The 57,671-nt window shown below is 71.1% G+C and carries 43 protein-coding genes and 1 pseudogene (1 of these 44 running past the window's edge); 22 read left to right on the top strand and 22 right to left on the bottom strand.

Annotated features, from left to right (window positions below):
* The 3 genes in view from VLJ82_RS09200 to asnB are tightly spaced (at most 45 nt apart) and all read left to right on the top strand, a layout consistent with a single transcriptional unit that may run on beyond the window.
* A protein-coding gene (locus VLJ82_RS09200; protein WP_408663036.1) for an SAM-dependent methyltransferase crosses the window boundary here: on the top strand, window positions 1–495 show its 3' portion. The gene continues 348 nt to the left of window position 1, outside the view; the window shows 495 of its 843 coding nt (coding positions 349–843); the start codon falls outside the window, past its left edge; the stop codon is at window positions 493–495.
* A 9-nt stretch (window positions 496–504) separates the two neighbouring features.
* Window positions 505–2,055: a GMC family oxidoreductase gene (locus tag VLJ82_RS09195; protein ID WP_408663035.1), complete on the top strand. Its 1,551-nt coding sequence runs from the start codon at window positions 505–507 to the stop codon at window positions 2,053–2,055.
* A gap of 45 nt (window positions 2,056–2,100) precedes the next feature.
* Window positions 2,101–3,936, top strand: coding sequence for an asparagine synthase (glutamine-hydrolyzing) (gene asnB, locus VLJ82_RS09190; RefSeq protein ID WP_408663034.1), 1,836 nt, complete (start codon window positions 2,101–2,103; stop codon window positions 3,934–3,936).
* 365 nt (window positions 3,937–4,301) lie between these two features.
* On the opposite strand, the gene VLJ82_RS09185 is transcribed toward asnB, so the two are convergent.
* The 7 genes from VLJ82_RS09185 to VLJ82_RS09155 form a co-directional block, all read right to left on the bottom strand.
* Complete coding sequence (locus VLJ82_RS09185) at window positions 4,302–4,712, bottom strand: SgcJ/EcaC family oxidoreductase (RefSeq protein ID WP_408663033.1); 411 nt, start codon at window positions 4,710–4,712, stop codon at window positions 4,302–4,304.
* Between the two features lie 176 nt (window positions 4,713–4,888).
* Complete coding sequence (locus tag VLJ82_RS09180) at window positions 4,889–6,343, bottom strand: MFS transporter (protein ID WP_408663032.1); 1,455 nt, start codon at window positions 6,341–6,343, stop codon at window positions 4,889–4,891.
* 206 nt (window positions 6,344–6,549) lie between these two features.
* The gene (locus VLJ82_RS09175) at window positions 6,550–7,191 is read right to left on the bottom strand and encodes a winged helix-turn-helix transcriptional regulator (RefSeq protein WP_408663031.1); all 642 of its coding nucleotides are present in this window, start codon (window positions 7,189–7,191) and stop codon (window positions 6,550–6,552) included.
* A 126-nt stretch (window positions 7,192–7,317) separates the two neighbouring features.
* On the bottom strand, window positions 7,318–8,580 hold the full coding sequence (locus VLJ82_RS09170) for a styrene monooxygenase/indole monooxygenase family protein (RefSeq protein ID WP_408663030.1): 1,263 nt from the start codon (window positions 8,578–8,580) through the stop codon (window positions 7,318–7,320).
* 158 nt (window positions 8,581–8,738) lie between these two features.
* On the bottom strand, window positions 8,739–9,617 hold the full coding sequence (locus VLJ82_RS09165; protein ID WP_408663029.1) for an SDR family NAD(P)-dependent oxidoreductase: 879 nt from the start codon (window positions 9,615–9,617) through the stop codon (window positions 8,739–8,741).
* Window positions 9,618–9,631: 14 nt separating this feature from the next.
* Window positions 9,632–10,258, bottom strand: a complete 627-nt coding sequence (locus VLJ82_RS09160; protein WP_408663028.1) for a carboxymuconolactone decarboxylase family protein — start codon at window positions 10,256–10,258, stop codon at window positions 9,632–9,634.
* Between the two features lie 20 nt (window positions 10,259–10,278).
* Window positions 10,279–11,628, bottom strand: coding sequence for an ABC1 kinase family protein (locus VLJ82_RS09155; protein WP_408663027.1), 1,350 nt, complete (start codon window positions 11,626–11,628; stop codon window positions 10,279–10,281).
* A gap of 322 nt (window positions 11,629–11,950) precedes the next feature.
* Between VLJ82_RS09155 and VLJ82_RS09150 the strand changes: the two genes are divergently transcribed.
* The 7 genes from VLJ82_RS09150 to VLJ82_RS09120 all read left to right on the top strand — a co-directional run bounded on the left by VLJ82_RS09150 (window position 11,951) and on the right by VLJ82_RS09120 (window position 24,938).
* Window positions 11,951–12,754, top strand: coding sequence for a hypothetical protein (locus tag VLJ82_RS09150; RefSeq protein WP_408663026.1), 804 nt, complete (start codon window positions 11,951–11,953; stop codon window positions 12,752–12,754).
* Between the two features lie 375 nt (window positions 12,755–13,129).
* Complete coding sequence (locus VLJ82_RS09145) at window positions 13,130–14,935, top strand: NAD(P)/FAD-dependent oxidoreductase (RefSeq protein WP_408663025.1); 1,806 nt, start codon at window positions 13,130–13,132, stop codon at window positions 14,933–14,935.
* A gap of 106 nt (window positions 14,936–15,041) precedes the next feature.
* Window positions 15,042–17,018 (top strand): FG-GAP-like repeat-containing protein, encoded by a 1,977-nt coding sequence (locus tag VLJ82_RS09140; protein WP_408663024.1) that lies wholly within the window; start codon window positions 15,042–15,044, stop codon window positions 17,016–17,018.
* On the top strand, window positions 17,015–18,046 hold the full coding sequence (locus tag VLJ82_RS09135) for an enediyne biosynthesis protein (RefSeq protein ID WP_408663023.1): 1,032 nt from the start codon (window positions 17,015–17,017) through the stop codon (window positions 18,044–18,046). The genes VLJ82_RS09140 and VLJ82_RS09135 overlap by 4 nt, the downstream gene beginning before the upstream one ends.
* Window positions 18,043–23,889: an SDR family NAD(P)-dependent oxidoreductase gene (locus VLJ82_RS09130; RefSeq protein WP_408663022.1), complete on the top strand. Its 5,847-nt coding sequence runs from the start codon at window positions 18,043–18,045 to the stop codon at window positions 23,887–23,889. The genes VLJ82_RS09135 and VLJ82_RS09130 overlap by 4 nt, the downstream gene beginning before the upstream one ends.
* 2 nt (window positions 23,890–23,891) lie before the next feature.
* Window positions 23,892–24,368 carry an acyl-CoA thioesterase gene (locus VLJ82_RS09125; RefSeq protein WP_408663021.1) on the top strand — a complete coding sequence of 159 codons (477 nt, stop codon included), beginning with the start codon at window positions 23,892–23,894 and terminating at the stop codon, window positions 24,366–24,368.
* Between the two features lie 3 nt (window positions 24,369–24,371).
* Window positions 24,372–24,938, top strand: a complete 567-nt coding sequence (locus VLJ82_RS09120) for a flavin reductase family protein (RefSeq protein WP_408663020.1) — start codon at window positions 24,372–24,374, stop codon at window positions 24,936–24,938.
* Window positions 24,939–24,979: 41 nt separating this feature from the next.
* On the opposite strand, the gene VLJ82_RS09115 is transcribed toward VLJ82_RS09120, so the two are convergent.
* From VLJ82_RS09115 to VLJ82_RS09075, 9 genes are all read right to left on the bottom strand, one after another.
* On the bottom strand, window positions 24,980–25,972 hold the full coding sequence (locus VLJ82_RS09115; RefSeq protein WP_408663019.1) for an NADPH:quinone oxidoreductase family protein: 993 nt from the start codon (window positions 25,970–25,972) through the stop codon (window positions 24,980–24,982).
* Between the two features lie 218 nt (window positions 25,973–26,190).
* Window positions 26,191–26,475, bottom strand: coding sequence for a hypothetical protein (locus tag VLJ82_RS09110; protein ID WP_408663018.1), 285 nt, complete (start codon window positions 26,473–26,475; stop codon window positions 26,191–26,193).
* An 88-nt stretch (window positions 26,476–26,563) separates the two neighbouring features.
* Window positions 26,564–27,520 carry a cation:proton antiporter gene (locus VLJ82_RS09105; RefSeq protein WP_408663017.1) on the bottom strand — a complete coding sequence of 319 codons (957 nt, stop codon included), beginning with the start codon at window positions 27,518–27,520 and terminating at the stop codon, window positions 26,564–26,566.
* Window positions 27,521–27,528: 8 nt separating this feature from the next.
* Window positions 27,529–27,885 carry a cation:proton antiporter gene (locus VLJ82_RS09100; RefSeq protein WP_408663016.1) on the bottom strand — a complete coding sequence of 119 codons (357 nt, stop codon included), beginning with the start codon at window positions 27,883–27,885 and terminating at the stop codon, window positions 27,529–27,531.
* 380 nt (window positions 27,886–28,265) lie between these two features.
* Entirely contained in the window at window positions 28,266–29,168 is a 903-nt protein-coding gene (locus VLJ82_RS09095) for a TIGR03621 family F420-dependent LLM class oxidoreductase (protein ID WP_408663015.1), read from the bottom strand.
* Window positions 29,165–29,611 (bottom strand): hypothetical protein, encoded by a 447-nt coding sequence (locus VLJ82_RS09090; RefSeq protein WP_408663014.1) that lies wholly within the window; start codon window positions 29,609–29,611, stop codon window positions 29,165–29,167. Before VLJ82_RS09090 ends, VLJ82_RS09095 begins: the two co-directional genes overlap by 4 nt.
* 305 nt (window positions 29,612–29,916) lie before the next feature.
* Window positions 29,917–33,075, bottom strand: coding sequence for a S8 family serine peptidase (locus VLJ82_RS09085; RefSeq protein ID WP_408663074.1), 3,159 nt, complete (start codon window positions 33,073–33,075; stop codon window positions 29,917–29,919).
* A 500-nt stretch (window positions 33,076–33,575) separates the two neighbouring features.
* Complete coding sequence (locus tag VLJ82_RS09080; RefSeq protein ID WP_408663013.1) at window positions 33,576–36,107, bottom strand: fibronectin type III domain-containing protein; 2,532 nt, start codon at window positions 36,105–36,107, stop codon at window positions 33,576–33,578.
* 117 nt (window positions 36,108–36,224) lie between these two features.
* Complete coding sequence (locus VLJ82_RS09075) at window positions 36,225–37,025, bottom strand: putative protein N(5)-glutamine methyltransferase (RefSeq protein ID WP_408663012.1); 801 nt, start codon at window positions 37,023–37,025, stop codon at window positions 36,225–36,227.
* Window positions 37,026–37,140: 115 nt separating this feature from the next.
* Between VLJ82_RS09075 and crcB the strand changes: the two genes are divergently transcribed.
* From crcB to VLJ82_RS09040, 7 genes are all read left to right on the top strand, one after another.
* A complete protein-coding gene (gene crcB / locus VLJ82_RS09070) occupies window positions 37,141–37,647 on the top strand; it encodes a fluoride efflux transporter CrcB (protein ID WP_408663073.1) in 507 nt (168 codons plus the stop codon).
* Window positions 37,644–38,009, top strand: a complete 366-nt coding sequence (locus tag VLJ82_RS09065) for a fluoride efflux transporter FluC (RefSeq protein ID WP_408663011.1) — start codon at window positions 37,644–37,646, stop codon at window positions 38,007–38,009. The genes crcB and VLJ82_RS09065 overlap by 4 nt, the downstream gene beginning before the upstream one ends.
* 46 nt (window positions 38,010–38,055) lie before the next feature.
* Window positions 38,056–38,586, top strand: a complete 531-nt coding sequence (locus tag VLJ82_RS09060) for a phosphatase PAP2 family protein (protein WP_408663010.1) — start codon at window positions 38,056–38,058, stop codon at window positions 38,584–38,586.
* Between the two features lie 93 nt (window positions 38,587–38,679).
* A complete protein-coding gene (locus VLJ82_RS09055) occupies window positions 38,680–40,308 on the top strand; it encodes a DNA polymerase ligase N-terminal domain-containing protein (RefSeq protein ID WP_408663009.1) in 1,629 nt (542 codons plus the stop codon).
* An 84-nt stretch (window positions 40,309–40,392) separates the two neighbouring features.
* Window positions 40,393–42,792 carry an APC family permease gene (locus tag VLJ82_RS09050; RefSeq protein ID WP_408663008.1) on the top strand — a complete coding sequence of 800 codons (2,400 nt, stop codon included), beginning with the start codon at window positions 40,393–40,395 and terminating at the stop codon, window positions 42,790–42,792.
* Between the two features lie 5 nt (window positions 42,793–42,797).
* Window positions 42,798–45,296, top strand: a complete 2,499-nt coding sequence (locus tag VLJ82_RS09045; RefSeq protein WP_408663007.1) for a DUF4118 domain-containing protein — start codon at window positions 42,798–42,800, stop codon at window positions 45,294–45,296.
* Window positions 45,293–45,976, top strand: coding sequence for a response regulator (locus tag VLJ82_RS09040; protein WP_408663072.1), 684 nt, complete (start codon window positions 45,293–45,295; stop codon window positions 45,974–45,976). Before VLJ82_RS09045 ends, VLJ82_RS09040 begins: the two co-directional genes overlap by 4 nt.
* Before the next feature lie 15 nt (window positions 45,977–45,991).
* On the opposite strand, the gene VLJ82_RS09035 is transcribed toward VLJ82_RS09040, so the two are convergent.
* Window positions 45,992–46,585 carry a DoxX family protein gene (locus VLJ82_RS09035; protein WP_408663006.1) on the bottom strand — a complete coding sequence of 198 codons (594 nt, stop codon included), beginning with the start codon at window positions 46,583–46,585 and terminating at the stop codon, window positions 45,992–45,994.
* A 281-nt stretch (window positions 46,586–46,866) separates the two neighbouring features.
* Between VLJ82_RS09035 and VLJ82_RS09030 the strand changes: the two genes are divergently transcribed.
* From VLJ82_RS09030 to VLJ82_RS09010, 5 genes are all read left to right on the top strand, one after another.
* Window positions 46,867–47,415 (top strand): hypothetical protein, encoded by a 549-nt coding sequence (locus VLJ82_RS09030; RefSeq protein WP_408663005.1) that lies wholly within the window; start codon window positions 46,867–46,869, stop codon window positions 47,413–47,415.
* A 287-nt stretch (window positions 47,416–47,702) separates the two neighbouring features.
* On the top strand, window positions 47,703–49,577 hold the full coding sequence (locus VLJ82_RS09025) for a DUF3352 domain-containing protein (protein WP_408663004.1): 1,875 nt from the start codon (window positions 47,703–47,705) through the stop codon (window positions 49,575–49,577).
* 58 nt (window positions 49,578–49,635) lie between these two features.
* Window positions 49,636–50,523: an LLM class flavin-dependent oxidoreductase gene (locus tag VLJ82_RS09020; protein ID WP_408663003.1), complete on the top strand. Its 888-nt coding sequence runs from the start codon at window positions 49,636–49,638 to the stop codon at window positions 50,521–50,523.
* Between the two features lie 107 nt (window positions 50,524–50,630).
* Complete coding sequence (locus VLJ82_RS09015) at window positions 50,631–51,404, top strand: GAF and ANTAR domain-containing protein (RefSeq protein ID WP_408663002.1); 774 nt, start codon at window positions 50,631–50,633, stop codon at window positions 51,402–51,404.
* A gap of 75 nt (window positions 51,405–51,479) precedes the next feature.
* A complete protein-coding gene (locus VLJ82_RS09010) occupies window positions 51,480–51,944 on the top strand; it encodes a hypothetical protein (RefSeq protein ID WP_408663001.1) in 465 nt (154 codons plus the stop codon).
* On the opposite strand, the gene VLJ82_RS09005 is transcribed toward VLJ82_RS09010, so the two are convergent.
* From VLJ82_RS09005 to VLJ82_RS08985, 5 genes and pseudogenes are all read right to left on the bottom strand, one after another.
* Window positions 51,945–53,279: a PLP-dependent aminotransferase family protein gene (locus tag VLJ82_RS09005; RefSeq protein WP_408663000.1), complete on the bottom strand. Its 1,335-nt coding sequence runs from the start codon at window positions 53,277–53,279 to the stop codon at window positions 51,945–51,947.
* Window positions 53,276–54,397, bottom strand: a complete 1,122-nt coding sequence (locus VLJ82_RS09000; RefSeq protein WP_408663071.1) for an alpha-hydroxy acid oxidase — start codon at window positions 54,395–54,397, stop codon at window positions 53,276–53,278. The genes VLJ82_RS09005 and VLJ82_RS09000 overlap by 4 nt, the downstream gene beginning before the upstream one ends.
* 117 nt (window positions 54,398–54,514) lie before the next feature.
* Window positions 54,515–55,309: pseudogene (locus VLJ82_RS08995) on the bottom strand (alpha/beta hydrolase); the annotation flags it as partial.
* A gap of 11 nt (window positions 55,310–55,320) precedes the next feature.
* Complete coding sequence (locus VLJ82_RS08990; RefSeq protein WP_408662999.1) at window positions 55,321–56,538, bottom strand: cytochrome P450; 1,218 nt, start codon at window positions 56,536–56,538, stop codon at window positions 55,321–55,323.
* Window positions 56,539–56,641: 103 nt separating this feature from the next.
* Window positions 56,642–57,671: SGNH/GDSL hydrolase family protein (locus VLJ82_RS08985; protein ID WP_408662998.1), on the bottom strand; the 1,030-nt coding region annotated here is incomplete at its 5' end.

Raw genomic sequence — 57,671 nt, 5'->3', positions numbered from 1 at the left:
TACGCCGACAACGAGCCCTCGGTGGCGGCGCACGGGCAGTACCTGCTCGACTCCGACCCCGACACGGTCTTCCTGGACGGGGACTTCCGCAACCCGGCGGACATCCTTCGCCGCGCCTCGGCGACTCTGGACTTCTCCCAGCCGGTCGGCCTCATCCTGTTCGGGGTGCTGCACTTCGTCGAGGACGACGCCGACCCCGGGCCCGAGCAGATCGTGGCCCAGTTGCTGGACGCCGTGCCGTCCGGCAGCTACCTGGCGCTGTCCCACTTCGCCAAGGACGACACCGACACGGCGCTGAACGAGATGCTCACCGAGATGGACAAGCAGACCGGCGACTCGGTGGTGCGCCGCACCCGCTCCGAGGTCGAGCGGTTCTTCGACGGCATGGACATCGTGCCGCCCGGCGTGGTGGAGACCGAGCTCTGGCGGCCGGCGCAGGGCGCCGCGGGACCGAAGCCGTTGCCCATGTGGTGCGGGCTCGCCCGCAAGCGGTGAGAGGCGCGCATGTCGATACCGCAGATCTATGACGACATCATCGTGGGGGCGGGCAGCGCCGGCGCCGTGCTGGCCGCCCGGCTGACCGAGGACCCGGCCCGGCGGGTGCTGCTGGTCGAGGCCGGCCGGCACTACCCCACCGAGGCGGCGACCCCGCACGACCTGCTGGATGCCAACGCGATGTCGTTGGTGAAGCACAGCTGGGGCTTCACCAGCCAGCTCACCCGCGACCGCCGCGTGATGTTCCCGCTCGGCAAGGTGACCGGCGGCTCGTCGGCCGTCGGCAACACGGTCGTTATCCGGGGAACGCCCGAGGACTACGACGAGTGGGCGGCCGCCGGCAACCCGCTGTGGTCCTGGCAGCACGTGCTGCCGGTCTTCCGCGCCCTCGAGGACGACCTGGACTACGGCGACAGCGACGTCCACGGCAGCGGTGGCCCGGTGCCGGTGCGGCGCTGGCGTCCGGAGGAGTTGACCGACGTTCAGCAGTCCTTCCTCGATGTCTGCCTCGACGTCGGACATCCGTGGGCCGATGACCACAATCATCCCGAGTCGACCGGCGTCGGACCGATCCCGTCGAACCGGCGGGATCCCCGGATCCGGGTGTCGACGACCGGGTCCTACCTCTGGCCGGCGAGCACCCGGGACAACCTCACCATCCTGCCGCACGCGCTCGTCGACCGGGTGGTGTTCGAGGGGGACCGGGCAACCGGCGTGGTGCTGTCGGTGGACGGCGGCCCGTACGGCGAGGTCCGCGGCAGGCGGGTGATCCTGTCGGCCGGAGCGGTCGCCACGCCGGCGATCCTGCTCCGCTCGGGCATCGGGCCCGCGGAGGACCTGCGCGCGCTGGGCATTGCGGTGCGGGCGGACCTGGCCGGCGTGGGCGCGGGGCTGACCGACCAGCCGCGCATCGGCGTGTTCATGACGCCCAGGCCGGGGTACGAGAACGAGGGCAAGTCGACCGGGCAGATCGTGACCCGGACCAGCGACAGCCGGTTCAACGACCAGTACTTCGCCATGGTCAACCGCTTCGACCTCACCCTGCACTTCCCCGAGCTGCGCAAGGTCGCCGGGGCGAAGGCGGTGTTCGGCGTGATGGTCGTGCTCCGCCGGCAGCACTCCCGCGGCCGGGTCACGCTCGCGGCGGTCAACCCGTACGCCGCTCCCCGGGTCGACCTCGGCTACCTGTCCGACGAGCGCGACTACCGGCTGCTCGCCGACGGCGTCCGGGGCTGCTGGGAACTGGCCAGCTCGCCGAAGATCTTCGACAAGGGCGATCAGCTGGTTGCCTTGGACGAACGCACCATCAACGACGACGCGGCGTTGCGCGACTACATCGAACGGGCCGTCGACAGTGCCTACAACCCGGTGGGCACCGCGCGGATGGGGCCGGCCGAGGACCCGTGGACGGTGGTCGACCAGCACTGCGCGGTGCACGGCGTCGACAACCTTCATGTCGTGGACGCGTCCGTCATGCCCAGTATGGTGTGTGCCAATACGCACCTGAGCGTCGTGATGATCGGCGAACGGGCGGCCGCGCTGTTGCGCGAGCGCTCCTGAAGGAAATCCAACCAGAACTCTTCGATCAGCACTGGAGGCGGGCAGATGTGCGGAATCACCGGATGGGTCTCATTCGGTCGCGATCTCAGGCATGAGGCCAGAACCCTCGATGCCATGACCGAGACCATGGCGTGCCGGGGGCCGGACGCACGCGGCACCTGGATCGACCAGCACGCCGCTCTGGGCCACCGGCGGCTGGCCGTCATCGACCTGGTCGGCGGTGCACAGCCGATGACCGTGCACACCGACCGCGGCGACGTGACGCTCACCTACAGCGGCGAGGTCTACAACTACGTCGAGCTGCGCGAGGAGCTGGCCGGGCAGGGCGAGCGCTTCACGACCGCCAGCGACACCGAGGTGGTGCTGCGCGGGTACCTGCGCTGGGGGCCGCAGGTCGCCGAACGGCTCAACGGCATGTACGCATTCGCCATCTGGGACGCCCGGGAGCAGAAGCTGGTGATGATCCGCGACCGGATGGGGATCAAGCCGCTGTTCTTCCACCGGACCTCGGACGGCGTGCTCTTCGGTTCGGAACAGAAAGCCATCCTGGCCAACCCGATCGCCCCGCGGGTGGTGGACACCGACGGGCTGCGCGAGATCCTCTCCTACGCCTTCACGCCGGGACACGCGATCTGGGCAGGCATCCAGCAGGTCGAGCCCGGCACGGTGGTCACCGTCGATGCCGCCGGCGTGCGCGAGCGTACCTACTGGCGGCTGGAGACCCGGCCGCACACCGACGACGTGGACACCACGGTCGGGCGGGTTCGCGAGCTGCTCAGCGACATCGTGGGCAGGCAGCTCGTCGCCGACGTGCCGCGCTGCCTGCTGCTGTCCGGCGGCCTGGACTCCGGAGCGCTGACCGCGCTGGCCGCGGCCCACCTCGGCAGCGAGCCGGTACCGACGTTCGCGGTCGACTTCACCGGCCAGACGGAGAACTTCAGGCCCGACGAGCTGCGCGACGCACCGGACGGCCCGTTCATCCATGACGTCGCCGAGCACGTCGGCGCCGATCACACCGACATCGTGCTCGACTCCAAGACGCTGGCCGATCCCGAGGTCCGCCGGGCCTCGCTCATCGCCCGGGACGCCCCGATGGGGGCCGGCGACATGGACTTCTCGCTGTACCTGCTGTGCAAGGCGATCCGCGAGAAGTCGACGGTCGCCCTGTCGGGCGAGTCGGCCGACGAGCTGTTCGGCGGGTACCGGCACATGCACATTCCCGCCATCCAGCAGGCACCCACCTTTCCGTGGATCGCCGTCAGCGTGGGCCCGTTCGACAAGGACGCCACCGGGCTGAACCCACAACTGCTGTCGGAGCTGAAGCTCGAGGAGTACCGGCGGGACGGCTACGACAGCGCTGTCGGGGAGGTCCAGCGGCTCGACTCCGAGGACGACTTCGAGTACCGCATGCGGGTCATGGTCTACCTGCACCTCACCCGCTTCATGCGGTACCTGCTCGACCGCAAGGACCGGGTCAGCATGGCGCTCGGGCTGGAGGTCCGGGTGCCGTTCTGCGACCACCGGCTGATGGAGTACGTCTACAACGTGCCGTGGTCGATGAAGACCTACGACGGCAGGGAGAAGAGCCTGCTGCGCGGGGCGGTGAAGGACATGCTTCCCGAGTCCGTCGCCTGGCGGCCGAAGAGCCCCTACCCCTCGACCCAGGACCCCTACTACCTGCAGGAGCTGCAGAACCAGGGCAAGGAACTGCTGGCCCGGGGCGAGCACCAGTTGTTCGAGCTGATCGACCGGGACTGGCTCACGGCCGCAACCCGGTGCGAGCCGGCCGGGATGGAGAGGCTCACCCGGTTGGGCCTGGAGCGAACCCTGGATCTCGGTGTGTGGCTCGACGTGTACTCTCCGGAGCTTCGGCTGCCCTGAGGCCGGACGGCAGGAGCGGCTATCGCGGCCGCACGAAGGCGCTGGGGGCGGTGGCTACGGCCACCGCCCCCAGCCGCGTCCAGGAGGCCCGTGCGCCCGTCTCCGGTATCCAGTGCCAGAGGCGGCGATCGGGCGGCCCTGTCGCCCTTCCAGCCGGCGCGGCACCACCTTCGGTGTCCATAAGGGAAGCCCGAGGCCGTTGAACTTTCCGACGACCGGGCCTGGCCAGCCTTGGCGGCCGGCTACCGGCCACCGGCCGAGAAGTTCCTCCCCCTTCGCAGCGGTGCTCCGAACCCGGCACCGCACATACAAGTGCCCCGTTCCGCAGGGCGGAACGGGGCACTCGGGGGGATTGCTAGGTCAGATCACTGGCCAGGGCGGGGCGCGGTGGTGGGGCTGTTGCAGTAGGCCCCGATCAGCCACTTGCCGTCCTGCCGGGTGAGCACCCAGGTCGCGTACGCGGTCCGCTCCGGCGGGGCCGCGTCCTCGCCGGGAATCAGCACCCCGGTCTCGGTGATGACCACGGCGGTGTCATCGTTGAGGAATCTGACGTCCAGCACCTTGTCGGACGCCCGGGTGCCCTTGAACGGGCCGTTGAACAAGAACGTCATCGAGCCGTGGATGTCCTGGCGCGACTTCATGTACGAGCCGGGCAGGGTTGCGCTGGCGTTCTCGGCGTACTCGGAGACGAACGCGTCGGCGTCCCCCTTGTCCCACGCCTGGTGGACGCCATGGACGACGGCGACTACGGCCTCTTCCTGATTCTGGCTAGTCAAGATCCTTACCTCATCTCGTTCGTGTGCTTACAGATCACCGCGGTTGTCGGCCCCGAATAGGCCGAGCGCGATTGCACTGACGCTGGACTGGATCGTGCTCACCCGCGATCGCGAGGCGGTGACTCGGGTCGGCAGGTGTCGAACGCGCAGGTAGCCTGGTCTCCTTTCTCCGTGAATCAGTCGCTGGCCACTGGGGCTGCGGCGGCATTCATGGGCTCGTGCACGGCGGGGGCAGGAGCTGGAATGACAGCGCGGTGCCGCGGGTAGGCCAGTGACACGAGGATACCGACCGCTGAGAGCGCCGCGCACAGCCAGAGTGCATGGCTGAAGTTGGTGACGAAGGTCTGGTGGGAGGTGTAGTTGCCCGGGTGGGAGAAGACGCTGGCGGTGAGGGCGACCCCGAAGACCGCGCCCACCTCGCGCAACGTGGAGCTGGTACCCGAGGCGATGCCGATCTCGTGAGGCCGCACCGCGGTCATCACGCCGTTGGCGACGGTCGGGAAGACGATGCCGATGCCGATGCCGGCGACCAGCAGCGGGCCGAGGAGCTTGATGAAGCTCATGTCCGGCTCGGCGATCAGGGCCACCCAGCCGAATCCGAGTGCCTGCAGGGTCATCCCCAGGGCCATGAACGGCCGGTTGCCGTACTTGTCGGCCATCGGGCCGACCACCGGGGCGATGAACATGGACACGCCCGTCCAGGCAAGCAGGTGCAGACCCGCCCGGATCGGGCTGTCCCCGAGCCCGGACTGCAGGAACTGCGACATCAGGAAGAGCGCGCCGAACAACGGCGCGTACATGAAGAAGGTGACCCAGCTCGCCGCGTTGAAAGCCTTGTTGCGGAACAGGTCCAGGCGCACCATCGGCGTGCTCCGGCGGGCTTCGACCGCCAGGAACACCGCCACGATGGCCGTGCCGACGATCAGCGCGGTGATGACCTGCGCGCTCCCCCAGCCCTCGTCGCTGACCCGCACCAGACCCCAGACCAGCACGAACAGGCCGACGCACGCCAGCACCAGCCCGTAGAAGTCCAGCGGCTGCTTCGGGCCGTAGCTCTCGGTCAACCGCGACAGCGAGAGCAGGCCGGCGATGATGCCGATCGGGACGTTCACCCAGAAGATCCAGTGCCAGTTGAGGCCGTCGACGACCGCGCCGCCGAAGACCGGCCCGATCGCGACCGCGACGCCGGAGACCGCGCCCCACATGCCGATGGCCGCGCCGCGCTTCTCGACCGGGAAGGCGTCACTGATGAGCGTGAGCGACACCGGCATGATGACGGCGGCGCCCAACCCTTCGCCGGCCCGGGCCGCGATCAGCACGCCGACGTTCGGCGACAGCGCCGCCACCGCCGAGGCCACCGCGAAGATGATGAGGCCGATCGCGAACAGCCGGCGACGCCCGAAGCGATCAGCCAGTGCGGACGCGGTCAGCAGGAAGCACGCGAAGGTGAGGACGTAGGCGTTGATGGTCCATTCGAGGGCGCCGAGGTCGGCGTTGAGACTGGTGCGCAGGACCGGCAGCGCGGTGGTGACTACCAGGGCGTCCAGGGCGGCCATGAAAACGCCTACCGAGGCAAGCGCCAGCGTCCAACCCTTGTGGGGAGCGACTGTCCCCGAATCGACGGATTGCATGGGTGTGGCCCACTCCTTTTCGAGGCGTTACGGCTTGCGACGACAGCCAGAAACCATTCGCACTACCAGCAGTTGGTTCAATTTTTGCACTATCACCGGAGCCTACGGCGACCTTCAAGGACCGCGCAAGTCTCGCGCACCTCTAGGGCGAGAAATACGACACTCTGTCGGGGGTGCCGTGCCGAACTGCCGAGATCGCGGCGATGCTACTTGATCAGTGACCTGATCAGACGCTCATCGCCACCGAGCTTCGCGCGTCCTTCGTCGACGGCGTCGTCGAGGGTGTCGTCACCGGTGAGCAGCTTCTGCAGGGTGCGGGACTCGATGTCGACGACCGCGTCCGGCTGGGCGGCGCTGGCCCGGGTGACCTCGAGCCCGGTCTCGCCGAAGCGCAGGACGAAGGACTCGCTGTCGTCCACCCGCAGCTGGCAGGTACCGGCCACCGGCGCCCCGGCCAGGAAGACGAACTCGGCCTGGGCTCGCAGTGCCAGCACCAGCGAGTCCACCGTCGATGGGGCCTGGCGGTCCCAGAAGGGCGAAGACGTTCCCCAGGTGCCGAGCGCGAACAGCACCGGCTCCAGGGCACGGCCCCAGTCGGTCAGCTCGTACACCGGGCCGCCGCCCGGGCCGTCCGCGAGCCGCTTGCGCAGCACACCGATCTCGGCGAGGTCGCGAAGCCGGGTGGACAGGATGTTCGAACTGGCGCCGCAGAGGGCGTTGCGCAGGTCGGCGAAGCGCTTCGGTCCGAGCAGCAGCTCGCGCACCACCAGCAGGCCCCAGCGCTCTCCCACCAGGTCCAAAGCGTGAGAAACCGGACAGCCCTCGTTGTAGCTGCGCTTCCTGCTCATCCTTTTACGGTATCCCCGTGACTGCGCTTTTACGATATCTGCACAAAAATTCTTATCAGCACTTCCGGCCGGCGGCAACAGCTCCGGTGGTCGCGGCTGCCGCCGCCGGCATCCGGTAGCGCCTCGTTACGGGTGGGCCGACCCGACCGGCGGCGCGCCGACGACCTGGCCGAGGTAGGCGGCGGCCTTGTCCGGGTCCATGAACCACTCGTCGAAGTCGTTGGGGTCGTCGAAGGCCTCGATGTAGCGGTTGCCGATCGCGGGGAACTGGCTCGCGGCCCCGAGGATCTCCAGGACGTGCGGGGGCGGCGGCACCAGCATCATGTTCGACCACTGGGTGGTGGCGCGGCCGTGCTGGGTCCAGAACTTCTCGAAGACGCGCTCCATGAAGGCCCGGTCGAACGGCCGGTCGGCGTGCTCGAGGATGCTGTCGAGGTAGATGGCCGCGCACTTGGCGGCCATGTTCGACCCCTGGCCGGTGATCGGGTCGTTGGTCACCACGGCGTCCCCCAGGCCCAGTGCGAGGCCGCCGGAGGGCAGCGTCGCAACCGGGCGCCGGACGATCGGGGTGACCGCACCCCGCAGCGTCGCGCCCTGGTCGGTGAGCTCGAGCTTGGTGTAGCGGTCGCGGACCCACGGCACGTGCAGCTGGAGCAGCTCGGTGAACCGCTCCAGGTGCTCGGCCGGCGAGCGGACGTCGTCGAACACGTCCAGCGGCCCGCCCGGGATGGCCTCGAAGAACAGGATGTGGCAGGGGCCGGAGACGGTGAGCGCCGGCATCACGATCATCTCGCCCCGGCCCGGCAACAGGTGGAAGTCCACCGAGTGCTCGCCGGGACCGGCCGGGTCGGGCAGGTAGCCGTTGACGTAGACCAGCGCGAGCGTCCGCTGCGGCGTGGTGAAGGGCGAGCGGAACTCGTCGCGCTCGAACACCCCGGCAAGCTCCCCCTTGCCGGCGGCGACCAGCACCAGGTCGTACCGGTCGGCCCACGCGTCGAGGTCGGCGACGGTGGCCGGGGTGATGATCACCGTGCCGCCGTTCTCCTCGAACAGCCGCAGCCAGCGCGACATCTTGACCCGCTGGTCGACGTCGCTGCCGGGCTTCTTCAGCGGGGCGCCCCACTCGAGGATCGGCGTGGGCCCGTCGCCGCCCAGCGCGAAGGTGGTGTTCGGGGTGTAGGGCGCCTGCTCCTCCCAGAGGGAGATCCCGAGCTCGCGCTCGTACTTGAGCGTGCTGTCGAACTGGAACTGCGAGGACATGACGTTGCCGGACTCGATCTCGTCGGCGGTTCGGGCTGACACCACGGTCACGTCATAGCCGTGCTGTTGCAGCCCGAGCGCCAGGTGCAACCCGGCCTGCCCGGCGCCCACGATCAGTATCTTGCGCATCTAGCCACCCTCTCCTCGTGCGGTGCCGCCAGGTTGGATTGACGGCCCGACAGTGCCTCACGTGTTTTCTGGTCCCAGCGCCGCGGCATTCCCCTGCTTACCGACAAAGGCTGCCAGGCGTCAATGAAATGGATAATTTTAATTTTGAACTAACTCAGCTACGGGGTCGGGAAGAATGTGCGGATGAATTTCTCCCAGGCCCGCTCCCCGAAGATCACCCGCTGCGGGCGCAGCAGCCGCACCGGTATGCCGATGCGGTAGCGGATCCGCGGGTTCGGCTCGGTGATCGCCTTCTCGACGACCTCGGCCACCTGGCCCGAGCGCAGCGACAGCCGGCCGCGGCCCTTCGGATGCTCGACCTCCCGGTAGGCGCCGTGCCAGGTGACGAAGCGCTCCCAGAAATCGCCGTACGGATCGTTGTCGGTAGAGCCCGGAGCCAGCCCGAGATCGCCCACCGTGGTGGGAACGAAGGCACCGAGGATGGGCGAGGGCTCGATGATGACGACCTCGATCCCGAAGCGGCTCACCTCCAGCCGCAGCGAGTCGCCGATCGCCTCCAGCGCGTGCTTGGTGGCCTCGTAGTAGCCACGCCCCGGGGTCGCGAAGAGCCCGAAGATCGAGGACATGATGACGATCCGGCCCGAGCGCTGCTCCCGCATGCCCGGCAGCACCAGCTGGGTCATCCGGGACAGCCCGTAGACGTTGGTCTCGAACTGGCGGCGGACCTCCTCCATCGGCGTCTGCTCGATCGTGCCGTTGAGGCTGTAGGCGGCATTGTTGACCAGCACGCCGACCGCGCCGTGCTCGGCGGTGATCCGCTCCACCGCCGCGACCATCGACTCCTCGTCCGTCACGTCGACGCGCAGGGTGGTGATGCCCTCCTCCGCCAGGTCCTTGAGGCCGTCCAGGCTCCGGCCGCTGGCATAGACCGGCCATCCTGCCCGGTGCAGCCGCCGGGCGAGCGCCCTGCCGGTACCGGAGGAAAGCCCGCTCACCGAGGAGACCCCGGTGATGAGAACCGCGCGGGAGGAATTCATGGTCAGGCTCCGTCTCACACGGCCGGAGCGGCCTCAGCCGGCTCCGCGGCATCGGGCAGCTCCTGCTGGGAGATCCGGCTCCGGGTCACCGTGGTGCCGAGCCCGAGGCCGTCCACCAGGCGGGTGATGAAGTTGAACAGCGCCGCGCAGAAGAACGCCTCGAGCAGGTCGTCGGCGGTCCAGCCGGCATCCAGTGCCAGCTGCCAGTCGCTGTCGGTGATCCGGTAGGCGCTGTGGCTGAGCTTGGTCAGCAGGCGCAGCAGCACCTTGGTGCGCTCGTCCACCGGGAGGTCGTCGGGCGAGTTGGCGGCCGAGATCGCCTCGGCCAGTTCCGCGCTGCCGCCGAAGACCTGCAGGAAGAAGCTGTGCGTCCCGACGCAGTACGGGCACTGGTTCACCTTCGACGTCCAGGCCGAGATCAGCTCCCGGGTCTGGCGGGGCAGCTTGCCGTGGTTGAAGACGCCGTTGAAGCCGGCGAGCATGGTTTCGAGCAGCTCCGGCCGCGACGACACCAGCCGGAACATGTCGGGTACGAACTCCAGGCCGGTCACCTGCTTGGCACGCGCGTAGAGCTCTGCCAGCTGTCCGGTCGCGTCCGCCTCGTCTACCAGCGGAACCCGGACCCCTGAATTTCCATCCATCTGTACACCATTTCCTCTCGTTAGCCGACCGAAGCGCGTGGCATGTTCCTTCGGCGGAGTACGGGTATCGCCTCTGCCTGGAAATCCAGTTCGGGATTGAGTCCTTGCACGATTCCCTCGACCACCAGCAGTGACAGCAGCGGGAACGCGAACTCCGGAACCGGGAAAAGACCGTAGGTTCGCTGGAGCAGGAAGAGCCGCCCGGCGAACTTCGCCAGGTTGAACTCACCGGAACGGGCCCCGGCCGCCTCCTTGACCAGAGCGGTCAGGTCCGCACGGAACCCGTCGAGATCGCAGCCCGGCGCGATGCTCGCCGCGCTCTCGATCATGATGTGGGCACACAGCGGGCCGTTGCCCATGGCCAGGTTGATGAAGAAGTCGGCGAAGGATGCCCGCACCTTGTCCGGAAGCTGGATCACGAAGCCGGCGTCGAGGATGACCAGGGAACCGTCCGGATTGATGTAGAGGTTGCCCGGGTGCAGGTCGCAGTGCACCAGCCCGTCGACGAAGAGCATCTCGTAGACCACCGACATCACCTGGCGGGCCGCGATGTCGCGCGCGTCCTTCGACAGGGCCTGCGGTGCGAGCCGGACCAGCCCGTCCAGGTACTCCATGACCAGCACGTCGTCGCAGGAGAGCTCGGGAAGCGCCGCCGGAATCCGGATCCAGTCGAACTCCGCCAGGTTCGCGCGCAGCTGCTCGAGTGCGGCGCCCTCCGCCTGGAGATCCAGCTGGTGCAGGATCGCCCCACCCACCTGGGCGTGCATCACCCCGACGGGCATGGACCGCAGCTGCGGCAGCCATGCCACGGCGCCGACGGCCAGCGAGGTCAGCCGGAAGTCCTGGCGCATGATGCGCTCGATGCCCGGCCTGCGTACCTTCACCGCCACCTGCCGCCCGTCGCGGGTCCGGGCGCGATGGACGGTCGCGATGCTGCCGGCGGCGACCGGTGTCCAGTCGAATTCGGCGTAGGGCCACTCCCGTCCCCGGTACGCACTCCGGACCGCCTCTTGCAGGGCGGCCCGCGGCGGCGGAGGCGTCGAGTCCCCCAGCCGGCCCAGCGCCGTGCACACCCGCTCCGGCAGCAGATCGCGCCGGGTACTGAGCAACTGGCCAATCTTGATGTACGACGGGCCGAGCGCGACCAGCAACGCCGAGAGCCGCTCGCCGCCGCCCGCCCACCGCCGGCGCAGCAGCCGCGCCCCGAGCGCGACCGGCCCGAAGACCAGGCCGTGGCCGAGCAGAATGCCGCCGACCCGCACGGCGCGCAGTGCCGTGGCAGGCATTTCCGTGCCGAGCCCAGCGGTCGCTCGAGCCAACGCCGTCTCCTCACCGATTCGATAGGTTGCGCAAGCAGCATGGGCGAGCACGGGTTATTCCTATCCTTGACGCAGGAAATCGTCGGCGGGAAAGTCGGCAAGCGACTACTTCGAACGTGCCCTGCCACAGCGTTTATCGAAGGCGAAATCCGCCCGTGCGATCAATCCCGCACGACTGCTCCGGCCGGCCGTATTGCAAGCAACGCCACAGCACGACAAAAGAACTTCCGCTCCTACGCCGAGCCACACTGGACTCGCAAATCGCCCGGGTTTCCATCCGCGGCTGGAGAGGTTGGCGATGACCGAAACGCGGTATCAACCCTACCGAGCAAGGAACATAACACTGGAGAAATGGCAGGCAGCACGCGCCGCGGTGCAAGACACCGTCGACCGTTTCAGCACCCTGGTCGAATCCGCCGACCCGCGGGCCATGGCGACGGCTGACTGGACGGTGACCGACACCGCGGCCCATGTCGCGGCCATCGCCTGGCTCAACACCGCTCTGGTGGGATCGCAGCGCACGCCATTCCCGCTGTCGAACATCTCCCAGCGCATCGCCGCGACCACGGTCGACAACATCCATGCCGGGCTGAACTCGGCGATGCTGCGCTCCTACCCCGAGCGGAACCCCGGCACGATCGTGCACGGGCTGCGGTCCTCCGTCGAGGAGATCCTGCGCCTCACCGACACCGCCGACCCGGCCAGGACCGTGGACTGGCTCGGTGCCTCGACGCTCCCGCTGGCCGGCCTGCTGGCCCACCTGACCAACGAGCTGCTCCTGCACGGCCGTGACATCGCCCGCGCGGTCGGCCGGCCGTGGCAGGTACCGCATGCGTACGCCGCGCAGTTCTTCGAGCTTTTCCTGGTGGAGATCGCCCGCACCGGCGCGGGCCACCTGCTCGACGACGACCGGCCGGTACGGCCCGGCCGGATCGCGGTGCAGTTCCGCTCCGACTACACCGCTGCCGTCACCATGGTTCTCGACACCGGCCGGTCCTGGGTCGAGGAGCCCAGCCGCGACAACGATGTCCGGGTGTACTTCAGGCCCGCTGCCCTGAGCCTGGCACTCTTCCACCGGATCTCCTGGGCCAGGGCGGCGATGACCGGTTCGGTGCGGGTCCGGGGACCGCGGCCCTGGCTGCTCGCCCCGTTCCTCCGCAAGATCCGCTTTCCCTGAGGCCCGTCGCCGAGCTCGGCAGGGCGGCGCCGCTCCCGGATGCCGCGCGGGACGTGCCGTCGTCAGAGGAAACCCGGCCGGCTCGCCGCCGGCTATTCGAGCGTGCTCCGGCCCGTATTCGAGCGTGCTCTGGGCCGTATTCGAGCGTGCTCCGGCCGGCTTCGGGGCCGTGGCGTAGCCAGAATTGCACACCGCCACTTTGAGATTGCGGTCGGCAACGCAAGAGAAGCCCGGACGCTGGTACGGGCACCATGCTGGTCACGGCCGACCGGCGCTGGCACGAATACCCGCCATGACCAATCACAAATCTTTGAGGAAAATATGGATACCCAGCGATATGAAGTGGCGATTCTCGGTTCGGGAATCGGCGGCTCAATGCTCGCGTGCATCCTTGCCCGGCACGGGGTATCGACCCTGCTACTGGAGGGGGCCAGCCACCCGAGATTCACCATCGGTGAATCGCTGATTCCCGAGACCGGCCTGCGCCTGCGCATTGTCGCCGAGAAATACGGCGTGCCCGAGATCGGGTGGATCGGCACCTTCCACAAGCTGCGCAGGCATGTCAGCAGCAATTGCGGCGTGAAGCGCTCCTTCGGCTTCATGTACCACCGTTTCGGTGAGGAGAACCGGCCCGAGGAGATCAACCAGTTCGGCACGCTGGCACCGCCCGTCGGCCCCGACTCGCACCTGTTCCGCCAGGACACCGACGCCTACCTGGCAGAGCTCGCCGTCAAGTACGGCGCGACGTTCCTGTCCCAGACCCGCATCGCCGACATCGCCTTCGGCGACGACGAGGTCGAGCTGCACGCGGTCTCCGGCGAGACCTACCGCGCCAAGCTGCTGATCGACGCCTCGGGCATGCGGTCGATGGTCTCCGACCAGCTCGGCATGCGCGACGAGGTACCGCGCTTCCGTACCGACACCCGAGCCATCTACACCCACATGATGGGCGTCCGCAGCGCCGACCTGCTGCTGGGTCCCAACGACCGGGACGGCCTGCTCTCCCCGCTCGGCCAGTCCACCATGCACCACGTCTTCGACGGCGGCTGGATGTGGGTCATTCCGTTCAGCAACCACCGCGACGCCACCAACCCGCTGACCAGCGTGGGGCTGATGCTCGACCGGCGCAAGTACCCCGAGCCGCACGGCACTCCCGAGCAGGAGTTCCACCGGATCATCTCCGCCTACCCGACCATCGCACGGCACTTCGCCGACGCGCGCCCCGCGCGGCCCTGGATCAGGTCGGGCCGCATCCAGTACTCCTCGCCGCACCTGATCGCGCCGCGGCTGATCCAGCTCCCGCACGCGGCGGCCTTCATCGACCCGCTGTACTCCAGCGGCATGTCGGTCCTCATCATCGCGGTCGACCTCATCGCCGACGAGCTGCTCAAGGCCGTCGCGCAGAACGACTACGCCGTCGAGCGGTTCAAGTTCATGGAGGACGTGGTCAACCGCGGCTTCGACCACTACGACTCGGTGGTGTCGGGATCGATCGACTCGTTCGCCAGCTACGAGACCTGGAACGCGTGGAACCGCAACTGGGTGATGGGCAGCCTGCTCGGCACCTTCGGCCCGCTGTCGCTGCTGATGCGCTACCAGAAGACCAAGGACCGCTCCTACCTGGAGAAGACCACCGAGCCGAGCAGGATGGGCGTGCTCGCCAGCCACCTGCCGGGCGTGGTCGAGCTCGTCCAGGCCTCGCGCGCCGACATGGACGCGGCCCTCGCGGGGCGGCTGAGCTACCAGGAGGTGAGCGACCGCATCTTCGCCCGGTTCCGCACCGCCGACTTCCTGCCGCCCTACATGGGCTTCGGTGATCCCAGGAAGACCGCGACGGCGACCTTCACGCTGCTTCCCGGTGCCCGGCACGTGCTCTGGTACCGCAGGCACGGCGACGCGGTGTACCGGGACAACTGCACCTTCCCGCTGACCACCTACACCCGCAGCGGTGCGGACTTCGTGCTCGACGAGGTCCGCCAGGCCGTGCGGAACAGCGTCTCGGCGGTACGCGACGTCTTCTTCGCCGACAACCGCGACTGGCAGCACACCGCGCCGGCACTCGAGGCGCACCAGGAACTCGTGACACCGGTGCCGGCTGCCGTGCCGTCGGCGAACGAGCCGGGCGCCTTCGAATTCGTAGACGACGTGCCGGCCACCGCCTCGCCGAGCGCGGTCGGCTGAGCTTTCCCCCTATCCCTCTGCTGTGCGGCAAGCGGGTGCCGGCTCCGGCACCCGCTGCGGCAGAGCCTGCCCTTTGACCGTTTCTCGAAAGGAGACCGCAGTGCGCTTGAACACACGTCTGCGCCGGCTGCTCCCCGGAGTACTTGCAATAGTGGTCGGCGCGGCGCTGTACGTCGGCGCTAACTCCGCGGTCGCCGTGTCCGGCGCTTCGCAGACTGCCGCCCACTACAAGTTCCGGGAACTGCCCATCGCGCTGCCGCCCGGCTACAACGACCAGCACATGAACACGATCCGGGAGGTGAACCCGGCGTTCCAGAAGATCCGCTCCTGGATCTCCGCGGTCGGGGCCAGCATCGCGATCAACGACTTCACCGGCCACGGCCGCTCCGACGGGATGTGCATCGTCGACCCGCGCACCAACGGGATCATCGTGACCTACACCCCGACCGCGCCGCTCGCCGACCGGTTCACCCCGTTCACCCTGAACCCGGCACCGCTGCCCTACGACAACACGATGGCGCCGACCGGCTGCGCGGCCGGCGACTTCACCGGCGACGGCCGGATCGGCTTCCTGGTGACGTACTGGGGCCGCACCCCGATCCTGTTCCTGCCGAAGTCCGATGCCACCACCCCATCGGCCAGTGCCTACCTGCCACAGGAGCTGCTGCCCTCGCAGTCGGCCGACGGCAGGTACCACGGACCCCGGTGGAACACCGATGCCGCCTACATCGCCGACCTGGACGGCAGCGGGCACCCGTCGATCATGATCGGCAACTACTTCCCCGAGTCCGACGTGCTCGACCCGAACGGGTTGAAGAACGTCTCGATGACCAACAGCCTGTCCACCGGCAACAACGCCGGCGGCGACCGGGTGCTGCGCTGGCACAGCGCGACCTCGGGAACCCACCCGAGCGTGCAGTACGTCGAAGAGCGGGAAGCACTTCCGTTCCAGGTCTCCTCCGGCTGGACGCTGGCGATCTCCGGAGCCGACCTCACCGGTGACGGACTGCCCGAGGTCTACATCGCCAACGACTTCGGCCACGGCCACCTGCTGTACAACCGCTCGACCAAGGGCACCATCCGGTTCACCGAGGCCAAGGGCGAGCGCGGCCCGACGACTCCCAAGTCCTTCGTGGTCGGCAACGGTTCCTTCAAGGGGATGGGCGTCGACTTCGCCGACCTGAACAGCCGCGGCAAATTCGACTTCCTGATCAGCAACATCAACGTCGCCTGGGGCCTGGAGGAAAGCAACCTGGTCTTCGTCAACGACGCCAAGGACGAAGCCGACATGGCCCGGCAGCTGGCCAAGGGCGTCGCCCCGTTCACCCAGAAAGCCCAGCAGTACGGCCTGGCCTGGACCGGCTGGTGCTGGGACGTCAAGACCGGCGACTTCCTCAACAACGGCCAGCAGGAAGTGATCCAGACCGACGGCTTCATCAAGGGCAAGATCAACCGCTGGAACTGGCTGCAGGAGGCGGCCACCGCCAACGACGACCTGCTGGTCAACCCGGCGATGTGGCCCAACTTCCAGCCCGGTGACGACATGTCGGGCAACGAGTCGCTGGCCTTCTACGCCAGGAACTCCGAAGGCACCTACGTCAACATCAACTCCGAGCTGGGCCTCGCGGTGCCGATCCCCACCCGGGCCATCGCGACCGGCGACACGACCGGCACCGGCACCCTGGACTTCGCGGTCGCACGGCAATGGGGACCGCCGGCCTTCTACACCAACGAGTCGCCGGACCGCGGCAACGCCCTCGAGCTCCAGCTCTACCGCCCGGCCACCGACCCGGCCGGGGCCGGCAAGGGACTCCAGGCGCTCGGCACGCCGGCCTACGGCGCCACCGTCCGGATCACCACCCCGCAGGGCAGCCAGATCTCGCAGGTCGACGGCGGCGGCGGGCACGTGGGATTCCGCAGCTTCGACGTCCACTTCGGGATCGGTTCCTACACCGGCCCGGTATCCGTTCAGATCCAGTGGCATGACACCGAGGGCGGCCTGCACCAGCAGACCCTCTCGCTCAAGCCCGGCGTCCACACCCTCATGCTCACCAGCTCCGCCCAGGAGGTTGCACACCGATGACCGCCGTCGCCCACCGCCCCCAGGCGGACGCCGCTCCCCCGAGCCCAGCAGTGGCCCAGCCTGCCAAGCCCAAGCCCGATCCACGCTATCTCGCACTGCGTAACTTCGCCCTGTCGATGTCGGTCTTCAACGTCTTCGGCTACGTCGTGCTCGGCTTCGAACAGCCCTGGTTGTGGCCGTTCATCGCCCTGCTGACCGGCTACACCGCCGAGATCGTCTTCGAGGTGATCAGTGCGTGGGCCTACCAGCGGCGGCCCCGCTTCCTCGGCGGCGGCGTGCGCGGCGTGTACGAGTTCATGCTGCCCTCGCACATCACCGCCCTGGCCGTGAACATGCTGCTCTACGCCAACAACCAGATCCTCCCGGTCATCTTCGGGGTGTTCGTGGGCGTGGCCGGCAAGCACGTGTTCCAGGCGCCCATCAACGGGCGGATGCGGCACTTCATGAACCCGTCCAACTTCGGCATCGCGATGTCGCTGGTCTGCTTCGGCAGCTGGGTCAGCATCGCGCCGCCCTACCAGTTCACCGAGAACGCCAACACGTTCTTCCGGATCATGATCCCGCTCATCATCATCACGGCCGGCACCGTGCTCAACGCGATGCTCACCCGCAAGGTGCCGCTGATCGTCGGCTGGTTCGGCGGGTTCGCCATCCAGGCCTTCGTCCGGGCCGGCATCTGGGACGTGGCGCTCTTCTCCGCGCTGAGCGCCATGACCGGGGTCGCGTTCGTGCTCTTCACCAACTACATGATCACCGACCCGGGCACCACGCCGTCCAAGCCCCTCCCCCAGTTCATGTTCGGCAGCGGCGTCGCGGTCGTCTACGGAGTCCTGATGGAGTTCAACATCACCTACACCCTGTTCTTCGCACTCGTGATCGTGTGCGCCATCCGGGGCATCGGCTGGTGGCTGGTGCCGACGGCACAGCGCATGCGGTCCCGGCGCGCGGCTGATGCCGCCGAGCCGAGCGGCGAGATCGGCGCCCGGGCGCTGGTGCCGGGCGACCTGGAAACGGCGGTACGGCTATGAGCGACCATCGGATCGCCGTGGTCGGCATCGCCTGCCGCTACCCGGACGCGGACTCAGCAGACCAGCTGTGGCAGAACGTGCTGGCCGGCCGGCGGGCCTTCCGCCGGCTGCCGGACGAGCGGATGAACCTCGACGACTACTACTCCCCCGACCCGACCGCACCTGACCGCTTCTACACCCGCAAGGCCGCGGTGCTGGAGGGCTTCGAGTTCGACCGGGTCGCCTACCGGGTGGCCGGCAGCACCTTCCGGTCCACCGACATGACCCACTGGCTGGCCCTGGACACCGTGGCGCGTGCCCTGCAGGACGCGGGTTTCCCCAGCGGCGAGGGGCTGCCGCGGCAGGCCACCGGGGTGGTGCTCGGCAACACCCTGACCGGTGAGTTCAGCCGCGCCAACGTCATGCGGCTGCGCTGGCCCTACGTGCGCCGCACGGTCACCGCCGCGCTGCGTGAGCTGGGCTGGGACGACACCGCGCTGGCAGGGTTCCTGGCCGGGCTGGAGACGCGCTACAAGAGCGCCTTCCCCGCCATCGACGAGGACACCCTGGCCGGCGGGCTGGCCAACACCATCGCGGGGCGCATCTGCAACTACTTCGACCTGCACGGCGGGGGCTTCACGGTCGACGGTGCCTGCTCGTCCTCGCTGTTGTCGGTGACCACCGCGGCCAATGCGCTGGCAACCGGCCAGCTCGACGTGGCCATCGCCGGCGGCGTGGATCTCAGCATCGACCCGTTCGAGGTCATCGGCTTCGCCAAGACCTCCGCGCTCGCCTCCGGCGACATGCGGGTGTATGACCGCAACTCCAACGGGTTCTGGCCCGGCGAGGGCTGCGGTGTGCTGGTGCTGATGCGCGACCAGGACGCCGTCGCGCGCGGCCTGCGCCGCTACGCGGTGCTGGAGGGCTGGGGCTACTCCTCCGACGGCAAGGGCGGCATCACCCGGCCGGAGGCGGCCGGGCACCAGCTCGCGCTGCAACGTGCCTACGCGGCCGCGGGATTCGGCATCGAGACCGTCAGCTACCTCGAGGGCCACGGCACCGGCACCGCCGTCGGCGACGCGACCGAGCTGCGGGCATTCTCCGCGGCGCGCCGCGCGGCCGACCCGCAGGCGCCGCCGGCTGCCATCAGCACCGTCAAGGGGAACATCGGCCACACCAAGGCCGCCGCCGGGGTTGCCGGCCTGCTCAAGGCGATCCTGGCCGTCTACCACGAGGTCATCCCGCCGGCGACCGGCCATCACAACCCCCATCCCGAGCTGGCCGGCGACCGGCCCGCGCTGCGGGTGCCGCTCGACCCGGAACCGTGGCCGGCCGGTTACCCGGTCCGCGCCGGGGTCTCCTCGATGGGCTTCGGGGGCATCAACGCCCATGTCGTGCTCGAGCACGCCGACCGGGCTCCGGACGCCGGGCTCGGGCCGGCGGTCGAGGCACTGGCCCGGTCCCGCCAGGACGTCGAGCTGCTGCTGGTGGACGCGGAGAGCTTCGCGGCCCTGCGCGGCCGGATCGGGCAGCTGGCCGGGCTCTGCGAGCGGCTCTCCTTCGCCGAGCTCGGCGACCTCGCGGCCACCCTGGAAGGCGAGCTGGACGGCCGGCCGCTGCGTGCGGCCGTGGTGGCCGGCGATCCCGAAGAGGCCGCGCAGCGCTTCGCCATGCTGCTGACGATGCTGGACAACGGCGCCCGATCGGTGCTCGACGTCGCGCGCGGGGTCTTCCTGGGCACCGCCGGACGGCCGCCCCGGGTCGGATTCCTCTTTCCCGGCCAGGGCGCCGGCCGGCGCGCGGACGGCGGAGCGCTGCGGCGCCGGTTCGCCGGCGTCGACGAGCTCTACCGCACCCTGCCGATGCCGGCGGACGCCGACCTGGTCGCCACCGAGAATGCCCAGCCCCGGATCGTCACCTCCTCCGTCGCCGGCCTGCGGGTGCTGGACCTGCTCGGCATCGACGCCGTCAGCGCCGCCGGCCACAGCCTCGGCGAGCTGACCGCGCTGCACTGGGCGGGTGCGATGGACGAAGCCGGCCTGCTCGGCGCGGCGGCGGCACGCGGGCGCATCATGGCCCAGGCCAGCGCCGGCAACGGGGCCATGGCGGGCATCATGGCGGCGCCGGAGGCCGTCGTCCCGCTGCTCGCCGGCGAACCGGTGGTGATCGCCGGGTACAACAGTCCCCTGCAAACGGTGATCAGCGGACCGTCGGACGCCGTCCAGCGGGTCTGCGAGCGGGCCGGCAGCCAGGGCCTGCCGTCGAACGGGATCCCGGTCTCGCACGCCTTCCACTCCCAGGCCGTCGCCCCGGCGGCCACCGCGTTCGGCAATCACCTGCAGAAGGAACGGTTCCGGCCGCTCACCCGGCCGGTGGTCTCCACGGTCACCGGCGGCATCCTGCCGGTCGACACCGACGTGCCCAGCCTGCTGACCCGTCAGGTGCTCGACCCGGTGCGCTTCACCGAGGCGGTCCAGACGATGGCCGACGAGGTGGACCTCTTCCTCGAGGTCGGGCCCGGCAAGATCCTTGCCAAGCTGGTCGAGGACATCGTGCCCGGAGTTCCCGCGGTGTCGCTGGAGGCCGACAGCATGTCGCTGTCCGGCCTGCTGCACGCGGTGGGCGCGGCGTACGCGCTCGGTGCGCCGGTCCGGCACAGCGAGCTCTTCGCCGACCGGTTCACCCGCCCGTTCCCGCTGCACAAGGAGCTGCGCTTCCTGGCCAGCCCGTGCGAGTCGGCACCCGTGCACGACCTGCCGGCCCTGCCGGCGCCGGAGCTGGCGGCCGTCGAGTCCGCCGCCCCCGCGACGCACGAGGCAGCTCCGGCGGAAGCGACGGACGGCATCTCGACGCTGGACCTGCTGCGGCAACTGGCGGCCGAACGCGCCGAGCTGCCGCTGGAAGCGGTGAGCGCGCAGAGCAACCCGATCGACGAGCTGCACCTCAGCTCGATCACCGTCGGGCAGATCGTCACCCAGGCCTCCCGGCAGCTCGGCCTGCTCGCACCGCTGGTGACGTCGGCCTTCGCGACCTCGACCCTGTCGGAACTGGCCGAGATGCTCGACGAGCTGGGCGAGACCGCGCTCGGCGAGGACGAGGCCGCCCCGGTGGAGATCGCCGGCGCGGGCCCCTGGGTGCGCGCGTTCTCCGTCGAGCTGATACCGGCCGGGCGCGGTCCGGTGGCTGCTCCGCCGGCTGACGGCGACTGGCAGCTGTTCGCCAGTGACGGGCATCCGCTCGCCTCGGCGCTGCGCATGGCGCTGCGCCGGGCCAGGCTCGGCGACGGGGTGCTGCTCTGCCTGCCGCGCGAGTGCGACCAGAGCCACGCCGGGCTGATGCTGGACGCCGCCCGCGCCGCGCTCTCCTCCGGCGCGCCGGGACGCTTCGTCGTCGTCGGTGACCGGCGAGGCGCGGCCGGCCTTGCCAAGACACTCCACCTGGAGGCCCCGGCGGTCAGCACCACGCTGGTGACCCTGCCGCTGCCGGAGTCGATGCCGGCAGACCGGGTGGCCGGGATCGTGCCGGAGATCGTCGCCGACGTCGCCGCGACCGCAGGCTTCAGCGAGACCGTCTACGACGAGGCCGGCACCCGGCACGTCCCGCTGCTGCGCCCGCAGCCGGCCCGGCGCGCAGCCGACGGACCGGCAGCGCTCGGGGCGCAGGACGTGCTGCTGGTGACCGGCGGCGGCAAGGGCATCACCGCCGAGTGCGCGCTCGACCTGGCGCGTACCACCGGCGCGGCGATAGCGCTCCTGGGACGGTCTGACCCGGACTCCGACCAGGAGCTCGCGGCGAACCTGGCGCGGATGGCCGCGGCGAACGTGCACTACCGCTACGTCCGCGCCGACATCACCTCCGCGGCGGAGGTCGGGGCGGCGGTCGAGGAGGTCCGCACCACGCTGGGGCCGGTGACGGCGATCCTGCACGGCGCCGGCCACAACGTGCCCGCCGCGCTGACCAGCCTCAGCGAGTCCTCCTTCCAGCACACCCTGGCGACGAAGATCACCGGCCTGGAGACCGTGCTCGCCGCCACGGACCCGGCAAGGCTGCGGCTGCTGATCACCTTCGGCAGCATCATCGGCCGGGCCGGGCTGCGTGGTGAGGCGGACTACGCCACCGCCAACGACTGGCTCACCGACCTCACCTACCGATTCCAGGAGGAGTACCCGGACTGCCGGTGCCTGGCCCTGGAGTGGTCGGTGTGGGCCGGTACCGGAATGGGCGAGCGGCTCGGCGTGCTGGAGTCGCTGATGCGCGAGGGCATCGCGCCGATCCCGCTGGACGAGGGCGTCGGCATGCTGCGCCGGTTGCTCGCCGATCCGGACGCACCCACCTCGGTCGTGGTGATGGGCCGGGCCGGCGGCCTGCCCACCATCACCCTCGAGCCCGGCGAGCTACCGCTGTTGCGCTTCCTCGACCGGCCCCGCGTGCACTACCCGGGCGTCGAGCTGGTCGTCGACGCCGACCTGTCGGCCGACGACGACCTCTACCTCGCCGACCACGAGCTCGACGGCGACCTGCTCTTCCCAGCGGTGTTCGGCATGGAGGCGATGGCCGAGGTGGCCAGGGCGCTGACCGGGCAGTCCGGCCCGCCGGTGCTCGAGGATGTCGAGTTCCTGCGCCCGATCGTGGTTCCGCTCGCCGGGACCACCACGATCAGGGTCGCGGTGCTCGCCACCGGGGAGGACAGCGTGCGGGCGGTGATCCGCAGCAGCGACACCGCCTTCCAGGCCGATCACTTCCGGGCGACGCTGCGCTTCGACGTGTCGCTTCCGGAGGATCCGACCGGCCCGGCGGTTGCGGAGGTGCGAGTGCCGCTGGCACCGATGGAGGAGCTCTACGGACCGGTGCTCTTCCAGGGCGCCCGGTTCCAGCGGCTGCTCGGCTACCGCGACCTGGCCGCCAAGCGGTGCGTGGCCGACATCTCCAACACCATGCCCAAGCCGTGGTTCGGCGGGTTCCTGCCGTCCGAGCTGGTGCTGGCCGACCCGGGCACCCGGGACGCCGTCATGCACTCGATCCAGTGCTGCGTTCCCGACGCGACCCTGCTGCCCTCGGCGATCGAGCGCCTCTACCTCGCCGATCCGGCCCGCGTGCAGGCACTCGACTGGGTCACGCTGCATGCCGCCGAGCGGTTGCGCGACGGCGACACCTACCTCTACGACGTCGACGTCCGCGATCCCGGAGGTGCGCTCGTCGAACGCTGGGAGGGGCTGCGGCTGCAGGCCGTCCGCAAGCAGGACGGCACCGGGCCGTGGACGCCGGCACTGCTCGGCCCGTACCTGGAGCGGCGGACGGAGACGGTGCTGTCGAGCCCGCTCCGCACGGTGGTCTGGCCGGACGACGGCACGTCCGCCGGCGGGATCGCCGGCCGGCGCGAGCAGACCGCCCGGGCACTCGGGCTCGCACTGGGCCGGCAACCGCGCCTGGCCTACCGGCCGGACGGCAAGCCGGAGGCCGACGGCGGCATCGAGGTGTCCGCCGCGCACGGTGCAGGGGTGACCTTCGCGGTGGCTGACGAGCACACCGTCAGCTGCGACGTGGAACCGGCGGTGACCCGGTCGCCGCAGGAGTGGACCGGCCTGCTCGGGGCGGTGGGGTACGCCCTGGCCTCGCTGATCGCCAGCGAGTCCGGCGAGGACCTGTCGGTCGCCGCGACCCGGGTCTGGTGCGCGCAGGAATGCCTGCGCAAGGCCGGCCACGCCCGCGCCGAACTGGTCGAGGTGTCGGGGCCCCGGGCCGACCAGTGGGTCGTGCTGAGTTCGGGAACCCTGCGGATCGCGACGTTCCGCACCAGCCTGCGCGGGCTCGCCGAGCCCGTGGTTTTCGCGATGCTGACCGATCGAAACAAGAGCGGAGAATAATCATGCGGCCGTACTACGAGTACCGGCATCTCGTCGGGTTCGAGGAGACCAACCTCGTCGGCAACGTCTACTACGCCAACTACCTGCGCTGGCAGGGTCGCTGCCGCGAGATGTTCCTGCGCGAGCACGTCCCTGACCTGCTCGACGACATCCGCAGCGATCTCAAGCTGTTCACGCTCAAGTGCGAATGCGAGTACCTGGCAGAGATCTCGGCCTTCGACGAGCTGTCCATCCGGATGCGCCTGGAGGACCTGACGCAGACCCAGATCGGGTTCAGCTTCGAGTACGTGCGATTGCGCGAGGGGTTCGAGGACCTGGTCGCACGGGGGCGGCAGCGGATCGCCTGCATGCGCGGGCCCAACACCGACACCCGTCCGGCCCAGGTACCGCCCGCGCTGCGCAAGGCGCTGGAGGCCTACAGCCGGACCGTGCCCGCGACCCGGCTGCGGGTGCTGGCCACCGCCGCGAACGGTGAGTGACCGATGGCGCTTCCCGACAGCATGTACGACACGGGACTCACCCCACCGGCCGGTGAGCCGCCGGTGCGCAACCCGCAGCTGGACCGGACCGGCCTGCGCCGCGTCTTCGGCCGGTTCACCACCGGCGTCACCGTCGTGACGACCGGCGGGTCCGCACCGCACGGCATGACCGCGAACTCGTTCACGTCGGTGTCGCTGAGCCCGCCGCTGGTGTTGATCTGCGTGCTGCGGGAGGCAGCCATGCACGAGGCCGTCCTGGAGCACAAGTACTTCGCGGTATCGGTGCTCTCGGCCGACCAGGAGGACCTGGCCCGCTACTTCGCTGACCGCCACCGGCCGCGCGGCATCCAGCAGTTCGACCTCGTCGACTGGTTCCCCGGCCGGTGCAGCGGATCCCCGCTGGTGGCAGGCGCCCTTGCCTGGCTGGAGTGTTCGCTGACCGCCACCTACGACGGCGGCGATCACTCCATCTTCCTGGGCGAAGTCCTCGACGTGGGACTGCGGGACACCGAGGACGCCCTGCTGTTCTACAACGGGGTCTTCCACGGCTTGCATCCCACCGGGGTGTGAGCGAGCGACGGGCCGAGGGCCTCGGGAGCTAGGGATGCCGCTCAGGGCACCAGGGCGAGTTTGCCGATGGTGGACCGATTCGCCAGCTCCGCCAAGGCCTTCGGCCCGTCGTCGAGCGGGTAGACGGTGGGGTTGCCGGGACCGAGCACGCCGGCGGTGACGAGCGCGGACAGCTCGCCCATCACCTCGCCGAAGACCTGCGGCGCGGACTGGATCAGCACTCCGAGGTTCAGGCCCACGACGCAGACCTGGTTGCGGTAGACCAGATCCCAGTTGGTCAGCTGGGCCTTTCCGGCGGACATGCCGATCACCACCACCCGGCCGGTGACCCGCTTGGCCGCGGCGAGGCTGGCCTCGAGGGTGGCACCGCCGACCGACTCGAGCACCAGGTCCACGCCGGTGCCGCCGGTCAGTGCCAGCACCTCGGAGACGAGGTCGGAACTGCGTGAGTCGAGGACGTGGTCGGCACCCAGGCCGCGCACCGTCTCGTGCTTGCCGGCGGACGCGGTGCCGATCACCACGGCGCCGTAGTGCTTGGCCATCTTCACCGCGACCTGGCCGGTGCCACCGGCCGCGGCATGGATCAGCACGGTCTGCCCGGCGGCGAGGCCGCCCAGCGGCCGGAGCGCGGCGAGGGCGGCCGGCCAGTTCACCACCATCCCCAGCGCCTGCGCGTCGGCCCAGCCGGCCGGTACCGGTGCCGCGGTGTACGCGCCCAGCAGCACGTACTCGGCGAAGGCGCCGAACCCGGCGCCCACCACGTGCGCGCCCGGCTCCCAGTTGGTCACCGACCCACCCACCGCGACGATCTCGCCGGCGGCTTCGAACCCCGCGAGGTACGGCGGCTGCGGGCCGTTGTGAAACACGCCGGAAGCCTGGTCGAGGTCGGCGAAATTGACTCCGGCGGCGGTGACCCGGACCAGGAGCTCGTCCGGTCCGGGCGAGGGCACCGGCGCGTCGGTGATCAGCCGGAGGCCTTGCGGACCGGTGAGCGCCGTTTGCTGCAGGGCTCGCATGGTCCTCGGAACGCTCATCGAATCGGCTTCCCTACCGGTCGTGGCTGCCAACGCTGGCCGCGTCGTCCCCTTTTCTATAGTTCGGCGCATCGTCCCCGCAACTTTGCGGTACCCGGCGGCACTGCCTGCGGCCGGCGGCACCCACCACCCCATCGGAGCGGCCGCGAGCGCAGCTGCGGCGTGCCGGTTTCGCCCGGCGAGCGGTCCGCAGGTGGCAGAACGGCCCTCAGAAAGGCCTACTCGGTGGCCAACGCCACCGCTGCGATCAGGGCAGCCAGCGTTCCCAGGACGGCAAGGGGCAACAGGCCGTTCAGTGCCAGCCCCAGGTCGAAGGCGACCGCCACCGGCGCCCAGACCCCCAGCAGGTCCGGACGTCCCTCGGGCGTCCGGGGTCGCGCCGGGTGGGTGGGCACGGCCATCGGCAGCGCCGCACCCGGAATGCCCACGGTGGTGGCGAGCCAGAACACCGTCGCGGAACTGCATCGCGTGGGCTCATCCCGGTGCCGGAAGGGTTGGGACACGGGAATCTCCCTTTGTCGATCGCACGAAACGGCTGGCGGCACCGGCTGGCGGGCCGCGAACGGAAGGCCTGCCGGGCCCGGTGGCCGGCTAGCGGATGGAGCGGCGGGCTGGTCGGGTATCAGCATGCGGCAGCTGCCGGACCCCGAGTTCTTGGACATTGCTTGCTTGCTGCCGGGCCTGGCGAGCCGCTGACCGCTCCTGCCGGTCCAACACCGCCAGCAGCGGTCCGGTGCTGGCGGTGGTGATCAGGGTGGTGGCGACCAGCAGGGTGTACAGCGCACCGCTGAGCAGCCCGGCGTCCCGGCCGATCGCCAGCACCACCAGCTCGGTGACCCCCTTGGTGCCGAGCAGCACGCCCACCCGGCCGGCGTCGCGCCAGGACAGGCCCAGCAGCCTGGCCGGCAGGCCGGCCCCGGCCAGCTTGCCGAGGCTGGCCACCGCGACCGTGCCGATCAGGAACAGCGGCAGCGCGCCGGCATGGCCGAGCCGGGTGAGGTCCACGCCGAGGCCGGACGTCACGAAGAACACCGGGAGCACGAAACCCGAGGTGGCCGGCTCGATCTGCTGGTGCAGGGCGGCCAGCCGGACCTGGTCGCGCGGCAGCAGCAGGCCGACCAGGAACGCGCCGAGGGCGGCGTGCAGGCCGACCCAGCTGGTGAGCGCGGCGGCCGCGGTGGCCGTCACCACCACCGCGGTCAGGTAGCCGCCGGCCGGCATCCGGTCGAGCACGGCGCTCCGGGCCAGCAGCGGACGCAGCACCCCAAGGGCCAGGACGATGATGCCGGCCGCCCAGGCCGCGGTGACCAGGCCGCGGCTGCCGCCGCGGTAGAGAGACAGGTCGACGGCGACCAGGACCCAGCCCACCACGTCGGTGGTGCCGGCCGCGGCGAGGGCGAGCAGGCCGACCGCGGAAGCGATCATCCGGCGTTCCCGCAGGATCCCGGCCAGCACCGGCAGCGCGGTGATGGTGAGCGCGGTGGCCGTGAACAGCACGAAGGCGGTGGTCGAGACGTCCGCCGGCCGCAGATCGGGCCGGGTCGCCATCCCGATGCCTACCAGCAGGCCCAGGCCGAACGCACCAGCAGCGATCCGGCGCTCACCCCCACCAGCAGCCGATTGGCCCGGCTGAGCGGTACCACCCTGATCTCGCTGCCGACCAGCAGCATGTACAGCACCAGGCCCAGCTGGGCGATCAGCGCCAGGAACGGTGTGACGGCCGGGGAGAACAGCTGGCCGCTCACCCCCGGCGCCACGCTGCCGAAGACGGTGGGCCCGAGCGCGATGCCGGACAGCACCTCGCCGACCACGGTCGGTTGTCCGAGGAACCGGAACAGGTATCCGCCGAGCTTGGCGGCGGCCACCACCACGGCCAGCGTCACCAGGATGGAGGTCAGTTGCGAGGCAGGCACGCCGGCCTCACCCGGCCGGTCGCCGCGAGGCGGCACGGCCGGGGTCGGCAGGCCCGCCGGCAGCCGGCAGCAACCGGCCCCGGAGGTCGTTCTCCAGCTCTGTACACCCCAACCGGACCGCCTCCAGAATCGCGGACCTCAGATCGCCCGGAAGCCCGGTTTTCGCCAGGGAGTTATGCGTCCGCCTATGCCGAAACGGTAATGAGACGGGCGCGGCCGGAGTTCTTCGGCGTTGCCAGATGGCAGGCAGGAAGTGGCGGCGCGACGGACGCGATGACGCCGGGCACGTCCGGGCCGGACGCGAGCGTGTTCCCGCTCTGCACGCGTGCTGGCCGCCCGGACGATGCCGGCGGCCCGCACGGGTGCAGCTGGGTCAGACGTCAGACGAGGCTGCGGACCAGCTTGATGGCCGGGCCGAGCAGGTCCATGTGCGGACGCTGCACGGTGAAGTAGCTGAAGCCGTACCGTTCCCGGCTCTCGATGACCTGCCGGGCGATCTCCTCCTCGGTGCCCATGAAGAGGAACGGGCACTCCAGCATCTCCTCCATGGTGAGGTAGGCGCCGAAGTCCTCCATGGCCTGCTCGGCGGCCTTGCGCCGGTCGTCGGTGATGTAGACGCCCAGGATGAAGGCGTTGCGCTCGATCTCGTCGACCCGGTCGCCGGCGACCGAGCAGAAGAACTTCACCCGCTCGTCGGTCTCGGCAGCGGTCTTGAGGCGGAGCGTGGCCGGCGGCTGGCCGGCCACCTGCAGCCGGCCGCCGAGGCTGAAGATGTCGGCACGCTCGGCGGCCAGCCGGATCATCCGCTCGCCACCGGAGCCGATCAGCAGCGGCGGCATGCTCACGCCCGGCTCCACGGCCAGCAACTCAGCGACCTTGTCGATGGTCTCGGCGACCCGCTCGTGGCGCTGCTGGAAGGACTGGAACTCGAAGCCGGCGTCGTCGAACTGGTACTTGAGCAGGCCGGTGCCGAGCCCGAGCTCCAGCCGGCCGTCGGTCAACCGCATCAGGGTCGCCACGTCGCGCGCCAGCACCGAGGGATTCCAGAAGCCGACGTTGAGCACGTAGCTGCCGACCCGCAGGTGCTCGCAGGCGTAGGCGGCCGCCATCGCCGCCAGCAGCGGCGAGGTGCGGTTGGGCCCGAGGTGGTCCACGCCGCCCGCCGCGTCGAAGCCGTAGGCCTCCGCGCGCCGGCAGGTGTCGACCAGATCCTGCCGGGAGTGGTGGGTGCCCAGGGTGAACCCGAACCGGAAGTCCCGCTCGTGTGCCTTCATCGCCGTCATGCCCGCGTCAACTCCATAATCCAGTTGGTTTCCCACGTCTGTTCCTGATCGACCGAGAACGCCTGCTCCCACCGGGCCGAGTTCGGCGTGATCCCCGACCAGATGTAACGCACCCGGACCGGCGTGCCCTCGTGGCTGTCGTCGCCGTAGAACAGCCCTACTCCGTCGGAGAAAGCTCCGATGACCGGCGGGAACAGCACACCCTCGGTGCTGGTCGCCCAGTTGAGCGACCACTGCGCCCGCTCGGGCTCGTACAGCCGCAGGGTGAGTGCGGTGTTCCCGTCGGGAAAGGTGAACTGGTCGATATTGGCGTTGCCGCCCAGCAGGCTCCAGGCAACCGAGGTGGACTCGAACTCCTCCCAGTCGGTGCAGCCGGCCAGCCGCTGCTTGAGCCGGCGATTGGCCACCTTCCAGTTACCGATCAGAAAGTCGAAGTCACCCAATTACAATGCACCCCGTCACGAGTCGAAGTAACGAACCGAGTTCGGATTTCCCGGCCGGCTCGCGGCCGGATCGGGCAACGCCTGCCGGCCCGGTCCACCGCTCGCCTGCCCCGCCGGCAGGCGAGGGGCTTAGGTTACCGCGTCACATCCCGCTGTCTACGGCCATTGAGAATAAACATGCCCATTGGTGACTGCAGGGGTTGCCCGCACCGGAGCAGGGCCGCCGGACGGGCACGCGGAAGGGCCCCGCCGGATAACTCCGGCGGGGCCCTCCGCTGTGCGATCTAGCTGGATGTGCTCACTTGTTACGGGGTGACGCTCTGCACCACCACGTCACCGGTACCGACCAGCACGTTGGCGTCGGTCGCGACCCGGACGTTGCCGAGCAGCACCCGGCCCGCTGCCGGAGCCGAGTTCGCGGTCACCGTCGCCGGCACCGTCCACTGGCTGTTGGCCGGCCGCAGCGCGTTCGCGTCAGTCACCGCGATCGAGCCGAACGCCGAGTTGGTGAACACGTCCACGTACTTGAACGTGGTGGTGCCCGCCGGCACCGCGAAGCCGTCCACCAGGGTGACCCACGGACCCGCTGCCGGGTTCGCGATGGTCACCGACTCCTCGGAGTCACCGTCCGCCGACTGACCGGCCAGCACGCAGGTGCCGGTGGTGCAGTTGTAGACGAACAGGTCCAGGTCGGCACCCGGGTCGCTCGTGCTGCCGATGGTGGCCCGCAGCGAGGTGGAGCCGGCCGCCACGTTCACCACCCGCTGCTGCTGGGCGAGCGCGGCGATCGACGGGGTGTCGATCTTGGCGCTGCCGAAGGTGGAACCGACCGCCCGGCCGGTGAAGTCACCGAACAGGTTGGTCAGGGTGTAGCTCCGTGCGATCGGCGAACCCACCGTCGCCGAGGCGATGGTGTCCGGGTTCGGCGAGACCGACGCACCCAGGATCGAGGTGGTCAGGCTGTACGGCGCGTTCTCCACGTCGGAGGTACGCCGGGCTTCGACGGTGACCTCCCAGACGCCGGCCTGCGGGTTGCTCTGGGTGCGGCTGGTGGGTGAACCGGCCGCGCAGGAGCCCGAGGTCGGGTTGTAGCAGCTCAGCGAGGAGTTGTCCTCCAGGCCGACACCGTACGGGTGGAACCGCAGGAACCGGATTTGGCCGGCACCCGGGGTGTTGCCGCCACCCACCAGGTCCACCTTCAGTGCGGGAGCACCGGCGGGGACGTTGAAGTAGTAGGTGGTGTACTGGTTGCGCCCGATGGTGCCCGAGTGCGTGATCGAGTAGTTGTTGGCCGCGGCGAACTGCTCGGCCGCCACCACCGTGTTCAGCGTCTGCTTGTCGATGCCGGTGGTCGCCGGGTCATCAAGGTTCAGGATCGCCGAGTGGGTGCCCGCGCTGGTCGGGTGCACGGTGACGGTGAGGGTCTTCGGGCTGTTCAGCGGCAGCGCGATGGAGCCGGCCGAGGAGAACGTCCCGTCGTTGCCCACCCAGTTCAGGTTGTAGGTGATGGTGCCGCCGCCACCCGAGGTGCGGGTGAAGGTGTAGGTGCGGGTGTAGCTGGCACCGGCGGTGACACCCTCGCGGTCGTAGATGCCCTCACCCTTGCCCGGCGTGGCCAGGAAGCCCGACAGGATGGTGTGGACGTCCACCGAGGAGGTGATCTCCACCGTCTTGATGTTGGTCTTGAGCTGGTTCCAGGCGGCGTTGACGTCGATCAGGCCGTTGCCCTGCTCGTAGGCGCCGTAGCGCGGGAGGAACCGGGCGGTGGACTTCAGCGCCTGCCGGATCTGGGCCGGCTGGCTCTGCACGCCGGCCTGCTTGGCGGCACTCACCAGCAGCGCACCGACGCCGGCGGCCTGCGGCGAGGCCATCGAGGTGCCCTGCAGCATCGAGTAACCGGCCGGCAGGGTGTAGGTGCCGGCGACCGGGCTGGACGCCTCCCACATCGGGGTGGTGGAGATGGCCGAACCCGGCGCGACGATCTCGGGCTTGAAGCCGCCGTCCTCACGCGGGCCCCGCGAGGAGAACGGGTGCAGGTTGTCGGCGTAGGTGGAGTCCGAACCGTAGTTCTTCTGCCAGCTGTCCTTGCTGATGTAGGAACCGACGGCCAGCACGTGCGAGGCCACCGCCGGGTCACCGATGGTGTTCAGGCCCGGGCCGTTGTTGCCGGCCGAGATGAAGATCTGCACGTTGTACTGGTCGACCAGTCGGGTGTAGAGGACCGACCGGGTGTTGTTGCCGTCGTTGAGCGCCGGCAGGCCGCCGATCGACATGTTGATCACGTCGACGTTGCCCTGCTTGGCCAGGAAGGTCATGCCCTCGATCAGGGCGTGCGAGGTGCAGCCGGTGATGAACATGCAGACCCGGACCGCCTTGAGCTTGGCACCGGGGGCAGCGCCGGACATGGCGCCGCCGAACATGCCGTTGGCCGCGGTGATGCCGGCCACGTGGGTGCCGTGCTCACCGGAGACGATGCCGATGTTGACGACCTTGTTCTTGCCGTCGGTCTGCACGACGAACGGCAGCGTCTCCTGGGCCTGGGTGGCCGGGTTGTCGGTGCCGAAGTGGCCGATGTCGAACTTCTTGGCGTAGTCGGTCATCGCCGCGTCGTCGCTGAAGTCGCGGTTGGAGTTGGTGTCGACGCGCACGGTGTTGGCGGTGGTGTCCCACAGCACGCCCCAGCTGTCGGTGCTGTCGCCGTCGCGGTTGATGTCGCTGCCCAGCTCGCCGCCGAGGCGCGGGTCGTTCTCGGTGAAGACGGCGAACCGGTAGGTGCCGGCCGGAGCGGTGTAGCTGACGTTGGCGTAGCTGAAGCTCGGGCCGCTGACCTGGGTCTTCATGTCGAGCCAGGTCGGGTCGTCGTCGGTGAACGGATCGGTCGCGGTCACCCAGTCGGTGATCTTGCGCTCACCGGTGGTGGTGGTGGCCAGCGCCGGGTGGTCCAGGTCGATGCCGGAGTCCATGATGCCGATGGTGACGCCCCGGCCGTCCCAGGTCGGGTGCGCCGCGGTGAAGGCGGCGGCACCGGTCTCGCCGACCGGCATGTAGGGGTTGTCACGCGGGGTGCTGGCACCCGGCGGGGTCTGCGGGGTGGGGGCCTGGGTGCCAGCCGGCTCCGGCTGGTCGAGCTCGACGACCTCGTCGAGGTCGGCGGCCACGATGCCGGCCAGGTTGGCAGCGGCCTCGACCTTGCCGGTCGGTACCACGGCGCGGATGTAGCTGATGTCGCTGTCGGCCTTGGCGACGGTCGCGCCCAGGGCCTGCAGGGCGCTGATCACCGTGCTGTTCTGGCCGGGAGCGGCCGCGATCAGCAGCGTGACGGTCGGCTTGCCGCTGGCGATGGCGGTGGCCAGCAGTTCCCGGTCGTGCTTGCCGATCTGGGACTGCTTGGCGGTGCCGGCCTTGGCGCTCGTTGCGGCGAAGGCCGACGGTGCGGAGACGGCGGACGCCGCGGACAGAACCATGGCGCCGAGCGCCGTGAGAGCCACCGTGCCACGGCGAGCCCTCGAACTGCGCAATTTATGCATCAATCCACCTGTAGGGGTTGGGTGAAGGAGAACGACGGCGCCATTCATTCATGGGAAATCCCTAAGGTCAAGATGTGGCGGCATAGATCCCACAGGTCCGCTATGCGCGCACGGAAGCCTTTACAGACCTGGTGCCACTCATCGGTGGCAGCAGAATTTCCCAGCGACGCTGAGATGATCATGATCGTTGACCGGAGCCGGCCCGGACGACGCAGTTACACACCTCGGTCATACCGCAGGTACATCGTTGTACAAGCAGGTTGAAAACGATCTTCCTCCCGCCCGGCTCTTCCGGCGTGCCCTCGGGCCGGCCGGCAACCAGCTCACGACGGCCTCGAGGCACCGCTGTGGTTCGTTCGCAACCGAAACGGCAGAACGTGTCCGACATCACAGCTGGAAGGCATCCGGGCGGCTGCGGAACGGGACGGCGTGCGGGGTCAGCAGGTCACGCTCAGCCGCGGCCCCAGCGTCGCCGACCCCTCCCTGGAGTAGTACCGGGCGGCGTCCCCGCTGGTGGTGGAGATGCGGACGGTGAACGGCGCGGTGACGTCGACCCGGCCGGTCAGGTCGACGGTCACGGTCTGGCCGAGCGCCACCGCGCCCTGGCTGAACACTGCCGTCCCGACCGGCTTCGGGGCGATGTTCCAGCTGATCGCGGTCTGGCTCCAGGCGGCGTTGTCGGTGAGGAAGAAGTCGCCGCCCCGGACCGAGTTGTCGTCTGTGTTGGTGCCGACCGTGAGGCTCAGCGTCACCCGGGTCACCGTGGCGCAGCCGGCCGGCAGCGCCGGCTTGAACTGGATCAGCGCATTGTTCACCGGGCTGCCGTCGGTGACGACCCGGGAGGCGGTGGCGGAGGGCTGGGCGTCCGGGACGGCCTGGTCCACGGTGACGTCGTCGCTGGCGAAGATGGTCGTGCCGGTGCCGGCCGGCGTGGTCACCGACGCGGCGTTGCTGGCGGTGGAGTTCCCGGCCGCGTCCCTGGCCCTGACCGTGTAGCTGTAGGTGGTGGCGGGCGCCACGGTGTTGTCGAGGTAGCTGGTCACGGTGCCGGCCACGGTGGCCAGCGGCGTGCCGGCGGAGTTGCGGTAGATCTCGTAGCCGGTGACGCCGACGTTGTCGGTGCTGGCGGTCCAGCTCAGCTGCACCGAGGTGGGGCCGGCAGCGGCGGCGGTCAGGTTGCCCGGCGCGCTCGGCGGCGTGCTGTCGGTGCCGCTGCCGACGCCGGCCGGTGCGCTGTCGCCGGACTGGTTGCCGACCAGGTCGTGCGCCCGGACGGTGTAGCTGGCCCCGGCCAGCGGCGCCGCGTCGAGGTAGGAGCTCACCGCGGGTCCGACGGTGGCCAGCCACCGGCCGTTGCGGTAGACGTCCTGCGCGCTGGAGTCGCTGCTGGGACTGGCGGTCCAGCTGAGCTTGACGGTGCTGCCGACGGCGGTGGCCAGCAGGCCGGTGGGGGCGGCCGGCGGCACGCTGTTCTGCGCGAAGTCGTAGGTGACCGCGTCGAAGGTCGCTCCGGTCGAGTCGGTGGGGGTCACCGTGACCGTGCTGCCGCTGACGGCCACCTTGAGGAAGTGGAAGACCCGGGCGTCCGAGCCGGGCGTCGGCGCCGCCCCGCACGCGCTGCCCGACGCGCTGGAGTAGGACCATCCGACGGCGTAGGCGTCGGTGGTGGCGCACCGGCTCCGGCTCACCGGCTCGACCTTCGCCCCGCCGCCGCCGGTGACGTAGCTGGTGACCGCGCCGGGCGGGGCGAGGTTGCGCTGGTAGAGGTGGGCGTGGCCGTTGAACGCCAGGTCCACCCCGTTGTTGGCCAGCAGTCCCTCCAGGCTGGCGGTGGACGAGGGGTTGTTCGGGTCGCCCTGCAGATAGGTATCGCTGCTCTCGGTGGCGTTGTCCGACCGCAGTGGGTAGTGGAAGAAGGCCAGCTTCAGGCTGTTGGCGTGGCTCTCCAGGTCGGCCTTGAGCCACTGGTACTCGGGACTGGTGGGCTGCCAGTGGTAGTCGCGGTCCACCTGGTAGGCACCGCCGGGCGCGGTGCCGGTGTTGCTGTCGCTCCAGTCGGCGTCGAGGACGTAGAACCGGGCGCCGCCGGCGTCGAAGGCGTACCAGACCGAGGGGTAGCTCGCCGCGGTGGTGCCGTCGAGGCCGGAGTAGCTCTCCATGACGTACTTGCCGCCGGACGCGGCGACGGTCGCGGCCTGCTTCCAGTTCTGCAGGAAGGTGGTGCTGCGACCGTGGTTGCCGGCGCTGGCGAACAGCGGGACCGAGGCGCCGGGCGCCTTCCAGTAGCCCGGGCCGAACACCTCGCTGACCGCGGTGCCGGTGGCGACCAGGTTGCCGTAGTTGGTCTGGCTGCCGCTGGGGTAGGCGATGTCGCCGGTGGAGACGGCGAACTGCGCCCCGCTGGCGGCGATCAGGGCGTCGATGTTCCTCTGGTTCTGGCCGGCGGCGATGCTGTCGTCGCCCCAGTCGCCGAGCACGTCGAAGGTGACCGCGCCGCTGGTGGGCAGCGTGGCAAACCGCGGGGCGACGTCGCTGCCGAGCAGGTCGGTCGGTGCCGTGCCGCCGGTGTAGACGCGGTAGCAGTAGCTGGTGCCGGCGGCCAGCCCGGAGATCCGGATCGAGGTCTGGTACTCGGTGACGCCGGCGACGGTGATCGGCGCGTTGACCGAGTTGGCGGTGCTGCTGGCCGACGTGCCGGTCAGGGTGCAGCCGGTGCTGCCGCTGGGCGTACCCCACCGCACCGCCCCGGACGCGCTGGTCACCTTAGTGGTGGTGTCGAAGGTGACCTGCACCGAGGTGGTGGTGACATCGGTGAGGTACGGATAGCGGACCAGGAGGGAACTGGCAGCGCTCGCGGCCGGTGCGGCGGCCAGCAGGCCGGAGCCGACCAGCGAGGCGACGCCGGCCAGTCCGAGCCAGCGGCGGGCGCGCCGGCCGGCCGGCACGGCAGCACAAAGAAGAGTGGTCATGACCCAAGCCCCCGTACTCGGCACGCACGCCGAGGTCTCCGGCGCTGCGTGCCTGCGCTCCGCACGGGGCACACCCCGCACGAAGTCAGCCGATCGTCCGTCGCGGTCCGGGCACTGTCAAGGGAGGGTTTCGTCCGGCCGGGTGCCCACCACCACGGTGCACAGCGCGTCCTCGGACTCGACCAGCAACGGGACCAGGCCGGCCCCGGCGAGCGCCGCCGCGGTCTGGCCGGCCTGCGACCGGCCGGTCTCGATCAGCAGGCTGCCGCCGGGCGCCAGCCAGTCCGGTGCCCCGGCGGCCACCCGGCGGTGCACGTCCACGCCGTCCGGCCCGCCGTCCAGGGCCAGCCGCGGCTCGTGCTCGCGGGCCTCGGGCGGCATCAGCGAGATGGCCTCGGTGGGCACGTAGGGCGCATTGGCCACGATGACCTCGACCCGGCCCCGCAGCGCCGCCGGCAGCGGGTCGTACAGGTCCCCGGCGTACACCCGGCCGCCGACCGGGGCGAGGTTGCCCTCGGCGCACCGGACCGCCACCGGGTCCAGCTCGACGGCGTGCAGGTCCAGCCCGCCCAGCGCGGCCGCCATCGCCAGCCCCAGCGCCCCGCTGCCGCAGCACAGGTCGAGCACGACCGCTCCGGGCCGGGCCCGGACCACCGCCTGCTCGACCAGGAACGCGCTGCGTTGCCGGGGCACGAACACGCCGGCCCGCACGGCGACCCGCACCCCGCAGAAGTCCGCCCAGCCGAGCAGCACCTCCAGCGGCTGGCCGGCGGCGCGCCGGCGTACCAGCTCGGCCAGCTCGTCCGGGCCGCTCGCGGCGGCCAGCAGCAGCCGCGCCTCGTCCTCGGCGAACACGCAGCCGGCAGCCCGCAACGCCCGGACGGTCTCGTCCAGCGGGGCCTGCGGGGAGTGGGGCATGCGGCCGATTCTTCTCCCCCGCCGCGGCGGGAGCGGTGCGCGGTAGGCCTATCCTGCTTTCCGGCAGCCGCGCCACCCGCCATCCGGACCGCCAGGAGGTACTGACCTGTCCCCGCTGCCGGAGCCGCCGGAGAACGGCGCGGAACCGATCGTCGATCCCGATGTCGACCTGCACGATCCGGCGCAGCGCGCTCAGGCCGGGCCGGCCGGGCACGCGGTGCTCGCGGCCGTCGCGCTGGGCGGCATCCTGGGCGCCGAGGCCCGCTACGGGCTGAGCCGGGCGTGGGTGCACCGGCCGGACGGGTTTCCGTGGTCCACGCTGCTGGTCAACCTCACCGGCTGCCTGCTGATCGGCGTCCTGATGGCCACCTTGCCGCAGTTGCCGAGGCCGCACCGGCTGGCCCGGCCGTTCCTGGGCACCGGGATGCTGGGCGGCTACACCACCTACTCCACCTTCGCCGTCGAGGTGCAGCAGCTGGTGCGCCAGCACCGGCCGGGGACGGCGGCTGGCTACCTGGCCGCGACCGTGCTCGGCTGCGCCGTCGCAGTGTGGCTGGCGGCGGGCCTGGCCGGCCGGGTCTGGCAGGCCCGCCGGAGCGTCGCCCCGGAGCCGGCGGCATGAGCTGGCTGCTGGTGGCGCTGGGCGCCGGGGTCGGCGCACCGGCCCGGTACCTGCTGGACCGGGCGATCCAGTCCTGGCATCGCACGCTGTTCCCGTGGGGAACCGTCACGGTCAACGTGCTGGCCTCGCTGGTGCTCGGCCTGCTGACCGGAGCGGCCGGCACGGTGAGCGGGAACCTCGCGCTGCTGGCCGGTGCCGGCTTCTGCGGCGCGCTGTCGACCTATTCGGCGTTCAGCTACGAGACCCTGCGCCTGGCCGGGCTCGGCGCCCGGTGGCAGGCGGTGGGCAACGTCGCGCTCACCCTGGTGGCGGGCCTGGGCGCCGGCGCCCTGGGCTGGTGGCTGGCGCTGTCGCTGCGCTGAGCCGCTCACATCGCAATCCAAGGCTCTGGCTGCAGACTCGCGGTAAATGGACACGATGATTGCCTGGCTGGCCGACTACCTGCTGTTCGCGATGGCCGCGCTGGCCCTGCTCGTCTGGGCGGTCGGGATAGACCGGCAGGCCCGGACGAGAACCGCGGTCGCCGCCGTGCTCGGTGCCGCCTTCGCGGTGCTGCTGCTGACCATCGCCGCCGGGTTGCACACCGATCCCCGCCCGTTCGTGCAGAATCCGTCGCTGCATCCGCTGATCAAGCACAGTGCCGACAACGGCTTCCCCTCCGACCACTGCATCGCGGCCGGGTTGCTCACCAGCCTGCTGGCCTTCCGGCACCGGCGGACCGGCGTGGTGCTGGCTGCCGCTGCCGTGCTGCTGGCCGCCGCCCGGGTCGCCGCGCACGTCCATCACCTGCAGGACGTGGTGGCGGGCCTGGCGCTGGGCGCGCTGGCCGGCTGGCTTGCCACCGTCGTGGTCGACCAGGTCGCCGGCCGGTGGGCCGAGCGGGCCATCGGCCGGTTCCCCGCCGACCGGTCCGCCGCCGACCGGTCGTCTGTCGGCTGACCTGGCGGCTGACCTCTGCCGGCTGCCTGGCCCGGCCGATCGGGCGGTGGTGCCTGGTTGCGGCGGCCGGTGCCAGGTACTTGACTCCACAGCATGGCCTCCGACCCGCCGGCCACCGAGAAGCTTGCCCCGTACCGGCGCAAGCGGAACTTCAGCCGTACCTCCGAGCCGGAAGGCGAGGTAGGTGACACGGAGCCGGCGGCGCCTGCCCCGGCCGGCCGCCGGTTCGTGGTGCAGCGGCACCGGGCCCGGCGGCTGCACTATGACGTGCGCTTCGAGATCGACGGGGTGCTGGTGAGCTGGGCCGTTCCGAAGGGCCCCACGCTGGACCCGGCCGCCCGGCACGCGGCCTTCCACGTCGAGGACCACCCGATCGAATACATCGATTTCGAAGGGGTGATCCCGGCCGGCGAGTACGGCGGGGGCGACGTCATCGTCTGGGACGCCGGCACCTGGGAACCGGTCAAGACCCGCCTGGACCCGGCCACCGCGGTGGCCCGCGGCGAGCTGCAGGCCGAGCTGTACGGCAGCAAGCTGCGCGGCCGGTTCGTGCTGGTGCGCACCGGGGCCGATTCCGGTGGCAAGGAACACTGGCTGATGCTGCACAAGCGCGACGATTTCGCCGTGCCCGGCTGGGATCCGGAGCAGCATCCGCGCTCGGTGCTGAGCGGGCGCACCAACGACGAGGTGCTGGCCGACCCCGACCGGATGTGGCGCTCGGACCTGCCGGCCGCCGAGGCCTCCATCGCCCTGAAGGACCCGGCGTCCGGGCGGCCCAGCGCGGACGAGCTGGCGGCGCTGGAGGAGTTGCCGGCGTCCGGCGGGCACTGGGAGGTCTTCGGCCGCGAGCTCAAGGTCACCAATCTCGACAAGGTGCTCTTTCCCGGCTCGGCCGAGCACCAGCCGGTCACCAAACGAGAATTCCTGCGCTACACCGCGCAGATCGCGCCGGTGGCGCTGCCCTACCTGGCCGGCCGCGCGCTGAACATGCACCGCTATCCGCAGGGGGCGGGCAGCAAGGGCTTCTGGCACAAGGAACTTCCGGACTGGGCACCGGACTGGCTCACCCGGTGGCAGAACCCGGACGCCGACCCGGGCGAGACGCGCACCTACCTGGTGGTCAACGAGCCGGCCGCCCTGGTCTGGGCGGCGAACTTCGGCGCGCTGGAATGGCACGCCTGGACCTCGATGGTCGACCGGCCGCAGCAGCCGAGCTACGCCCTGATCGACATCGACCCGGGCGGGAGCACCTCTTGGCAGGACGTGCTGGTGCTGGCCCGGCTGCACCGCACCGCCTTCGAGCACCTGGGCATGCTGGCCCGGCCCAAGGTGACCGGCCGGCGTGGCATCCAGATCTGGGTGCCGATCACCCGCGGTCCCAGCTTCGCCGAGACCCGGCGCTGGGTGGAGCAGCTGTCCAAGACGGTCGGGGCGGTGGTGCCGGAGCTGCTGAGCTGGAAGTGGGAGGTGCGCGACCGGGCCGGCAAGGCCCGGCTGGACTACACCCAGAACGCCATCAACAAGACGCTGGTCGCGCCGTACAGCGCCCGGCCGGCACCCGGGGCGCCGGTGTCGATGCCGATCGGCTGGGAGGAGCTCGACGATCCGGAACTGCGGCCGGACGGCTTTGCGCTGCGCACCGTGCCACAGCGGATCGCCGAGAAGGGCGACCTCTTCCGGCCGCTGCTGGGTACGGACCAGACACTGCCCCGGTTGGGGTAGCGCGGCGATAGGTTTTGCCCGCCCGGCATGAGCAAGTCGTGAGGAAACCACTGCCGGCGGCCGCTCCGGCATGTACTGGACGGTGTGACCGACGTCCTGCCCGAAGCCGCTTCCTTCCCCGACCTGCCCGAAGCAGCCGGCTACCGGCTCAAGCGCCTGCTGCTGGGCCCGGCACTGGTCACCGAGCGGTTGCACGAGGAGAAACTGTCGCGCACCGCGGCGCTCGGGGTGCTGTCCAGCGACTGCATCTCGTCCTCGGCCTACGGCAGCGAGGAGATGCTGATCGTGCTGCTGGCCGCCTTCGGGCTGGCCGGCTACCAGTTGCTGATGCCGCTCACCGCCGTGGTGCTGGTGGTGCTGGCCCTGATGACCCTGCTGTACCGGGAAGTCGTGATGGTCTACACCAAGGCCGGCGGCTCCTATGTGGTGGCCAGGGAGAACTTCGGCCCCCGGACCGCCCAGATCGCCGCCGTCGCGCTGCTGATCGACTACGTGGTCACGGTGGCGGTCCAGACCGCCGCCGGCACGGCCGCGATCACCTCGCTGGTGCCCGCGCTCGGCGGCTACACCGACGAGGTCACCGTCGGTGTGGTGCTGCTGCTCGGGTACGGGAACCTGCGGGGCGTCCGGGAGGCGGCGCGGGCATTCGCCTTTCCCACCTACTTCTTTGTCGCGATGGCGGGCATGGTCATCGCGGTGGGAGTGGTTCGCGAGCTGGCCGGCGACCTGCCGCGCTACCAGCACGCCGCCGGGATGATCGAGGTGACCGACCAGCACCACGCGCTGCTGTCCGGGATGGCGGTCTTCGTGCTGCTCAAGGCGTTCGCCAACGGTGGCTCGTCGCTGACCGGCCTGGAGGCGATCTCCAACAGCGTCAGCGCATTCCGCCCGCCCGAGGGCCCGCATGCCCGGTCGAACCTGTCGATCCTGAGCGTGCTGCTCGGTTCGCTGGTGTTGGGAATCTCCTTCCTGGCCTGGCAGACGCACGCCACGCCGTATGCCAGCGGCAGCCCCACCGTGATCAGCCAGGTGGCCCGGGCCGCGTTCGGGGACGGGACGCTGGGCCACCTGGGCTTCGTGCTCGTGCAGCTGGCCACCGCGCTGATCCTCTACACCGGGGCGAACACGCCGTTCACCGGCTTTCCGTTCCTGGCCAGCTTCATCGCCGAGGACTCGTTCCTGCCGCGCCAGATGACCCGGCGCGGGCACCGGCTGGCGCACAGCAACGGCATTGTCGTGCTCACTGCGACCGCGCTGGCGCTCCTGCTCGGCGTCGGTGCGCACGTCGACAAGCTGGTTCCGTTCTACGCGATCGGGGTGTTCACCGGCTTCGCCATGGCGGGGTTCGGGATGGCCCGGCATCACTGGCTCGCGCCGCCGCCCCGGCACCGGGTGCGGCTGGTGACCGACCTGGTGTGCGGTTGCACGGCCACGCTGGTGGTGCTGATCTTCGCCGTGGTGAAGTTCAGCGAGGGGGCCTGGCTGATCGTGGTGCTCTTTCCGCTGATGTGGCTGGGACTGGTGCGGTTGAACTCCCGCTACCGGGCCGAGGCACGCTCGCTGGACCTGGTCACCGCCAGAGTCACCGGCGGGCCTTCGATGCTCCGGTACTACCCGCGCTCGGTGGTGCTGGTGCTGGTCGACCGGCTGGACGTCGCGGTGATCCGTGCGCTGCGCTACGCGGGCAGCTTGCACCCCACCGAGCTGCGGGCGGTGCACCTGGTCCTCGACTCGCACGACGCCGAGGTGCTGCAGCGGGAGTGGATCGTGCGTGGCCTGGGTGACCGGGTGCCGCTGGAGCTGGTCGGCTGTCCCGATCGGCGGCTGCCCCGTGCGGCGAGCCGGCTGGCGCTGCGGGAGGTGATCTCGGAGCGGGCGGAGGTGACGGTGCTGCTGCCGCGGCGGACCTTCCGCCGGCTCTCCCAGCGGTTGCTGCACGACCGCACCGCTGACCGGATCGCCGCCGCGGTGAGCAGGATCGCGCATGTCTCGGCAACCATCGTGCCGTTCGACACCACCCTGAGCCGGGAGGTCGTGGACCGGCTGGAGTACCGGCGGGCCGAAGCCGCCCGGATGGCGGCACTGTCCCCGACAACCGGCACCGTGCTGCCCGCCGGCGCTGCGGTACCGGTCGGTGCCACAGGGCCCGCCGGCGCTGCGGTGCCGGCCGGCAAGCACGCCGTGCCGTCCGGCCGGACCCCGATCGGCTCCGTGGTGCCGAGGCAGCAGGTGGCCATCGAGGGCGAGGTGCGGGTGGTCCGGGCCGGCACCGTCGCCGGCCGGTCACTCGAGGCCCAGGTCTTCGACGAGACCGGAGGAATCCGGCTGCTGTTCTTCGGCCGCACCGCCATCGCCGGGATCACGCCGGGCGCCCGGATCCGAGCCTGGGGGCGGGCCGGTGAGTACAAGGGGCACCTGGCGCTGGCCAACCCCCGCTACGAGCTGGCCGCCCCGCGGGACGGCTTGCCGGCTGGGAGACACTGAACGGCATGCACCGCGGGACCCTGCGGATCTATCTCGGCGTCGCACCCGGCGCCGGCACGACGCACGCCATGCTGACCGAGGGAATCCGTCGCCGGCGCCGGGGCGCCGACGTGCTGCTGGCGGTGGTGGCCAGCCGGGGCCGGCGCCCGATCGAGGACCTGGCGGCGCTGCTGCCGGCGCTGCCGGGCGCGGCCGGGACCCTGGACGTGCCCGCGGTGCTGGCGCGCCGGCCGGGTGTGGTGCTGGTCGACGAGTACGCCTTCGTCAACCCCGCGGGCACCACCCGGGAGCATCGCTGGCAGGACGTCGAGCAGTTGCTGAGCGCCGGCCTGGATGTCGTCTCGACGCTGGACATCGCCGAGGTGGCCGGCCTGAGCGGCATCGTCGAGCAGATCACCGGGGCCCGGCCGGTCCGGACGGTGCCGGACCCGGTGGCCCGCGCGGCGGACGAGATCCAGCTGGTGGACCAGACCCCCGAGGCGCTGCGCCGGCGGATGGCGCACGGCAACATCTACCCAGCCGTTCGGGTCGATGCCGCGCTGGCGGACTACTTCCGTCCCGGCAACCTCGCCGCATTGCGCGAGCTGGCCCTGCTGTGGGTGGCCGACCGGGTGGCGGAGGGGCTGCAGCGCTACCGTGCCGAGCACCGGATCGCGGTGCCCTGGCAGACCCGGCCCCGGATCGTGGTCGGCCTCAGCGGAGGCCGGCACGACGCGGCACTGGTCCGGCACGCGGTCCGGCTGACGGCCGGCAGCGGAGCCGAGTTGCTCGCCGTCCACGTGGTCACCGGCTCCCAGCGCGAGGTGGACCCCATCGTGCTGACCACCCAGCGAGCGCTCAGCACGGCGGCCGGGGGCAGTTACCACCTGCTGCGCGCCGACGACCCGGCCGCGGCACTGGTCGAGTTCGCCGAGGCGAGCAACGCCGGCCAGCTGGTTCTCGGCACCGGCCGGCGCCGGTGGCATTCTGACCGGATACCCGGCTCGGGCATCGCGGCCCGGGCAGTGCGCAGGTCACCGGCCGTCGCGGTCACCCTCGTCGACCAGCACCCCGGCTCCGGCTGGTCCGGTGCCCCTCGCCGGCCGGGCTTCGGCTGGCCGTCCTGGCGGCGCGCCGGCCTGGGCGCTGCCCTGTCGGTCGCCCTGCTGAGCCTGGCCACGCTGTCGCTGGCCGCCACCCGCCAGCAGCTGAACCTGCTCAGCGCGGTGCTGGTCTACCTGCTGGTGACGGTGCTGGTCGCCTGGATGGGCGGCGTGCTGGTCGCCATCGCCACCGCCCTGGCCGCCACCGCGCTGCTCAACTACTACTTCACCCCGCCGCTGCACCGGTTCACCATCGGCGATGCCAACAACGCGCTCGCCCTGGCGGTGTTCGTGCTGGTCTCGGTGCTGATCGCGGGGCTGCTGGACCGGGCCGAGCGGCGGCGCCGGCAGGCGGTCCGGGCCTCCTCGGAGGCCCAGTTCCTGGCCACCATCGCCGGCAGCGCGGCGCGGGGTGGCTCGGCACTGGCCGAGCTGATGGAACAGGTACGCCACACCTTCGGTATGCGGGCGGTCACCCTGCTGGAACGGGAAGGTGCCGGCTGGCAGGTGGCGGCCGAGATCGGCGCGGACCCGCCCCGCAGTCCGGAGCAGGCCGACGTGGTGGTGGCCGCCGACGAGCAGACGACCCTGCTGCTCAGCGGCGGCGTGCCCGAAGCCGGCGACCAGCGGGTGCTGCGCGCGGTCGCGGTCCAGGCCGCTGCCGCGCTGCGTACCGAACGGTTGGAAGCCGAGGCCGAGCGGTCCCAGCCGCTGCAGGAGGTGGACCGGACCCGCACCGCACTGCTGGCAGCCGTCAGCCACGACCTGCGTACCCCGCTGGCCGGGGCGAAGGCGGCGGTGAGCAGCTTGCGCGATCCCCAGGTGCACTTCACCCCCGGCGACCAGGCGGAGTTGCTGGCCACCGCGGACGAGTCGCTGGACCGGCTGGCCAAGCTGGTCGCCAACCTGCTGGACATGAGCCGGCTGCAGGCGGGCGCGATGGCGGTGCACCGCCAGGTCGTCGCGGTCGAGGACGTGGTGGCCCGGGCGCTGGACTCCCTCGGCCCGGACGCCGACCGGGTCTCGGTCCGGGTGCCGGCCGAACTGCCGGCGGTGAGCGCGGACCCGGGCCTGCTGGAGCGGGTGATCGGCAACCTTCTGGAGAACGCCCTGCGGGTCTCGCCCGCCGGCCGGCCGCCGCTGGTCACCGCCAGCTCGCACCACTCCCGGGTGCAGGTGCGGATCGTCGACTACGGCCCGGGCCTGGCGCACGCCGCCCGGCAACGGGTGTTCCTGCCGTTCCAGCGCCTCGGCGACACCTCCAACACCACCGGGGTCGGGCTCGGCCTGGCGCTGGCCCGCGGGCTGGCCGAGGCGATGAGCGGCTCGCTGGTGCCCGAGGACACCCCCGGCGGCGGGTTGACGATGGTGCTCACCCTCGCCGGCGTCAGGGACGAGCACCCGAGTCCGCAGGTGGTCTGATGCGGGTACTGGTGGTCGACGACGAGCCGCAGATCGTGCGGGCCTTGACGATCAACCTGAAAGCACGGCAGTACGAGGTGCACGCCGCCGCCACCGGCACGGCGGCCCTGAGCCTGGCCGCCAAGCTGCCGCCCGACCTGGTCCTGCTCGACCTCGGACTGCCCGACCTGGACGGCGGCGAGGTGATCGCCGGCCTGCGCGGCTGGACCAGCGCCCCGATCATCGTGCTGTCGGGCCGCAGCGGCGGCGCGGACAAGGTGGCTGCGCTGGAGGCAGGCGCCGATGACTACGTGACCAAGCCGTTCGGCATGGAGGAGCTGATCGCCAGGATGCGCGCGGTCTCCCGCCGGGCCGGCAGCGACGCCGGCGCCGCGCGGGCCAGCGTCCGGATCGGTGCGCACCTGATCGACCTGGCGGCGCATACGGTCACCGGCCAGCAGGGCGAACCGGTGCGACTGACCCGTACGGAGTGGGAACTGCTCGAACAGCTGGTGCGCCACCCCGGGCAGCTGGTCACCCAGCGCCAGCTGCTCACCCAGGTGTGGGGGCCGGCCTTCGTCGAGGAGTCCGGCTACCTGCGCTTCCACTTCGGCAAGCTGCGCCGCAAGCTGGAGACCGATCCGGCCCGGCCGCAGCACCTGATCACCGAACCGGGCATCGGTTACCGGTTCACCGAGTAGCCAGCGGCCGCGGGCTCAGCTGCCGGCGGTGGTCGGGTCGCTCGCGCCGGCGGTGGTCGGGTCGCCCGCGATGTCGGCGACGTCGGGAACCGGCTGGATCACCGGCTGCGGCGCCAGGGCCGGCGCGCTCCGCTCCCCCGCGGCCATGGTCAGCGCCGCCGCCCCGACGCCGGTGGCCAGCGAGAACAGGGCCCAGTGGATTCCCTTGCGTTCCCTGCCACGGAGGTAGTCCAGCGACAACCGGCCGGGGCCGGTCTCGGCCAGCGAGGTCACCGCGGCGATCAGCACCGCGTTGTACTCCCAGCCACCGTTGGCGGCCCACGGCCCGTTGGGCAGGTGGACCTTGCGGATCGCGGTGGTCATCACCCCGGTCAGGCCGGCGGTGGCCAGCGGGGTGCCCAGGCCCAGCACCAGCATGCCGCCGCAGGCGGTCTCGGTGACGCCGGCGAGCGCGGCGTGCACCTTCGCCGGGCGCATTTGCAGGCTCTCCATCATGCCTTCGGTGCCGGCCCGGCCGGGGCCGCCGAACCAGCCGAACAGTTTCTGGGTGCCATGGCCGACGAACAGCCCACCGATGACGGCTCGTGCCGCCAGTCGTCCCACGCTCATGTACGCCTCCGGGTGTCTGGGTTTGGAGAAGGGCCCGGTGTCTGGGCGTCGTCAAGGCCCGCCGCTGTCGGGCCGGCGGTTTGGCTCACCGCTCGCCGTACCGCCACGCTACGCCTGATCCACCCCATCGGGTGCCGCGCCTGCCGGGCGCCGGATCGGCCGTGCCGGGGCCGGTCGGCAAGGGGCTACGGTGGGATCACGGGCCGCTGGTCCGCGCGGATCAACAGCGATCCGGCGTGCGCCGCTAGGTGCGCAATCGCTTCTCCTCCCAGGAGTTTTCCGTGCTCTTCAACACTGTGTCCCGCTCACTGCACGATGTCGGCCTGGCCGCCTGGTTCGGCGGCACGCTGGCCAACGCGGTGGCCCTCAACCCGGCTGCCGCGCAGGCGGGAAGTCCCAGCGCGACCGGCGCGGTCGCCAACGCCGGATGGGACCGCTGGACGCCGGTGAACGCCGCCGCGATCGGCGCGCACCTGATCGGCAGCGTCGGCCAGTTGCTGGACAACACCGACCGGCTGGCCGCCCAGCAAGGCGTGGCCACCATGTCGATGGTCAAGACCGGCGTGACCGCCGCCGCGCTGGCCGCCACCGGCTACTCCCGGATGCTGGGCCGCAAGATCTCCCAGCACCACGCGGTGCCCGCCTCGGACGGCACCACGCCGGCCGCCTCGACCCCGCCGGAACTGGCCACGGCCCAGAAGCAGCTGGCCGCGTTGCAGTGGGCCATCCCGGCGCTGACCGGCGCGCTGGTCGTGATCAGCGCCTTCGCCGGCGAGCAGCAGCGGCCCGGCAACGTGCTGTCCGGCATCACCCGCAGGCTGGCCGGGTAGCCGTCCGACCAGTCACCAGTCAGCCACCAGCCAGGCTGGCGGCTGGGACTCTCTTGGCTGTGGAATACCCACCGGTCGCTGGGACAACCGGTGGGTATTCCACATGCGGGACTGCCGAGCAGGAGTTTGTCCAACCTGACGTGCTTGGCCGCCCGGGCCGGTTACCCTCGTGGCCACCGGCCCGGGCCCGCGGCCGCGCTCCTGCTGTCGATTCAGGTCCGGACCCGGTCAGCCGATGGGTGCCCTGAGCAGCTCGCCGACACGACAGAAGGCCGCGGAAACGGTTCATGACACATTCCTCGCAGGGTCCGGACCAGCCCGGGGATCCGGCCTCCGGCACGCCCGAGCCGGAATCCACGGCACCGCTGCCCGACTACTGGGAGCAGCGCTTCGGCGGCCAGCCCCGCCCCGCACAAGCCGATCCGGCACAACCCGGTCCGGCGCCGACTGAGCCGTACCAGCCGGGATATGCGCCGCCCGGCCCGTACCAGGTGGGTGACCAACCGCCCGGCCCGTACCAGCCCGGGTACGCCCCGGCCGGGGAATACCAGCCCGGCTACCAGCCGCCGGCGCCGTACCAGCCGGGTGGCCAACCGCCCCCCGGGCCCTACCAGCCGGGGTACCAAGCGGGCTACCAGGCGCCCTACCCGCCGCAGGGTCCCGGGTCGGACATCTACCTGTCCAACCCGTACCTGCTTGCTCCGCCGCCCCGCAAGACCGGCCCCGGCCGCAAGCTGATCGCCGGCGGCGCGGTGCTGGCGGTGCTGGCCGCGGGTGCGGTCGCCGCCTACGCCTACAACACGCTGTCCGGCGGCGGGACCCAGCCGGAGAAGGTGCTGCCGGCCACCACGGTCGCGTTCGCCAAGCTCGACCTGGACCCGGCCGCCGGCCAGAAGATCGCCGCCTACCGGCTGTCGAAGAAGTTCCCGAAGGTCGTCAAGGGCGCGGGCAACCTCGACGAGGAGAAGCACTCCCTGCTGTCGTCGTTCTTCGACGACGAGAGCGAACTGGACTACCCCACCGACATCAAGCCGTGGCTGGGCGACCGGATCGCGGTCGCGGCGGTTCCGGACCGCACCAGCCCGACCGGGATCGATCCGGTGCTCGCGGTGGCCTACACCGACGAGGCCAAGATGAAGGCGGCGATGGGCAAGGCCGCGCGCACCGAGCGCGACTTCGGCTACGTCACCGTCGACGGCTACGTGCTGGTCAGCAACAGCCAGCCGCACGCCGAGGCGGTGCTGGCCGGTGTCCGGCAGGGCACGCTGGCCAAGTCCGGGCAGTTCCACTCGGACCTGAAGTCGCTGCACGGCGACCAGATCGCGATCGCCTGGACCGACGTCGCCGGGGCGCTGGCCGCGGTCCGGGCCGGCACCAGCGGTACCCCCAGCTCCCGGATCGAGAACCTGCGCCGGCTGAACAGCCTGGCCGCCCGGGGCCGGATGATCGTCGGGGTGCACGCCGGCTCGGACTACCTGGAGGTGTCGGCCGTCTCGCGTGGGGCCGAAACCGGCAAGCGCGCGGCCAGCACTCCGGTGAACGGCACCCTGGCCAAGCTCTCCGCCGCCGACACCAGCGGGGCGCTGGAGGTCACCGGCCTCGGCGAATCGCTCAGACAGGCCTGGAACGGCGCCTCCGCCGCCCTGGGGCTGGGCACCGAGTTCGAAGACTTCATCGACCAGACCGGCCTGCAGCTTCCCGGCGACCTGGCCGCGTTGTTCGGCACCGACACCACGTTCTCGTTCCGGCTGCGGTCCGGCGGAACCGGGGATCCGGAGATCGCCGCCCAGGTCAGCACCGCTCAGGCAGACCGGGCCATGCAGTTGCTCGACACGCTGGGCGAGCCGTTCGGCTTTCCCTCCGAGAGCCTGCACGCCCGCAAGATCCCCGGCGGCTACCAGGTCAGCACCAGCCCCGACTACGACCCGCGGCCGGGCCCCGGCGTCCGGACGCTGGGCAACGACCCGACCTTCCAGAAGGCGGTCCCCGACCGCGCCAACGCGACCCTGATCGGCTACCTCAACCTCGGCCAGATCCTCGATGCCGACCCGTCCACCTCGCCCCAGGAAAAGGCCGACTGGAAGCACGTCGGCGCGCTCGGGCTGAGCATGGTGGCCACCTCGGACGGCAGCCGGATGACCTTCCGGTTCACCACCCGGTAATCCGGTGCCGACCGTCTGGTACCCGGCGGACGCCGGCCCGCCGCGATAGGTTGCCGCGGTGCGCCACGGGCTGTCGGTCCCCTGCTTCGGAACCGGTGTCGATGCCGAGCTGGTGGCCGCCTGGGCCGCCGCCGCCGAGTCGGCCGGGTGGGACGGCTTCTTCCTGTGGGACCACCTGTTCGCCTTCGCCGCCGGGCCGGTCGACGCGGTCGACCCGTGGATCGCGCTGGCCGCGGCGGCGTGCGCCACCGAGCGGATCCGGCTGGGCATCCTGGTGACGCCGCTGCCCCGGCGCCGGCCGCTGGTGGTGGCCCGGCAGAGCGTCACCCTGGACCGGCTCAGCCACGGCCGGCTGGTGCTGGGGGTGGGCACCGGCGCCGGCCCGTACGAATGGGACTACTGCGGTGAGCAGGCCGACCCGGCGGTCCGCGGGGACATGCTCGACGAGCACCTGGAGGTGCTGGCCCGGCTGTGGACCGGGGAACCGGTCCGCCACCAGGGCAGGCACTACCGCGCCGCCGGGCCGGACTGGTCGGCGGTGTGCTACCCGCCGCCGGTCCAGCAACCGCGGATCCCGGTCTGGGTGGGTGGCAGCTGGCCCGGCACCAGGCCGTTCCGCCGGGCGGCCCGCTGGGACGGCGTGGTGCCGATGCGCCCGGACGGGCGGTGGGAGGTCGCCGACACGGCGGCGGTCGCGGCCCGGATGGCCGAGCTGCGGGCACCGGACGCGCCGCCCTTCGACCTGGCCGTTCCGGGTGAGACCGCGGGCGGCGACCCGGCGCGGCAGCAGCGCTACGCCGAGCACGCCGCCGCCGGGGCCACCTGGTGGGTGGAGGCCGTCCACCCGTGGCGGTACGGCTGGACCGACGACTGGACCAGCGCCGGCGAGCCCCGTACCGGGTGGCCGTTGGCCGCCATGCGCGAGCGCATCGAGGCCGGCCCGTGACCGGCGGCTGCAGAGGTTGGAATTCGAGGCGAGTCTCCGCATATTCTGGTTGCCAGCACAACTGCCGTCCGGACCGGACCGGAGTTTGACCCCCATAGGAAGGAAGCATGTCGGAACTGCTTGATCCTGCCGAGGCGGCTGACCCGCAGGGCGAACCTTGGCGAGTGCCCGGCTCCGCCACGCTGCCCGACAGCGGGGGCGAGTCCACCACCGTCTTCGCCGCGGCGCTGACCGAGCTGGCCATGGCCGTCCAGGCCGGCAAGCTCGACCCGCTGGTAGTACTCGCCGAGGGCGCGACCGACGTCATTCCCGGCACCGAGTTCTCGATCCTGGTCACTCCGGCCGGGCCGGGACGGCTGGCAGCCCAGGCCACGTCCGGAACGGAGACCCTGCAGGTGGTCGACCTGCAGAACGAGGTGGGCGAAGGCCCCGGCCTGGACGCGGTCAGCCAGCCCGAGCCGGTCTGGGTGCCGGACCTGGCGACCGAGGACCGCTGGCCGCTGTTCACTCCGGCAGCCCGCGAGCTGGGAGTGGCCAGCATGCTGTGCACCCCGCTGGTGACCGGCGACCGGGTACTGGGAGCGCTGAACCTGGCGGCATCCCGGCCGCACGCCTTCAATGAGGAGTCCCAGGCGATGGCCAGCCTGTTCGCCGCGCACGCCACGATCGCGCTGGCCGGCCAGGAATGGCACCGCAACCTGACCACCGCGCTGGACAGCCGGGACGTGATCGGGCAGGCCAAGGGCATCCTGATGGAGCGCTTCCGGGTGACGCCGGACGCCGCTTTCGCGTTGCTGGTCAAGGCATCCCAGCGCACCCACACCAAGCTGCGCACCATCAGCGAGGAGCTGTGCCGTACCGGGGTGCTGCGCAACAAGTGAGCCGGCGGCAGACCCGGTGGTGACGTCTGATAGCGGTGCACGTTAACGTCTGGTCAACCAGAAGGGACGTGCCTTATGAAAACGCTCGTCATCGTCATCATCGTGATTCTTGTGGTGCTCGCCCTGCTCGCGCTGTTCGTGCTGCCGCGGATGCGGGAGCGGACGGCCGAGCGCAAGCGGGTCCAGGCGCAGCAGCACCTGCAGGAGGCAAGCGAGCGCTCGGCCCGGGCCGAGTCCGCGCAGGCTGCCGCCGAGGAGCAGGTCGCCCGGGCCCGGCGGGAACGCGCCGAGGCCGAGCTGCGGGCCGCCGACACCGAGCGGGAGGCCCAGCAGCGGCTGGCCGAGGCCGAGCGGGAGCGGGCCGAGGCGCAGCGGCTGCAGGAGCGCGCCGGCACGCTCGACCCCACCCTGCGGGACGGCGAGGCCACCGCCGAGCCGCACTACCGGACCGACGACGCCGTGGCGGACTCGGACTACCCCGCCGGCGGGACCACCGCCGACCCCCGCTACCGGGACGGCGACGGCGACCCGCTGCGCTGACTAGCCGGGCCGGTGCTGGCCCAGCTGGTCGTAGACCAGCCGGGCCAGCCGGTCCAGGCCGGCCTCGATCTGCTCCGGGGTCACCGTGCTGCAGCTGAGCCGCAGCGCGTGCACCGGCACGCCCGGCTCGTAGAAGTGGTGCATGGCCGTCCACAGCACCCCGTAGTCGGCCGCCGAGCGCTCCAGCAGCGCGTCGTCCACCTCGAACGGCACGGTGACCACCACGAAGAAGCCACCGACCGGGACGTTGTAGCTCACCCCCAGGCCGGGATCCGGGAAGCGGGCCGCCAGCCCCGCCACCATCTGGCGCATGTTGGCGGTGTAGACCGCGCGCTCGCGCTCGTTGGCGCGCAGCAGGCTGTGGTCGTTCTCCAGCAGCTTGCCGCCCACGATGGCCTGGGTGATCGGTGAGGTGTTCACCGTCAGCATGCTCTTGATCTTCGACAGCTGGTCGGCGAGCAGGCCCCGGTTGCCGGCCGCGTCGGTCACCGGCTGGTCGGCGACCAGGTAACCGGTGCGCACGCCCGGCATCGCGGTCTTGGCGAAGGAGCCGAGGTAGACCACCGTCCGCTGCTCGTCGAGCGCCTTGAGGGTGGGCCGGCGCTGCTCGTCGGCGTGCGGGAACAGCCCGTACGGGTTGTCCTCGAGCAGCAGGATCCCCTCGGCGGCGGCCATCGCCAGCAGCCGCCGCCGGTCGGCGAGGTCCATGCTGACCCCGGACGGGTTGGCGAAGTCGGGCATCACGTAGCAGGCCCGCGGGCGCAGCCCGGCCGCCCGCGCCGCCCGGATCCGGCGCTCCAGGTCGTCGAGGTCGACGCCGCCCGGGCCGGCGGCCACCGGCAGCACCGGCATCTCGACCAGCCGGGCAGCACCGGTCAGCCCGACGTAGGTCGGGGTGACGGCCAGCAGCACGTCGGACGGCCCGGTGCGCAGCGCCCGCAGCACCAGGAACATCGCCTCCTGGCAGCCGACGGTGACCACGATCGCCTCCGGGTCGACCGAGATCCCCTCGTCCCGGGCCAGGTTGGCCGCGATCAGCCCGTGCAGCACGCCCTTGGTGCGGCCGTACTGGAACAGGGTGCGCCGCACCTCGGCCGGCGAGTAGCCCAGGTCCTCTTCCAGGTGCCGGCAGAACCGGCGCAGGTAGCGGTCCAGGGAGTCGATTTCGAAGAACTGCTCGACCGGCCGGCCGGCCGCCAGCGAGATCGCGTCCGGGTACCGGGAGGAGATCTCGTTGAGGAAGTTCATCGAGTTCAGCGCCGGGTCCTCCAGCGCCCCGAACAGCTCGGCGGTGTCCAGCTCACCGGCGTGCAGCCGGTCGGCGGTGGCGCTCATCGGCAACTCTCCTGGGTGGTGCGCAGGTCCCGGACCGCAGCCAGATCGGGGCAGCCGGCCAGGATCAGCGATTCCTGGATCTCGGTGTTCAGCAACGCCAACGCGCTCTCCGCCCCGGCGGCCCCGTCGACGGCCAGCGCCCACAGCAGCGGCCGGCCGACCAGCACGCCGGCCGCGCCCAGGGCGAGCGCTCGCAGCACGTCCGTCCCGCTGCGGATGCCGCTGTCCAGCAGCACCTGGCACTGCTGCCCGACCTCGGACACCACGGCAGGCAGCGCCGCGACGCTGGCCGGTGCCGCGTCCAGCTGGCGGCCGCCGTGATTGGACACCACGATCGCGTCCGCGCCGAGGTCGACCGCCCGCCGAGCGTCCCGCGGGTCGAGGATGCCCTTGAGCGCCAGCGGCAGGCTGGTCCGGTCCCGCAGCCATTCCAGGTCGGCCCAGCCCAGCGCCGAGCCGAACAGCGAGCTGGTGTGCGCGGCCAGCGCCGACTCGCCGCGGTGCGCCACGTGCGCCCGGCTGCCCGACCCGTCGGTGAGGTTGGCGGCCACCACTTCGGCCGGCAGCGCGAACTCGTTGCGGACGTCGCGCAGCCGCCGGCCCAGCACCGGCACGTCCAGGGTCACCACGAGGGCGGCGATGCCGGCGTCCTCGGCGCGCTCGATCAGTCGTTCGAGTGCGTGCCGTTCGGCCAGCCAGTACAGCTGGAACCAGAGCGCGACCCCGGTACCGGCGACCTCCTCGACCGGGCAGCTGCTCAGCGCGCTGAGCATCATCGGCACCCCCGCCCGGCGGGCGGCCTCGGCCATCGCCACCTCGCCGGCCGGGTGCATCAGCCGCTGGTAGGCCATCGGCGCCACCGCGACCGGCAGCGCGGCGGGGGTACCGAGCAGGCTCGTGGCGGTGTCGGTGCGACCGCCGCCGGCCAGCACCCGGGGATAGACCACCACCGCGTCCAGCGCCTGCCGGTTGGCCCGCAGCGCGGTCTCGGCGCCGGCACCGCCGGCGGCGAAGTCCCACACCTGCGGCGGCAGCAGCGCCTGGGCGCGGGCCTCGTAGTCGGCCAGCGACACCACCGCCGGCCCCGGTGCCGGCCCGGTGCCGAGCCTGGCGCGCAGGAAGGCCACCGCCTGCCGCACCGCCCGCCGGCCGCCGTCGAGCATCGACGACATCAGGAAGAAGCCGTGCATCATGCCCTCGTAGCGGGTGCACTCGGTGGGCACCCCGGCGGCCCGCAGCTTCTCGGCGTACTGCTCGCCCTCGTCGCGCAACGGGTCGTACTCGGCGGTGATCACCAGGGCCGGCGGCAGCCCGCTGTGGTCGCCGGCCAGCAGCGGCGAGGCCAGCGGGTCCGCACCGTCGGCGGGGTTGGCCAGGTAGTGGCCCCAGTACCAGTCCACCGACCGGCGGTTGAACATGCTCTCGTCGTCGTTCTCGGCCAGCGACGGGGTGCCGGCGCGGTAGCAGGTGTTGGGGTAGACCAGCAGCTGGGCGGCCAGCGCCGGCCCGCCGCGCTGCCGGGCCAGCAGGGTGACGGCCGCGGCCAGGTTGCCGCCGGCGCTGTCGCCGCCGACCGCCAGCCGGCCCGGGTCCAGGCCCAGTTGCCCGGCGTGCTCGACGACCCAGCCGAGCGCGTCGTAGCAGTCGTGCACCGCGACCGGGAACCGGTGCTCGGGCGCCAGCCGGTAGCCGACCGCGATCACCGCGCAGCCGGCGGCGTTGGCCAGCGTCCGGCAGATCCCGTCGCAGGTCTCGATCTGGCCCAGCGTCCAGCCGCCGCCGAAGTAGTACACCAGCGCCGGCAGCGGGCTGGCCTCGGTGGGCCGGTACAGCCGCAGCGGCAGCGTCGCGCCGGCAACCCGGACGCTCAGCTCCAGCACCTGGAAAACCGGCTCCGGCGTGCCGGTGCCGGCCTGGATCTCGGCGAGGTCGGCGGCCCGGGCCTCGGCCAGTGTCTGGGTGTACAGCGGGCGCACCTGCTCGGCGATCCGGCGCTCCCGCCAGCGCGCCACCTGCGGGTCCAGGGGCATGTCGTGCGACCTCAGTTCAGGGTGACGGGCACGGACGTCAGGCCGCGCAGGAACAGGCTGTGGCTGCCGACCGGTTCGCCGGCCAGCGCCAGCCGGGGGAACCGCTCGAACAGCCGGGGCAGGGCGATCTGCGCCTCGGCCCGGGCGACGGCGGCGCCGATGCAGTAGTGCGCGCCGGCACCGAAGCCCAGCGAGGGAAGCTGCTCCCGGCCCGGGTCGAAGGTGTCCGGATCGGCGAACCGGTCCGGGTCGCGGTTGCCGGCCCCCACCAGCAACAGCACCACCTCCCCCTGAGCCAGCGGCACCCCGGCCAGCTCCAGGTCGGCCGGTGCCGACCGGGCCAGGAACTGAACCGGGCTCTCGCAGCGCAGGATCTCGGAGAAGCAGTCCGATGCCAGTTCGGGGTTGCCGGGCAACGCGGCGGTGACGTCCGGGCGGGACAGCAGCAGCGGCAGGCCGCTGCCGATCAGGAAGACGGTGGTCACGAAGCTGGCGTTGAACAGCACGATGAGGTTGCTGATCAGCTCGGCCTCGGTCAGCTGGTGCTCCCCGGCGTCCACCGAGGCGACCAGCGCGCTGAGCAGGTCCGGCTGCGGGTCCCGGCGGCGCTGGTCGAGCAGCCTGGTGTAGTAGCCGCGCAGCTCCTCGGTCGCGTCGTCGGCCCGCTGCAGGGCCTCGGGTGTCTTGCCGTCCAGGTCCATGAAGGCGTCGATCGGGCGGACCCTGGCCCGGTACCAGTCCAGGTCCTCGACCGGAATGCCGATGAAGGCCGCCATCACCAGCGCCGGCATCTGCGCGGCGAACTCCTCGACGTAGTCCAGCACGGCACCCCCGGCGCCGGCCTGTTCCATCCGGTCGAGCCGGTCGTCCACCACGGCGGAGATGATCGGGTCCATGGCGGCCAGCCGGCGGGGCGTGAAGGTCTTGGCGAACAGGCCCCGCATCCGGGTGTGCTCGGGCGGGTTGGTGAACATCATCGAGGTGTCGAAGGTGCTCAGCAGTGGGTGCTGGCGGGCGCCGGGGGTGGCCTGCTTGTAGAAGCTGACGTCCCGCAACACCGAGTCGATGAGGTCGTAGCCGGTGGCCACCGCCGCGAACCGGCTGACCCCGGCCATCTCCTGGGTCAGCGGCGCGATCGGCCCCAGCCGGCGCAGCTGCCGGTAGATCGGGTACGGGTCGGCACGCGCGGAGTCGGTCAGCAGCTGCGCGAGGATCTCATCGGCGGTCACGGTCGGGATGAGTCCTCTCAGATCGCCTCGGCTTCTCACCCGCGCCATCCCTGCCCTGCCCGGGCCAGCCGGGCAGGGCAGGGATGCGGTTTGTCCGGTCGGGTCAGGATACCGAATCCGGGCCCTTCAGCAGCGCCTGCAACGAGATCGCGTCGGCCATCGCCTGGTTGCCCAGGTCGTTGGGGTGGATGTGGTCGCCGGAGTCGTAGGCCGGCCGCAGCTGGGCGGGGTCGGCCGGGTCGCGCAGGACCGCGTCGAAGTCGATCAGGCCGTCGAACTCGTCGCTGCCGCGCAGGTAGGCGTTGACGGCCTGCCGGGTGGCGTCCTTCTCCGGCGTCCAGACGCCGGGCCCGCCGTTGCCCTTGTACGGCGCCAGGGTGGCGACCAGGCTGACCGCGCCGTGCTCCTTGACCTGCTGGTTGATCTGGCGCAGGGAGGCGATGATCGCGTCCGCCGAGTCGTTCGACATCCAGATGTCGTTGATGCCGAGGTCGGTGATGACGGTCCGGGTGCCGATCTGGTCGAAGACGTCGTCGTCCAGCCGGGCCAGCGCGTTGGTGCCGAGCTGCGCGAAGCCGGGGAAGTCGCCGGCACCGGGCTCGGTGCCCTCGTGGTTGAGCCGGTTGCCGGCCAGGCTGGCGTTCAGCACGGCCGGTGCGTCGTTGCCGCGGGCGGCCAGCAGCCGGCTGTACAGCAGGTTCGCCCAGCGGGTGTTGGCGTCCAGGGTGCTGCCGTTGGCGTCGCCCAGCGAGTCGCTGAACACCACCACCGGGCCGTAGTTGGTGTGCCGCAGCACGTCCACGCCGGACAGGAAGAACCAGCAGCAGGTCCGCTCGGTGGTGTAGCCCGCGCCGTCCGGCGCGGCGGCCAGGTCACCGACGCCGACGTAGTTGTTCTGCCGGGTCGTCGAGTGGAACGTGGTGAGCCCGGTCGGAGTCGGGAAGAAGACGCTGACCACGAGGTCCTGGTCGTCGGCGAGACGCATGTCGACCGGGTCGCTGAGTAACTCGGCGCCCCGGTTGATCACGGTGGTCGGCGAGCCGTTGAACCGCAGCTCGGTGATCGTCGCGGGGTCGACGTCGGACAGCGCCGGCGTCGCGGTGTTCGGCTTCGCGACCGTCGCACGGCCGACG

Origin of the sequence: Jatrophihabitans sp. (assembly GCF_035474675.1) — a bacterium.
In the GTDB taxonomy this organism is placed as follows: Bacteria; Actinomycetota; Actinomycetes; order Mycobacteriales; family Jatrophihabitantaceae; genus Jatrophihabitans_A.
Note: the sequence above shows the minus strand (reverse complement) of the source record. Positions and strands in the feature narration are given on the sequence as shown.

Excerpts from the sequence above, each read along its gene's own strand:
- VLJ82_RS09060 (WP_408663010.1), top strand. The coding sequence starts at position 38,056 with ATGGACACGATGATTGCCTGGCTGGCCGACTACCTGCTGTTCGCGATG.
- VLJ82_RS09170 (WP_408663030.1), bottom strand. The coding sequence starts at position 8,580 with ATGCGCAAGATACTGATCGTGGGCGCCGGGCAGGCCGGGTTGCACCTG.
- asnB (WP_408663034.1), top strand. The coding sequence starts at position 2,101 with ATGTGCGGAATCACCGGATGGGTCTCATTCGGTCGCGATCTCAGGCAT.
- VLJ82_RS09135 (WP_408663023.1), top strand. The coding sequence starts at position 17,015 with ATGACCGCCGTCGCCCACCGCCCCCAGGCGGACGCCGCTCCCCCGAGC.
- VLJ82_RS09130 (WP_408663022.1), top strand. The coding sequence starts at position 18,043 with ATGAGCGACCATCGGATCGCCGTGGTCGGCATCGCCTGCCGCTACCCG.
- VLJ82_RS09095 (WP_408663015.1), bottom strand. The coding sequence starts at position 29,168 with ATGACGGCGATGAAGGCACACGAGCGGGACTTCCGGTTCGGGTTCACC.
- VLJ82_RS09145 (WP_408663025.1), top strand. The coding sequence starts at position 13,130 with ATGCTCGCGTGCATCCTTGCCCGGCACGGGGTATCGACCCTGCTACTG.
- VLJ82_RS09035 (WP_408663006.1), bottom strand. The coding sequence starts at position 46,585 with ATGAGCGTGGGACGACTGGCGGCACGAGCCGTCATCGGTGGGCTGTTC.
- VLJ82_RS09165 (WP_408663029.1), bottom strand. The coding sequence starts at position 9,617 with ATGAATTCCTCCCGCGCGGTTCTCATCACCGGGGTCTCCTCGGTGAGC.
- VLJ82_RS09045 (WP_408663007.1), top strand. The coding sequence starts at position 42,798 with ATGCACCGCGGGACCCTGCGGATCTATCTCGGCGTCGCACCCGGCGCC.
- VLJ82_RS09120 (WP_408663020.1), top strand. The coding sequence starts at position 24,372 with ATGGCGCTTCCCGACAGCATGTACGACACGGGACTCACCCCACCGGCC.
- VLJ82_RS09195 (WP_408663035.1), top strand. The coding sequence starts at position 505 with ATGTCGATACCGCAGATCTATGACGACATCATCGTGGGGGCGGGCAGC.
- VLJ82_RS09160 (WP_408663028.1), bottom strand. The coding sequence starts at position 10,258 with ATGGATGGAAATTCAGGGGTCCGGGTTCCGCTGGTAGACGAGGCGGAC.
- VLJ82_RS09105 (WP_408663017.1), bottom strand. The coding sequence starts at position 27,520 with ATGGCGACCCGGCCCGATCTGCGGCCGGCGGACGTCTCGACCACCGCC.
- VLJ82_RS09125 (WP_408663021.1), top strand. The coding sequence starts at position 23,892 with ATGCGGCCGTACTACGAGTACCGGCATCTCGTCGGGTTCGAGGAGACC.
- VLJ82_RS09115 (WP_408663019.1), bottom strand. The coding sequence starts at position 25,972 with ATGAGCGTTCCGAGGACCATGCGAGCCCTGCAGCAAACGGCGCTCACC.
- VLJ82_RS09055 (WP_408663009.1), top strand. The coding sequence starts at position 38,680 with ATGGCCTCCGACCCGCCGGCCACCGAGAAGCTTGCCCCGTACCGGCGC.
- VLJ82_RS09080 (WP_408663013.1), bottom strand. The coding sequence starts at position 36,107 with ATGACCACTCTTCTTTGTGCTGCCGTGCCGGCCGGCCGGCGCGCCCGC.
- VLJ82_RS09180 (WP_408663032.1), bottom strand. The coding sequence starts at position 6,343 with ATGCAATCCGTCGATTCGGGGACAGTCGCTCCCCACAAGGGTTGGACG.
- VLJ82_RS09175 (WP_408663031.1), bottom strand. The coding sequence starts at position 7,191 with ATGAGCAGGAAGCGCAGCTACAACGAGGGCTGTCCGGTTTCTCACGCT.
- VLJ82_RS09065 (WP_408663011.1), top strand. The coding sequence starts at position 37,644 with ATGAGCTGGCTGCTGGTGGCGCTGGGCGCCGGGGTCGGCGCACCGGCC.
- VLJ82_RS09085 (WP_408663074.1), bottom strand. The coding sequence starts at position 33,075 with ATGGTTCTGTCCGCGGCGTCCGCCGTCTCCGCACCGTCGGCCTTCGCC.
- VLJ82_RS09010 (WP_408663001.1), top strand. The coding sequence starts at position 51,480 with ATGAAAACGCTCGTCATCGTCATCATCGTGATTCTTGTGGTGCTCGCC.
- VLJ82_RS09015 (WP_408663002.1), top strand. The coding sequence starts at position 50,631 with ATGTCGGAACTGCTTGATCCTGCCGAGGCGGCTGACCCGCAGGGCGAA.
- VLJ82_RS09075 (WP_408663012.1), bottom strand. The coding sequence starts at position 37,025 with ATGCCCCACTCCCCGCAGGCCCCGCTGGACGAGACCGTCCGGGCGTTG.
- VLJ82_RS09025 (WP_408663004.1), top strand. The coding sequence starts at position 47,703 with ATGACACATTCCTCGCAGGGTCCGGACCAGCCCGGGGATCCGGCCTCC.
- VLJ82_RS09005 (WP_408663000.1), bottom strand. The coding sequence starts at position 53,279 with ATGAGCGCCACCGCCGACCGGCTGCACGCCGGTGAGCTGGACACCGCC.